Annotated in this window: 52 protein-coding genes and 1 riboswitch (2 of these 53 cut by a window edge); of the genes, 28 read left to right on the top strand and 24 right to left on the bottom strand. The window is 60.6% G+C overall.

The features are described from left to right. The 4 genes from QD336_RS11575 to QD336_RS11560 all read left to right on the top strand — a co-directional run. On the top strand, positions 1-1,131 hold the 3' portion of the coding sequence (locus QD336_RS11575; RefSeq protein WP_499170754.1) for an ABC transporter substrate-binding protein. The gene continues 459 nt to the left of window position 1, outside the view; only the last 1,131 of its 1,590 coding nucleotides appear in the window; its start codon lies beyond the left edge, outside the window; the stop codon is at positions 1,129-1,131. Positions 1,132-1,559: 428 nt separating this feature from the next. Then, complete coding sequence (locus QD336_RS11570) at positions 1,560-1,910, top strand: DUF3088 domain-containing protein (protein ID WP_269343496.1); 351 nt, start codon at positions 1,560-1,562, stop codon at positions 1,908-1,910. 39 nt (positions 1,911-1,949) lie between these two features. Next, the gene (locus tag QD336_RS11565) at positions 1,950-3,545 is read left to right on the top strand and encodes an ABC transporter substrate-binding protein (RefSeq protein ID WP_499170752.1); all 1,596 of its coding nucleotides are present in this window, start codon (positions 1,950-1,952) and stop codon (positions 3,543-3,545) included. A gap of 52 nt (positions 3,546-3,597) precedes the next feature. Then, positions 3,598-4,950, top strand: coding sequence for an LLM class flavin-dependent oxidoreductase (locus QD336_RS11560; RefSeq protein ID WP_499170751.1), 1,353 nt, complete (start codon positions 3,598-3,600; stop codon positions 4,948-4,950). A 16-nt stretch (positions 4,951-4,966) separates the two neighbouring features. Here the strand turns inward: QD336_RS11560 and QD336_RS11555 are convergent, their stop codons facing one another. From QD336_RS11555 to QD336_RS11525, 7 genes are all read right to left on the bottom strand, one after another. Beyond that, a complete protein-coding gene (locus tag QD336_RS11555; RefSeq protein ID WP_499170750.1) occupies positions 4,967-5,938 on the bottom strand; it encodes a LysR substrate-binding domain-containing protein in 972 nt (323 codons plus the stop codon). Positions 5,939-5,975: 37 nt separating this feature from the next. Beyond that, positions 5,976-7,214, bottom strand: a complete 1,239-nt coding sequence (locus QD336_RS11550) for an acyl-CoA dehydrogenase family protein (protein WP_499170749.1) — start codon at positions 7,212-7,214, stop codon at positions 5,976-5,978. Positions 7,215-7,283: 69 nt separating this feature from the next. Next, on the bottom strand, positions 7,284-8,339 hold the full coding sequence (locus tag QD336_RS11545) for an aldo/keto reductase (RefSeq protein ID WP_003524705.1): 1,056 nt from the start codon (positions 8,337-8,339) through the stop codon (positions 7,284-7,286). 18 nt (positions 8,340-8,357) lie between these two features. Then, a complete protein-coding gene (locus tag QD336_RS11540) occupies positions 8,358-9,293 on the bottom strand; it encodes an ABC transporter ATP-binding protein (RefSeq protein ID WP_499170747.1) in 936 nt (311 codons plus the stop codon). Continuing rightward, positions 9,271-10,269 carry an ABC transporter ATP-binding protein gene (locus QD336_RS11535; RefSeq protein WP_499170746.1) on the bottom strand — a complete coding sequence of 333 codons (999 nt, stop codon included), beginning with the start codon at positions 10,267-10,269 and terminating at the stop codon, positions 9,271-9,273. The genes QD336_RS11540 and QD336_RS11535 overlap by 23 nt, the downstream gene beginning before the upstream one ends. Further along, a complete protein-coding gene (locus QD336_RS11530; protein WP_269342690.1) occupies positions 10,266-11,261 on the bottom strand; it encodes an ABC transporter permease in 996 nt (331 codons plus the stop codon). Before QD336_RS11530 ends, QD336_RS11535 begins: the two co-directional genes overlap by 4 nt. Further along, positions 11,258-12,247, bottom strand: coding sequence for an ABC transporter permease (locus QD336_RS11525; RefSeq protein ID WP_499170745.1), 990 nt, complete (start codon positions 12,245-12,247; stop codon positions 11,258-11,260). The genes QD336_RS11530 and QD336_RS11525 overlap by 4 nt, the downstream gene beginning before the upstream one ends. A 269-nt stretch (positions 12,248-12,516) precedes the next feature. Between QD336_RS11525 and QD336_RS11520 the strand changes: the two genes are divergently transcribed. The 3 genes from QD336_RS11520 to QD336_RS11510 all read left to right on the top strand — a co-directional run bounded on the left by QD336_RS11520 (position 12,517) and on the right by QD336_RS11510 (position 16,400). Beyond that, entirely contained in the window at positions 12,517-14,124 is a 1,608-nt protein-coding gene (locus QD336_RS11520) for an ABC transporter substrate-binding protein (RefSeq protein WP_499170744.1), read from the top strand. A gap of 69 nt (positions 14,125-14,193) precedes the next feature. Continuing rightward, positions 14,194-15,225 carry an ABC transporter substrate-binding protein gene (locus tag QD336_RS11515; protein WP_499170743.1) on the top strand — a complete coding sequence of 344 codons (1,032 nt, stop codon included), beginning with the start codon at positions 14,194-14,196 and terminating at the stop codon, positions 15,223-15,225. Beyond that, the gene (locus QD336_RS11510; RefSeq protein WP_269342695.1) at positions 15,222-16,400 is read left to right on the top strand and encodes an acyl-CoA dehydrogenase family protein; all 1,179 of its coding nucleotides are present in this window, start codon (positions 15,222-15,224) and stop codon (positions 16,398-16,400) included. Before QD336_RS11515 ends, QD336_RS11510 begins: the two co-directional genes overlap by 4 nt. Before the next feature lie 57 nt (positions 16,401-16,457). On the opposite strand, the gene QD336_RS11505 is transcribed toward QD336_RS11510, so the two are convergent. Next, on the bottom strand, positions 16,458-17,528 hold the full coding sequence (locus tag QD336_RS11505; protein WP_269342696.1) for an LLM class flavin-dependent oxidoreductase: 1,071 nt from the start codon (positions 17,526-17,528) through the stop codon (positions 16,458-16,460). Positions 17,529-17,914: 386 nt separating this feature from the next. Between QD336_RS11505 and QD336_RS11500 the strand changes: the two genes are divergently transcribed. The 4 genes from QD336_RS11500 (at position 17,915) to QD336_RS11485 (ending at position 20,731) form a co-directional block, all read left to right on the top strand. Then, positions 17,915-18,532 (top strand): alpha/beta hydrolase, encoded by a 618-nt coding sequence (locus tag QD336_RS11500; RefSeq protein ID WP_269342698.1) that lies wholly within the window; start codon positions 17,915-17,917, stop codon positions 18,530-18,532. Positions 18,533-18,673: 141 nt separating this feature from the next. After that, entirely contained in the window at positions 18,674-18,871 is a 198-nt protein-coding gene (locus QD336_RS11495; RefSeq protein ID WP_269342700.1) for a hypothetical protein, read from the top strand. 318 nt (positions 18,872-19,189) lie between these two features. Then, the gene (locus QD336_RS11490; RefSeq protein WP_499170742.1) at positions 19,190-19,735 is read left to right on the top strand and encodes a flavin reductase family protein; all 546 of its coding nucleotides are present in this window, start codon (positions 19,190-19,192) and stop codon (positions 19,733-19,735) included. A gap of 51 nt (positions 19,736-19,786) precedes the next feature. Then, the gene (locus QD336_RS11485; protein WP_269342704.1) at positions 19,787-20,731 is read left to right on the top strand and encodes an acyl-CoA dehydrogenase family protein; all 945 of its coding nucleotides are present in this window, start codon (positions 19,787-19,789) and stop codon (positions 20,729-20,731) included. Positions 20,732-20,768: 37 nt separating this feature from the next. Here the strand turns inward: QD336_RS11485 and QD336_RS11480 are convergent, their stop codons facing one another. Beyond that, complete coding sequence (locus tag QD336_RS11480) at positions 20,769-21,218, bottom strand: RrF2 family transcriptional regulator (protein ID WP_269342705.1); 450 nt, start codon at positions 21,216-21,218, stop codon at positions 20,769-20,771. A gap of 306 nt (positions 21,219-21,524) precedes the next feature. Between QD336_RS11480 and QD336_RS11475 the strand changes: the two genes are divergently transcribed. From QD336_RS11475 to QD336_RS11445, 7 genes are all read left to right on the top strand, one after another. Beyond that, positions 21,525-22,526, top strand: coding sequence for an LLM class flavin-dependent oxidoreductase (locus tag QD336_RS11475; RefSeq protein WP_269342707.1), 1,002 nt, complete (start codon positions 21,525-21,527; stop codon positions 22,524-22,526). 23 nt (positions 22,527-22,549) lie between these two features. Beyond that, positions 22,550-23,890, top strand: coding sequence for an LLM class flavin-dependent oxidoreductase (locus QD336_RS11470; RefSeq protein ID WP_269342709.1), 1,341 nt, complete (start codon positions 22,550-22,552; stop codon positions 23,888-23,890). Between the two features lie 83 nt (positions 23,891-23,973). Then, positions 23,974-25,161: a M20 aminoacylase family protein gene (locus tag QD336_RS11465; RefSeq protein WP_499170741.1), complete on the top strand. Its 1,188-nt coding sequence runs from the start codon at positions 23,974-23,976 to the stop codon at positions 25,159-25,161. A 21-nt stretch (positions 25,162-25,182) separates the two neighbouring features. Beyond that, positions 25,183-25,728, top strand: a complete 546-nt coding sequence (locus QD336_RS11460) for a GNAT family N-acetyltransferase (protein WP_499170740.1) — start codon at positions 25,183-25,185, stop codon at positions 25,726-25,728. 13 nt (positions 25,729-25,741) lie between these two features. Continuing rightward, complete coding sequence (locus tag QD336_RS11455; RefSeq protein ID WP_499170739.1) at positions 25,742-27,553, top strand: amino acid ABC transporter permease/ATP-binding protein; 1,812 nt, start codon at positions 25,742-25,744, stop codon at positions 27,551-27,553. Positions 27,554-27,575: 22 nt separating this feature from the next. Beyond that, positions 27,576-28,514 carry an ABC transporter substrate-binding protein gene (locus tag QD336_RS11450; RefSeq protein WP_499170737.1) on the top strand — a complete coding sequence of 313 codons (939 nt, stop codon included), beginning with the start codon at positions 27,576-27,578 and terminating at the stop codon, positions 28,512-28,514. A gap of 125 nt (positions 28,515-28,639) precedes the next feature. Further along, positions 28,640-29,575, top strand: a complete 936-nt coding sequence (locus tag QD336_RS11445) for an ABC transporter substrate-binding protein (protein ID WP_499170736.1) — start codon at positions 28,640-28,642, stop codon at positions 29,573-29,575. Between the two features lie 71 nt (positions 29,576-29,646). On the opposite strand, the gene QD336_RS11440 is transcribed toward QD336_RS11445, so the two are convergent. Further along, positions 29,647-30,972 carry an NAD(P)/FAD-dependent oxidoreductase gene (locus tag QD336_RS11440; protein ID WP_499170734.1) on the bottom strand — a complete coding sequence of 442 codons (1,326 nt, stop codon included), beginning with the start codon at positions 30,970-30,972 and terminating at the stop codon, positions 29,647-29,649. Positions 30,973-31,202: 230 nt separating this feature from the next. Between QD336_RS11440 and QD336_RS11435 the strand changes: the two genes are divergently transcribed. Beyond that, the gene (locus tag QD336_RS11435; RefSeq protein ID WP_003506856.1) at positions 31,203-31,679 is read left to right on the top strand and encodes an Lrp/AsnC family transcriptional regulator; all 477 of its coding nucleotides are present in this window, start codon (positions 31,203-31,205) and stop codon (positions 31,677-31,679) included. A gap of 191 nt (positions 31,680-31,870) precedes the next feature. Here QD336_RS11435 and QD336_RS11430 read toward each other — a convergent pair whose 3' ends face one another. From QD336_RS11430 to QD336_RS11400, 7 genes are all read right to left on the bottom strand, one after another. Continuing rightward, positions 31,871-33,526 carry an ABC transporter ATP-binding protein gene (locus QD336_RS11430; protein ID WP_269342718.1) on the bottom strand — a complete coding sequence of 552 codons (1,656 nt, stop codon included), beginning with the start codon at positions 33,524-33,526 and terminating at the stop codon, positions 31,871-31,873. Beyond that, positions 33,523-34,377 (bottom strand): ABC transporter permease, encoded by an 855-nt coding sequence (locus QD336_RS11425; RefSeq protein ID WP_269342720.1) that lies wholly within the window; start codon positions 34,375-34,377, stop codon positions 33,523-33,525. Before QD336_RS11425 ends, QD336_RS11430 begins: the two co-directional genes overlap by 4 nt. Further along, entirely contained in the window at positions 34,377-35,327 is a 951-nt protein-coding gene (locus QD336_RS11420) for an ABC transporter permease (protein WP_499170732.1), read from the bottom strand. The genes QD336_RS11425 and QD336_RS11420 overlap by 1 nt, the downstream gene beginning before the upstream one ends. Positions 35,328-35,419: 92 nt before the next feature. Next, complete coding sequence (locus QD336_RS11415) at positions 35,420-37,030, bottom strand: ABC transporter substrate-binding protein (RefSeq protein ID WP_269342722.1); 1,611 nt, start codon at positions 37,028-37,030, stop codon at positions 35,420-35,422. Positions 37,031-37,123: 93 nt separating this feature from the next. Beyond that, complete coding sequence (locus QD336_RS11410; protein WP_269342724.1) at positions 37,124-37,837, bottom strand: HAD-IA family hydrolase; 714 nt, start codon at positions 37,835-37,837, stop codon at positions 37,124-37,126. A gap of 256 nt (positions 37,838-38,093) precedes the next feature. Continuing rightward, a complete protein-coding gene (locus QD336_RS11405) occupies positions 38,094-39,467 on the bottom strand; it encodes an aspartate aminotransferase family protein (RefSeq protein WP_499170731.1) in 1,374 nt (457 codons plus the stop codon). 14 nt (positions 39,468-39,481) lie between these two features. Then, on the bottom strand, positions 39,482-40,318 hold the full coding sequence (locus tag QD336_RS11400; protein ID WP_499170730.1) for a GNAT family N-acetyltransferase: 837 nt from the start codon (positions 40,316-40,318) through the stop codon (positions 39,482-39,484). Between QD336_RS11400 and QD336_RS11395 the strand changes: the two genes are divergently transcribed. The 3 genes from QD336_RS11395 to QD336_RS11385 are packed head-to-tail and all read left to right on the top strand — an operon-like array spanning position 40,317 to position 42,601. Then, a complete protein-coding gene (locus tag QD336_RS11395; RefSeq protein WP_269342730.1) occupies positions 40,317-40,634 on the top strand; it encodes a hypothetical protein in 318 nt (105 codons plus the stop codon). The genes QD336_RS11400 and QD336_RS11395 overlap by 2 nt on opposite strands. A 7-nt stretch (positions 40,635-40,641) precedes the next feature. Then, positions 40,642-41,310 (top strand): haloacid dehalogenase type II, encoded by a 669-nt coding sequence (locus tag QD336_RS11390; RefSeq protein WP_269342732.1) that lies wholly within the window; start codon positions 40,642-40,644, stop codon positions 41,308-41,310. A 16-nt stretch (positions 41,311-41,326) separates the two neighbouring features. Then, on the top strand, positions 41,327-42,601 hold the full coding sequence (locus QD336_RS11385; protein ID WP_269343498.1) for an NAD(P)/FAD-dependent oxidoreductase: 1,275 nt from the start codon (positions 41,327-41,329) through the stop codon (positions 42,599-42,601). 246 nt (positions 42,602-42,847) lie between these two features. Here QD336_RS11385 and QD336_RS11380 read toward each other — a convergent pair whose 3' ends face one another. The 6 genes from QD336_RS11380 to argE all read right to left on the bottom strand — a co-directional run bounded on the left by QD336_RS11380 (position 42,848) and on the right by argE (position 49,485). After that, positions 42,848-44,305: an NAD-dependent succinate-semialdehyde dehydrogenase gene (locus QD336_RS11380; protein ID WP_499170728.1), complete on the bottom strand. Its 1,458-nt coding sequence runs from the start codon at positions 44,303-44,305 to the stop codon at positions 42,848-42,850. Between the two features lie 15 nt (positions 44,306-44,320). Next, positions 44,321-45,364: a tartrate dehydrogenase gene (locus QD336_RS11375; RefSeq protein WP_499170727.1), complete on the bottom strand. Its 1,044-nt coding sequence runs from the start codon at positions 45,362-45,364 to the stop codon at positions 44,321-44,323. A 13-nt stretch (positions 45,365-45,377) separates the two neighbouring features. Continuing rightward, positions 45,378-46,841, bottom strand: a complete 1,464-nt coding sequence (locus QD336_RS11370) for an aldehyde dehydrogenase family protein (RefSeq protein ID WP_269342738.1) — start codon at positions 46,839-46,841, stop codon at positions 45,378-45,380. Positions 46,842-47,031: 190 nt separating this feature from the next. Further along, positions 47,032-47,388, bottom strand: a complete 357-nt coding sequence (locus QD336_RS11365; RefSeq protein WP_269342740.1) for a cupin domain-containing protein — start codon at positions 47,386-47,388, stop codon at positions 47,032-47,034. 26 nt (positions 47,389-47,414) lie between these two features. After that, a complete protein-coding gene (locus QD336_RS11360; protein ID WP_499170726.1) occupies positions 47,415-48,338 on the bottom strand; it encodes a 2-hydroxyacid dehydrogenase in 924 nt (307 codons plus the stop codon). 22 nt (positions 48,339-48,360) lie between these two features. Then, positions 48,361-49,485 (bottom strand): acetylornithine deacetylase, encoded by a 1,125-nt coding sequence (gene argE / locus QD336_RS11355; protein WP_499170725.1) that lies wholly within the window; start codon positions 49,483-49,485, stop codon positions 48,361-48,363. 201 nt (positions 49,486-49,686) lie between these two features. Between argE and QD336_RS11350 the strand changes: the two genes are divergently transcribed. The 5 genes from QD336_RS11350 to QD336_RS11330 all read left to right on the top strand — a co-directional run bounded on the left by QD336_RS11350 (position 49,687) and on the right by QD336_RS11330 (position 54,337). Continuing rightward, positions 49,687-50,565 (top strand): GNAT family N-acetyltransferase, encoded by an 879-nt coding sequence (locus QD336_RS11350; protein ID WP_499170723.1) that lies wholly within the window; start codon positions 49,687-49,689, stop codon positions 50,563-50,565. A gap of 50 nt (positions 50,566-50,615) precedes the next feature. Next, a riboswitch (cobalamin riboswitch) is annotated at positions 50,616-50,849 on the top strand. Between the two features lie 158 nt (positions 50,850-51,007). Next, a complete protein-coding gene (locus QD336_RS11345) occupies positions 51,008-52,039 on the top strand; it encodes an ABC transporter substrate-binding protein (RefSeq protein ID WP_499170721.1) in 1,032 nt (343 codons plus the stop codon). Further along, entirely contained in the window at positions 52,036-53,064 is a 1,029-nt protein-coding gene (locus QD336_RS11340; protein WP_499170719.1) for a FecCD family ABC transporter permease, read from the top strand. The genes QD336_RS11345 and QD336_RS11340 overlap by 4 nt, the downstream gene beginning before the upstream one ends. After that, on the top strand, positions 53,061-53,861 hold the full coding sequence (locus QD336_RS11335) for an ABC transporter ATP-binding protein (protein ID WP_499170717.1): 801 nt from the start codon (positions 53,061-53,063) through the stop codon (positions 53,859-53,861). The genes QD336_RS11340 and QD336_RS11335 overlap by 4 nt, the downstream gene beginning before the upstream one ends. Further along, the gene (locus QD336_RS11330; protein WP_499170715.1) at positions 53,858-54,337 is read left to right on the top strand and encodes a pseudoazurin; all 480 of its coding nucleotides are present in this window, start codon (positions 53,858-53,860) and stop codon (positions 54,335-54,337) included. Before QD336_RS11335 ends, QD336_RS11330 begins: the two co-directional genes overlap by 4 nt. A 104-nt stretch (positions 54,338-54,441) precedes the next feature. Here QD336_RS11330 and QD336_RS11325 read toward each other — a convergent pair whose 3' ends face one another. Continuing rightward, entirely contained in the window at positions 54,442-55,272 is an 831-nt protein-coding gene (locus QD336_RS11325) for a class I SAM-dependent methyltransferase (RefSeq protein WP_499170713.1), read from the bottom strand. Between the two features lie 113 nt (positions 55,273-55,385). Between QD336_RS11325 and QD336_RS11320 the strand changes: the two genes are divergently transcribed. Then, positions 55,386-56,429, top strand: the 5' portion of a protein-coding gene (locus QD336_RS11320; RefSeq protein ID WP_499170712.1) for an ABC transporter substrate-binding protein. The gene runs 90 nt beyond the window's last position; the window shows 1,044 of its 1,134 coding nt (coding positions 1-1,044); it begins with the start codon at positions 55,386-55,388; its stop codon lies off the right edge, out of view.

Raw genomic sequence — 56,429 nt, 5'->3', positions numbered from 1 at the left:
TCCAAGCCCGCACCCTATCTTCTGCGGGCGCTGACCGGCGGCGAGACGCCGATCCTGCCGGCCCACGCCTATCCTTCGGAGAACTTCAATGAGAGCCCGAACGGCAACGCCCCCATCGGCACCGGCCCCTTCGTCTTCGAGGAATGGAAACGCGGCAGCTATGTGAAGCTGAAGAAGAACCCGAACTACTGGCAGGCCGATCTGCCCTATCTCGACGGTTTCGTGGCGCGCTTCGTTGCGGACGCGGCCTCCACCACCATTTCGGTTGAAACGGGGGAGGCGGATTATACCGCCGATGTCTCCTACAGCGATCTGGAGCGTCTCCGGCAAAATCCGAAGCTCGCGGTGGAGGTCTATACCGACGCCTATCTCAACAATGCCGCGATATTCGAGTTTAATCTGGAGAATCCGATCCTGGCGAAGAAAGAGGTCCGCCACGCGCTGGCCCATGCCATCGACCGGGATTTCATCAACGACGCCATCTTCTTCGGCACGGCCAAACCCGCCGGCTCGAACATTCCGGCGGTCTTCACCGCCTATAATGACGAAAAGTCATTCACCTATCCTTTCGATCTCGCCAAGGCGAACGAACTTCTGGACAAGGCCGGTTACCCGAAAGGCGCCGATGGCACCCGTTTTTCGCTGCGACTGGCCTTTCTGCCATCCGATGTCTTCCGCAAGACCGCTGAATATCTGCGCTCTTCTTTCGGCAAGCTCGGCGTGAAGGTGGATATCGTCGAAGGCGATCTCGCCACCTTCATCAAGCGCGTCTATACGGAGCGTGGTTTTGACCTGACGGTGAACGGCATCAGCCGGCTGTTCGATCCGACGGCAGGCGTACAGCGCCTCTATTGGTCCGACGGTATCAAAAACCCGGCCCCCTATGTCAACGCCGCGCATTACAATAATCCGAAAGTTGACGATCTCTTCCGTGCGGCCGCCGTCGAGGTGGATGAAAAGAAACGGGCAGGGCAGTTCCACGAAATCCAGAAAGTCGTCGGCGATGACCTGCCGAATTTCTCGATCGTCGCTTTGCCGACCGTTATCCTGCGCAACACGAGTTTGAAGTCCCTCGTGACGACTATCGATATTGCCTATGGTGATCTGGCGACGGCGTGGAAAAGCGAGTGAGTATTTGGCAAAGCGGTGCAATCTACGCCCCGTCACCCCGGACTAGATCCGGGGTCCAGTGCGATCAAGTCCTTGATCGCGAGAGACTTTTTTCACGGCGCAGACGCGCCGTGGCTGGATGCCGGCTCAAGGCCGGCATGACGGAGGAGAGCTCCGCCAGAACCAACACAAAACCGGCAATTCTGCCGGTTTTTTTTGTTGAAACGGCCGCCAGCCCGTTTTGCGCCTTCGCGCGCCAAGCTCGTTTTCGGGAAAAACATTGCTCGTGAGACAAGTCGCTCAGAACAGCGGTCCCTGTTGGTTGAATTCTGAAAAATTCAGTTTCATCAATAATTTAACGCAAAGCATTTCTTCGCTTCAAAGCAAGAATTGCTTTCTGGACCCACGCTTTGGCCGCCTGCACTGTGAGCTGGAAATCTCACCTGCAAATGATGGATGCCATGGCCAAGGATACGCTTTTTTTGATCGCCCCCGGTTTTGAGGACCCCAAGCACCCCGGTGTCCGGTTCGTCTGCCCGCATTGTAACCAGATCGAAGGCCTGCTCGCCGCCTTTCCGGATCTTGCCGCCGGTATTGATGTTCACCGTGTCAGTTTTCAGCGCCCGCGTGAGGCGGTCATTGCCGCCGTGGGGGAGGAAAACCAGTCGCTGCCGCTCTTCATCTTTGCCAGCGATGCGCCAGCCGATGCGGCAACCCAAGGCGACACCCACTTCATTCAGGACACCCAACGCATTTTGCAAATCCTCGCCGAGCGCCACGGGTTCCCGCAGCTGCATTGAGCTGCCGTACCCGCACATCGGATTTTTTCGGAGACAGACATGACCCTTTCCAGACGCCAGTTTCATAAAATTGCCCTAGCCGCCGGCGCTTTCGTAGCGCTCCCCGGAGGTTCTTTTGCCGCTGCCGAAGAACCCGTCTCGGGCGGCACGCTCAAGATCGTTTATTTCCCCGAACCGACGCAGCTCGTGGCCATCAACACCAGTGCTGGTGGCCCGCAGTTCATCGGTTCGAAGATTTACGATGGGCTTTTGACCTATGATTACGAGCTTTCACCCAAGCCGAGCCTTGCGAAAGAATGGAGCGTTTCGGCCGACGGGCTGGAATATGTCTTCCATCTGCAGCCGAATGCGAAATTCCATGACGGCAAACCGGTGACGTCGGCGGATGTGGAGTTTTCGATCCTGCGGCTGAAAGAGGCCCATCCGCGCGGCCGGGCGACGTTCGCGAATGTCGAGAGTGTCGATACCTCCGATCCGCTGGTCGCGAAGGTGAAGCTCTCCAAGCCGGCGCCGGGCCTTATCACCGCGCTGGCCTCCTCGGAATCGCCTGTTGTGCCGAAGCACATCTTCGAGACCTTCAAGCCGACCGATAATCCCAAGCCTGCCCAGATCATCGGCAGCGGCCCCTTCGTGCTGAAGGAATGGGTGCCGGGCAGCCATATCCTGCTGGAAAAAAACGCGGATTACTGGGACGCGCCGCGCCCTTATCTCGACCGCGTCATCATCCGCCTCATCAACGATGCGGGCGCCCGTGCGGCCGCGCTGGAAACCGGCGAAGGCGACATTGGCCCCAACCCGGTCGCTCTTGCCGATCTGGAGCGGCTGAAATCCATCCCCACACTGAAGGTGGATGACCGCATCTATGCTTATGCCGGCCAGCAGAACCAGCTGGTGATCAATCTGGAGAACGAATATCTCAAGGAATTGAAGGTCAGGCAGGCCATCGCCCACGCCATCGATGTTTCGGCGCTTATCGATACCGTGCTTTACGGTTACGCCGTACCATCGCCGACGCCGATCAGTCCCGGTCTTGCGAAGTTCCACAATGCGGATATCGGTTTTGCCAAGTTCGACGTCGCGCAGGCGGAAAAATTGTTGGATGAGGCGGGCTTCCCGCGCAAGGACGGCGGTAAGCGCTTCAAGCTCCGCGTCACCACCAACCCGTTCAATCCGCAGACCTATTCGGATTTCATCGCGCAGGCGCTTTCGAAGATCGGCATCGAGGCGGATATCCAGAAGTTCGATTTCGGCACCTATGTGAAGGTGGTCTATACCGACCGCGCCTGGGACCTTTCGGTGGAATCCCTCTCCAACACCTTCGATCCGACCGCGGGCGTTCAGCGCGTCTACTGGAGCAAGAACTTCAAGATCGGCCTGCCCTTCTCCAATGCCAGCCACTATTCAAATCCGGAGGTCGACCGGCTGCTGGAAGCGGCGGCGGTGGAGCCGGATATCGAAAAACGCGCCGCCTTCTTCAAGGAATTTCAGGCGGTTGTCGCCAAGGATCTTCCCGTCATCAATCTCGTCTCTCCCATCCAGCCGGTCGTCGGCAGCGTGCGCATCAAGGACTATGCGACCGGCGCGGAGGGGCTCAGCGGCAATCTCGCCAAGACCTGGGTGACGAAGGAGGCGTGAGCCTCCTCACCTTCGGTTTCAAGTGCGTCAGAGCGAATAAGAGGTGATTTCCATGAGCAGAAAATCCGAAAAGCTGGTTCTCAATGCGTTCATCTATCCGGGCGGACATCATGAGGCGGCCTGGCGGCATCCGGATTCGGAGCCGCATCGCGTCACCGATATAAAGCTCTATCAGGATATCGCCCGCAAGGCCGAAGCGGCGAAACTGGATGCCATCTTCTTTGCCGATGCGCCGGTGCTGGATGTCAATATCCGCTACGCCGCCCGCCACCGGCTGGAACCAATCACCATGCTGGCCGCTCTTGCCGCCGTCACGGAAAAGATCGGTTTCATCGCCACGGCTTCCACCACCTACTACGAGCCTTATAATCTCGCGCGGCTGTTCGCTTCCGTCGATCACATCAGCGGCGGCCGGGTGGGCTGGAACATCGTAACGACTTCGGTCGATGCGGCGGCCGGCAACTTCAATCTCCAGAAGCATCCGCCGCATGCCGACCGTTACCGTCAGGCCATTGAGTTTGTGGACGTGGTGACCAAGCTCTGGGACAGCTGGGAAGACGATGCCATCGTCGCCGACAAGGAGAGCGGCCTTTTCGCCGAGACCGACCGCATCCATCCCGCCAATCACGACGGTGAATTTTACCGGGTGCGGGGTGCGCTGAACGTGCCGCGTTCACCGCAGGGCCGGCCGGTCTATGTTCAGGCCGGCTCCTCGGAGGAAGGGCGCGGCTTTGCCGCCCAATATGCCGAGGCGATCTTTACCGCGCATCAGACTCTGGAGAGTGCGCGGTCTTTTTATTCTGACATCAAGAGACGTGTTGCGGCTGCAGGGCGCAATCCCGCCCATGTGAAAATCCTGCCGGGCATCAGCCCATTCATCGCTTCCACGGAAGAGGAGGCACGCAGGCTGGAAGCGTCCTTCAACGATCTCATCCAGCCGGCCTTTTCGCTCGGGCAATTGCAGCGCATCACCGGCATCGATCTTTCATCGGCCGATCTAGACCAGCCGCTGCCTCAGGAGGCCGTGGAGGCGACGCGGGCGCAGGCGGATAGCAGCCGTCATCAGCTGGTTCTTGATGTCATCGACCGGGAAAACCCGACCATCCGGCAATTGCTGCACCGGCTTGCCGGCGGGCGTGGCCACAAGGTGATTTCCGGAACGCCGGAACAGGTGGCGGACTGGATCGAGACCTGGTTCCGCGAAGGCGCGGCCGATGGCTTCAACATCATGCCGCCATGGCTGAATGGCGGGTTCGATATCTTCGTGGACGAGGTGGTGCCGATCCTGAAGCGGCGCGGCCTGTTCCGTGAGGATTACGAAGGCGATACGCTGCGTGATCATTATGGCCTGCCACGACCGGACAATATCTACGCGGCCAGAGAGTTGCAAAGGGAACGCGCCTGAGGTGGGACGGGCGTGTTCAGGCGGCGGCTTCAAGGGAGCGCATATCCTCGCGCAACAAAGCGAGTAGAGATGCGACCTCCGGCAGCCGCCGCCTGTCAGGACTGGTCAGCAGGTGGTAACGGCTGGCGGTTGGCTGCGGTGCGCCGAAGGGGGCGATCAGGCGGCCGTTTTTCAGTTCTTCCGAAATCAGCGAATGGCGCGCAAGACCGATGCCGTGGCCGGATGAGATTGCTTCTATCAGCGCCGTCTGCCGTGAAAAACGTGGGCCTGTCGCTGAAAGCCGGAGCGGAATGCGGCAGGCACGCAGCCAGTTTGCCCATTCGAAGGCCGGGTCCAGGCCATTGCCGCGCAACATCGTAAAACCGAGATCCCGCAATTGGGCGGGCTCGCCTGCAAGCGCATGGCGGGCTGCGAATTCCGGAGTGCAGACGGCGCTGACGGTATCGGCGAAAAGCGGCTCGTGAATGAATCCCGGAATTTGCGTGTGGGTTGCAACGATGGCGCAATCGGCATCGAAATGGGTGAGGTCGATGGTTTCGCCCTCAAGGGATTCGATGGAAAGCTCAACGTCTCCGAGGGCCGGAACGATGCTGCCCAGCCGTGGCGCCAGCCAGCGGGCCGCAAAACAGCCCTCGGCCAGTACCTTAAGCTGCGGCCGGGCGTTCGAAACCATCAGATCGGAAAGACTGCCGATCATGGTCTCGAAAGCATCGGCAAGACCGGGATAAAGCGCGCTGCCAGCGTCTGTCAGCAGCAATTCACCGCGCTGGCGGCTGAAGAGCGGCTGGCCGAGATGGGTTTCGAGAATGCGGACCTGCTGGCCGATGGCGGCGGTCGAGACATGTAGTTCCTCCGCCGCCCGCGAAAAGCTGGCATGGCGGGCGGCCACGACAAAGGCGCGCAGGGCCGTCAGCGGCGGCAGCCGGGAAAGTGTGGGCAGGCGAAAAGCCGCCCGGCTCGCGGCGGGAGCGGCAAATTCCGTTCTCATTGCTGTTCCTCCTTTGCCGCCTGCATCTTTCGCACGGTCAGAACACCCGGCCTTCCCTGAGATGCGTCGTGGTGCCATTGAGGTAATAGTCACCGATGACGCGCGCCTTGTGGGCAAGCGGATTGTGATTGTAGACCGTGCGGATATTGCGCCAGTGGCGGTCGAAATTCCGGTCGCTCGATGTCGCCGAGCCGCCGCCGAGTTCGTAAAGATTGGTGGCGACCGTGAGCGAAAGCTGTGAAGCGATGATCTGGGTTCGGGCGGTGGCCAGAGAACCTTCCAGCAGGGCCGCTTCGATCGCCTCTTCATCGCCGGTGGCGAAGGCGGCGGCGGTGCGGTCGAGTGTTCGAGCAGCTTCGCGGATCAGGGTTTTCACCGCGAAGGCGCCGGCGCTGATTTCGCCGAGGATTTTCTGCACGAAGGGGTCCTGATTAGCGGTTTCGGCGCTGCTGTGAAGTGTCGTGCGTGCCTGACGCAGAACATATTCCACGCCGTCATTCAGCGCGCCCTGAACAGCGCCGGCAGCGGACGCGGCGAGATGCAACTGCCGCATCGCAGAACTGTGACGGCCGATCTGGGTACCGAGCTTGCGGGTCGTCAGCTCATGCGGCAGCACCTCGACATTTTCGAGCAGGACACCGCCGCTCGCCGTCATGCGCTGGCCCATGCTGTCCCAGTCGTCGAGAATGGTGATGCCTGCACGATCAAGCGGAATGAGCACGCCGATCGGCTGCTCGTCGTCACCAATGGCGCTGAAGGTGCCGAAATCGGCAAAGGCAGTGCCGGTCGCATACCATTTGCGACCGTTCAGCCGGTAGCGGTCACCATCGGCGCTGAGCCGCGTGGTGATTTCACCGGGGCGCTTGGTGCCCTGTTCGGTGCTGGCGCCCGCAAAGAGCTTGCCGGCGAGAACATGTTCGAGATGCCGCCGGTCCTCCAGCTCGATGGGCGCGAGAGCGAGGTTTTCGGTGAAATTGAAATGGCTGCGAAGCGCGTGCGGAATATTACTGTCGGCTTCGCCGAGGATCATCAGGACCTCGATATAATCGGAAATCGAGCCGCCCGGTCCGCCCTTGGCTTCGGGAACGCGCAACGTGCCGATCTTCGCCTCCTTGATAAGGGCGAAGATGTCGAAGGGCAGTTCCCGCTGGCGCTCGCGGCGGGCGGCATCCTGTGCCGCGATAGCCGCAATGTCCTTTGCCCGGGCCAGGATCTCGTCCCGGCTCGGTACGCCGGAATTGTCGGTGGTGGTTGTCTGCAGTTTCGGATTGGACATTGCGGTTTTCCCGTGAGCGGATGTGATAGCCTGCGGCACGGCGCGCCGCAGGCATGTTCGTCTGGACGATCAGGCGACCGCGCGCGGCTTGAGGGCCGGGCGGTGTGCGGGCTCGAGATTGCGCGGCACGCGGCCCTCGACGGGGTGGCTCGGATCGTTGAAACCGGGTGTAGAGGGGTGACCGGTCGTGACGAGGCTGTCGACCAGCGCTTCATCCTCTGCATCGATCTTCACATCGAGCGCGCGGATATATCCGTCCCAATGCTCTTCGGTGCGCGGGCCAGTGATGGCGGCGGTGACGAACTTGTTGTTCAGCACCCAGGCGAGCGCGAAATCCGCTGCCGAAACGCCCTTCGAAGCGGCATGGGCCGCGACCTTCTGGGCGATCTCAACCGATTCCGGGCGCCATTCCGTTTCCAGAACACGCTTGTCGCCACGACCGACGCGGGTATCGGCGCCCGGCTGTTCGCCCGGCTGATATTTGCCCGTCAGCACGCCGCGTGCGAGCGGCGAATAGGACACGACACCAAGGCCATAATGGTTGGCCGCCGGCAGCTGCTCGGCTTCGGCCGTGCGGTTGACGATGTTGTAAAGCGGCTGGCTGGCAACGGGCCGGTCGATGCCGAGCTGGTCGGCCAGATGCGAAATCTCGGCGATACGCCAGCCACGGAAATTCGACACGCCGAAATAGCGCAGCTTGCCGGCGCGGATGAGATCGGCAATGGCGCGCACCGGTTCTTCCAGCGGCGCATCGAAGACGGCGCGGTGGAAATAGAGGATGTCGATATAGTCAGTGTTGAGGCGGCGCAGCGAATTTTCGACGGTCTCGATCACCCATTTGCGGGAATGGCCGCCAAGGTTCGGCCCCTTGGTATGGGAATTGACGAATTTCGTGGCCAGAACCCAGTGATCGCGGCTGGCCTTGATGCCGCGACCGACGACTTCTTCCGACTTGCCGTCGTGATAGACATCGGCGGTATCGATGAAGTTGATGCCCTGTTCGCGCGCCTTGTCGATGATGCGGAAGGCCACGTCATCCGGTGTCGGGCCTCCGAACATCATCGTGCCGAGGCTCAGCGGTGAAACTTTCAGCGCGCTGCGTCCGAGATAGCGATAGTCGACCATTATGGTTGCTCCTTCAAGTTATTGGGCATGGTGGCAGGCCACGGCGTGGTTTTTGCCAAAAAGGGTGTAATCCGGCGCTTTTTCGCGACAGAGATCGGTGGCGAGCGGGCAGCGTGTGTGAAACCGGCAGCCGGATGGCGGATCGTGCGGGCTCGGCAGATCGCCGGAAATGGGTGCCGCCTGCTTGCGGCGGGCGGGGTCCGGAACGGCGGCGAGAAGCGCACGAGTGTAAGGATGCTTCGGAGAAGCCCAGAGTTCGGATGTCGGTGCGCTTTCCACGATCTTGCCGAGATACATGACCAGTACCCGGTCGGAGAAATAACGCACCACCGACAGATCATGGGAGACGAAGAGATAGGAGAGCGAAAGCCGCTTCTTCATCTCCACCAGAAGATTGAGGATCTGCGCCTGTATCGAAAGATCGAGCGCCGAGACCGGCTCGTCGCAGACCACCAGTTCCGGTTCCAGAACCAGCGCGCGGGCAATGCCGATACGCTGGCGCTGACCGCCGGAAAATTCATGCGGATAACGGTCGAGCGAATCCGCCGGCAGGCCCACCTGCGCGACGATGGCTTCAACAATCTCCCGCTGGCGTGCCCTGTCTCCGATGCCGTGCACCTTCAGTGGCCCGGTAAGGATGGTGCGCACCGTCTGGCGCGGATTGAGCGAGGCGAATGGGTCCTGAAAGATCATCTGGATGCGGCGGCGGATGCCGCGCAGTTCCGATGCCGTCATTGCCGTGACGTCAGCGCCCTTGAAGGTGATCCTGCCGGAAGACGGTTCGACCAGCCGCATCAGCGATTTGCCGAGCGAGGATTTGCCGCAGCCGGATTCGCCCACCAGTGCAACGGTCTCGCCCGCCTCGATATCGAGCGAGACATCATCGACGGCGCGAACCGTGCCGCGTCCGCCCGTATAATGGGTGGAAAGACTATGCACCGACAAGAGCGCCATTGGGTACCTCCTGGGATGTGGGAGCAACGAAGGGGCAGGCGGCATAACGGCCGTCTGAAACCTGCCTTAGCGGCGGTACATATTGCCCGCAGAAGCCACGGGCGCTCGGACAGCGCGGTCGGAAAGCGCAGCCGCGTTCCCCGGTGGCGGAAACGATGGAACCGGGAATTTCAATGAGCGGTCCGTCGCGATAATGCTGGCCATCTTCCGCCCGCGGCGAGGCGGCAAGCAGGCCGCGCGTATAGGGGTGGTAGGGGTTGGAGAAAACCGGTTCCGGCAGCCCTTCCTCCACTTTACGGCCGGCATACATGACCATCACCCGGTCTGCCCATTGTGCCACGATACCGAGATCGTGGGTGATGAGGATGACGGCCATGTTGAGATCGCGGCGCAGATTGTCGAGCAGTTGCAGGATCTGCGCCTGTATCGTGACGTCAAGCGCGGTCGTCGCCTCGTCGGCGATCAGCAGTTTCGGATTGCAGGCGACGCCTATGGCGATCATCACACGCTGGCGCATGCCGCCGGAAAGCTGGTGCGGATAATCATCCACCCGGCGGCCGGCATCGGGAATGTTGACGAGGTCCAGAAGCTCGATGGCGCGTTTGCGGGCCTGATGCCGGTCGATCTTCTCATGGATGCGCAGCACCTCGATGATCTGTTCGCCGACCGTCAGCACGGGGTTGAGCGAGGTCATCGGCTCCTGAAAGATCATGCCGATATCCCGGCCGCGAATGCCGCGCCATTGCCGCTCGGAAAGCGGCAGCAGGTCGCGTCCTTCGAGCAGAACCCGGCCACCGGTCTTGGCGTGGGAGGGCAGGAGGCCGATCAGGCCAAGCGCCGTCAGCGATTTGCCGGAGCCGCTTTCGCCGACGATCGCCAGCATTTCGCCGGGGCTGACATCGAAACTGACGCCTTTGACCGGCTGGGTTGAGCCGAAGCTGACGGAGAGATCATGGACTTCGATCAGTTTGCTCATCGGCGTTCCTCCGAAAAACGGGGGTTGAGCGCATCGTTGAGGCCATCGCTGATGAGGTTCAGCGAAATGACGGTGAAGACGATGGCAAGGCCGGGAAGGGCGGTCAGATACCAGGCCGTGCGGATGACATCACGGCCGGAACCGATCATCGAACCCCAGGAGACACGGTTGGGATCGCCAAGCCCCATGAAAGACAGCGCTGCTTCCATGAGGATCGCGCCCGCCACCATAACCGAGGAGGTGACGATGATCGGCGGTAGCGCATTGGGCAGGATTTCCTGAAAAACGATGCGGGCATGGCCGTAACCCAGGCTGCGGGCGGCGAGCACATAATCCTTTTCGCGGATGGCGCGGAATTCCGCACGGGTAAGACGCGCAACGAGCGGCCAGGTGATGATGCCGATGGCTGACGTGACCGTGGTGACGGATGGCTGGGCGATGGCGACGAGCACCACCAGCAGCACGAAATTCGGCAAGGTTTGGAAGATTTCGATCAGCTTGACGAGGATATCGTCGATGACGCCGCCGAAATAACCGGCGAAGGCCCCGACGGCGATGCCGATCGTCAGGCCGATCAGCGTCGCCACGACACCGACGGTGAGCGATATGCGCGCGCCATGCACGATGCCGGCCAGAACATCCCGGCCCATGGAATCGGTGCCGAGCGGGTAGGCGGCATTCTGGCCGGGCCACAGGAACGGGCGGGCCACCATTTCCAGGGGATCACCCGGATAGATCAACGGGGCGATCAGTGCGGTGACGATGACGGTCGCGAGAAACAGCAACCCGACGATGGCGTTGGGATTGGTGAGGAAGATTTTCAGTTCGCGTCGCAGGCCGCGCCGCGGTACGGAGACGGAACGGGCTGAAAGCGCGTCCGGCGCATGGATATAGGGCCAGGCCTTTTCTTCAGGCTTCTTCGGTTTGGGATTGGTCTCTTCAGCGCCGAGTTCGGCCGTGTCGAGAATTGCTGATGTATGGGAGGAATTCATCGGCTTTCTCCGATGCGGGGGTCAAGCCATGCCTGCAACAGGTCCACGGCCGCATTAACGATGATGACGACGAGGGAAGAGAGAAGCAGTATGCCGAGCAGCACGCTGAAATCCCGTGCCATCACGGCTTCGAAGGCGAGGCGGCCAAGGCCCGGCCAACTGAAGACGGTTTCGACGACGACCGCGCCGCCGAGCAGGCCGCCAATATGCATCCCGGCCATGGTGGTGATGGGGATGAGCGCATTGCGCAGGATGTGGCGCGTGGTGAGCCTGATCGGCGAAACGCCCTTGGCGCGTGCCGTGCGCACATAGTCCTGCGATTTCACCTCCAGCATTGCCGCGCGGGTGAGGCGGGCATAGATGGCCAGAAAATAGAGCGCCAGCGACAGGGCGGGGAGAACGATGTAGCGCGACCTGTCGAGAAAGGCTGAAAAGCCGGTAAGACTGCTGCCGATGGTGCTGTCACCACCGGACGGGAGCCAGCCGAGCTTCACCGAAAAAGTCAGGATCAGCATCAGGCCGATCCAGAAACCCGGCACGGAATAAAAGATCAGCGAGCCGATCGAAATGATCCGGTCCGGCAGCTTGCCGGAAAAAAGCGCCATGATGGAGCCGAGGAACACACCGACGAAGATTGCGATGCCAAGGGCCGCTCCCATCAGGGCAAGCGTGCCCGGCAGTCGCTGGCCGATAAGGTCTGTGACCGGCATGCCGTAGCGCGGTGAAAAGCCGAGGCTGAACTGGGCCAGATTGCTGAGATAATTCATCAGCTGGTGCAGAACCGGCAGATCGAGCCCAAAGCGGGAGCGGATTTCGGCCATGGTCTCGACGGTCGCCGAACCTGCTTCCGCCGCCAGCACGTCGGCCGCGTCGCCGGGCGCCAGCTGCAGCAGGAAGAAGTTCAGGATGACGATACCGAGAACCGTCGGGACGGCCTGAATGGCCACCCGTTTCGCCTGCGATAAAATCCTTTTCGAATTTGACATCGGCTCCAGTCCGCAATCGTGAAAACATAAATCCGCCGGTGAAGGCATGGACATTAGTTGACTAATTTTATGGAATTTGTCAAAGAGTAATAGAATTATTTTCTGAAATTTACCGAATTATGCGCCTTAAAGAAAAGATAATTCCTGATTTTGAGAATGATTGGTGCTTCATCCCAATCTCGCTCTCGTCTGCAGAACAAACTTCTTCCTAAGCGCAGCCATTCAGTTTCGCCGGTTCGTCGCCGGTTCAATCAAGGAGAGGGTATCGCATGACTATTTTCAACCAGACGACGCGGCGCGGATTTCTGCTGGCGTCGGTGGCGCTCGGCGTGGTGTCGTTGCCGGGGCTGAAGCTGCAGGCGGCGGAGCCTGCAAGCGGCGGCACGGCCACCCTGCTCATCTCATCGGAACCGCCGGTGCTGACGACGATCGCACACACGGCCTATAATTCCGTCTATATATCGCCAAAGGTCACCGAAGGTCTGTTGACCTATGATTTTGATCTCAATCCCAAGCCGCTTCTCGCCAAATCATGGGAAGTGAGCACGGATGGCCTGCGTTATACCTTCAAGCTGCGGCCCGGCGTGAAGTGGCATGACGGCAAGCCTTTCACATCCGCCGACGTGGCTTTTTCCATCAACACCATCAAGGAAGTGCATCCGCGCGGTCGCAATACATTCCTGAACCTTACCGCCGTCGAGACGCCGGATGAGCTGACGGCGGTACTGGTTCTTTCCAAGCCCGCGCCATACCTGATCACGGCACTTGCCGCCGCCGAAACGCCCATCGTGCCCAAACATCTCTATGAAGGCACGAAAGTGACCGAAAATCCGGTCAATCTCGCGCCCATCGGCACCGGCCCGTTCAGGTTCAAGGAGTGGGTGCGCGGCAGCCATATCGTTTTTGAGCGCAATGCCGATTATTGGGATGCGCCTCGCCCATATCTCGACAAGCTGATCGTCCGTTTCATTCCGGATGCGTCGGCCCGCGCGATTGCCATTGAAACCGGCGAGATCGATCTCGCGCCGAGCACGCCGGTTGCCTATAGCGATCTCGACCGTCTGAAGCAGCTGCCGAGCCTCGGCTTCGAGACCAACGGCTATCAATATACCAATTCAATCAGCCGCGTGGAGTTCAACCTCGAAAAGGATGTCTTCAAGGATGTGCGCGTCCGGCGTGCCTTCGCGCATGTGATTGACCGCAACGTCATCTTCAACACGGTCAATTTCGGTTATGGCGCGACGATCACCGGTCCGATCAATCCGAAGCTGACGAAATGGTTCGTGGATGATCTGAAGACCTATCCGATCGATCTGAAGGCTGCCGAAGCGCTGCTCGACGAGGCCGGATACAAGCGCGGTGCCGATGGCATCCGTTTCAAGCTCAATCTGGATTACGTGCCGAGCACCGAAGCCTATCCGCGTGGCGCGGATTATATCCGCCAGGCGCTGGCAAAGGTCGGCGTGGATGTGACGGTGCGCACGCAGGATTTCGCCACCTATACCAAACGCATCTACACGGATCGCGATTTCGATTTTGCCTATGAGGGCATGAGCAATCTCTTCGATCCGACTGTCGGCGTGCAGCGGCTTTACTGGTCGAAGAACTTCAAGAAGGGCGTACCTTTCTCCAATGGTGCGGCTTACAGCAATCCGAAGGTGGATGCGCTTCTCGAAGCCGCCGCCATCGAGATCGATCCGGACAAGCGCGTGGCGCAATGGAAGGAAATCCAGCAGATCCTCGTTGAGGACGTGCCGGCCATCGACATCGTCGCGGCACCGGAGATCACCATCTTCAACAAGCGTATCGCCGATCACACCATCGGTGCCGAAGGTGTGGCGGGAAGCCTCGCCTTCGCGCATATCGCCGCGTCCTGATCGCCTCGCCAGACCCGGTTCGCCCTTTGCGGCGGGCCGGCCCCTTTCCCTTTCATCGAGGCCAAAGCCATGAGCACGACACTTTCTGAAATCTGGTACACGCGCTGCCCGGTGCCGACCCCCGTGGGGCTGGCGGCGCAGTTGGGTTATCTCGGCGAGACCTTCGAGGAGGTCGGCATATCGCTGAAATCCATCATCGATTCTCCGGATCGCTCGGTTCGCCTGAGCCATTTCAACCACACGCTGGAATGGTCCTTCCGCCATGGTGGCAATGTGCCGCCCATCCGTGCCCGCTCGGAAGGGCGCAGTACACGTCTTGTCGGTATTACCTGGACGGATGAATTTCAGGCGATCATCACCCTGCCGGAGACCGGTATCCGCTCGCTTGCCGATCTTGTTGGCCGTCGTTTCGGTGTGCCCCGCCGGCCGGAAGGCATCGTCGATTTCATGCGGGCGACGGCGCTGAAGGGCATCGTCTCCGCACTTTCGCTGGAAGGGCTGACGGTTAAGGATGTCGAGTTGACGGATATCGTCATCAAGGATTCGGTGCTGGCCTCGCAGGAGGGGCCGTCCCTTTTCGGCCTGAAGCGCCGGCAATCCTTCGGTGAGGAGATCATCGCGCTGCTGCGGGGCGAGGTCGATGCGATCTTCGTCAAGGGAACGGCGGGTATTGCCGCCGCCAATCTGATCGGTGCGGTGCAGGTGGTGGAATTCGGTTTTCACCCCGATCCGAAAATACGCATCAATTCCGGTTCGCCCCGGGTGCTGACGGTGGACGGACGGCTTGCCGATGAACGTCCCGATCTGGTGGAACGGCTGGTTGGCGCCATTGGCAAAGCCTCGCTCTGGGCGGAGCAGCATCCGGAAGAGACACGTCGTTTCATCGCGCGGGAGGCGGGCGCCACGGAAGAACAGGTTCTGGCCGCCAATGGGCCGGAGGTTCACCGCCACCTTGGCCTCGGCCTTGATGCGGACCTTGTGGCCGCTGTCGGCCATTACAAGGATTTCCTGCATCAATGGGGTTTCCTTGAAAACGACTTCGATCTCGCTGCGTGGATCGACGCCCGTTTCGTGACGGCAAGTGAGAGGGCGGTGGCATGAGTGGTGCTCTGTCTGCCGTTTCGCGCCCGCCGGGACAGCAATCCAGCCCCGTGGCCATCGCAACCGCGCTGGCCGAAGATTTTAGCCAGACGGCGGCCGAACATGACAAAAGCGGCGAATTCGCCGCCGGCAATTTCGAAGCGCTTTTTAGGTCGGGTCTGCTCGGCCTTGTGACGGCCGAGAAAGATGGCGGTTGGGGTGAGGGCATGGAAACGGCGCATGCCGTCATCGCGGCCATTGCCAAGGGCGATCCGTCCACCGCACTCATCCTTGCCATGCATTACAGCGTTCATGCCGCAATTCGGCGCGGCAAATGGCCAGCCGCTCTTTCAGCAAAGGTGCTGGCCGCCAATAACAGGGAGCCGGCGCTTTTGAATAATGCGCAGGCGGAACCGGGTATCGGTTCACCCGCCCATGGCGGCCTGCCAGAAACGACGGCCCGGATCGAGGGCGATGTCTGGGTGGTCAATGGCCGCAAGAGTTTCGTCACCGGCCTGCCGGGGCTGAAATGGGCGATCGTGCTTGCCGTGACGACAGAAGAAACGCCACGCCTCATCCAGCTTCTGGTGCCGCTCGACGCGCCGGGCATCGGCCAGGAAAAGGCATGGGAGGCGACCGGCATGTACGCTACCGCGAGCCATGATCTTATCCTGGAGGAGGTGAGGGTACCGCTTGCCGACATCGTTGCCGAACAGCCGGCGGATGAGCCGCTGCGGCGTGATGAGGCCGATGGTTATAATTTCTTCGTGCTGCTGGCATCCGTTTATCACGGTGTGGCACTTTCGGCGCGGGATGATCTGCTGCGTCATCTGAATGGCCATGTTCCGGCAAGCCTCGGTGCGCCGCTCTCCTCCATTCCGCGTATCCAGGAGGGTCTCGGCCAGATCGAGGTGCTGTTGGCTGCAAACCGTCGTCTGCTTCTTTCCGTCGCCCGGGATATCGATGCGGGAGAGAGGGTGGGCACGGATGCGCTGGCCGTTCGCCATGTGGTGATCGACAATGCCGTGGCCGTGACCGATCTCGCGCTGGAACTCGGTGGCAATCGCGGTCTGCGGCGGGATTACAATCTCGAACGCCATCACCGTGATGCCATTACGGCAAGGGCGCATGCGCCGCAAAGCCACATGATCCGCACGATTCTCGGCCGCCAAAGCATCAAGGCGGCAGGCGGCTGATCGGTTAAAACGCCGGGCGGCCTTGTCTCGGCAAGAGCGCCCGGCATAGTCTCCTCATCAATCCCGCAGCAGCGGCAGCAGCCTGTCGCCCTGCCGCTCAATCTCCTTCAGATAGGGCGTGTCGGAAAGCACGAAATGGGTGATGCCAAGCGCGCGGTATTTGCGAAGCGACGCGGCGACATCCTCCGCCGAACCCACCAGCCATGTCGTTGCGGCACCGCCGCCGCCGAATTTGCCGGGCGCCGTGTAAAGGTTGTCGTCCAGCACATCGCTCTGGTGGTGCAAATCCAGCAGTCGCCGCTGGCCGACCGCCACGCCTTGCAGATGGTCGTTCCAGCGCACGCCGTTATTTGCAGCCATTTCGGCGACCTTCGCTTCGGCGTCGCGCCACGCCTCGGCCGTCGTCTCACGCACCAGCGTGGTAATCCGCAGGCCGAATTGCAGCGGCGGCAGGTCGCGGCCAAGCGTTTTGCTGAAATGCCTGAGCCTTTCTATCCTTTCGCGCACGCCAGCGAGCGGCTCTCCCCAGAACAATTGCACATCGGCCTCGGTTGCGGCGACCTGTTCGGCCGCTTCGGAGGCGCCGCCGAAATAAAGCCTGGGATGCGGCCGGTCGGCGCGTGCGTCGATACGAGGCAGGACGGTGGAATTTTTCACCCGGAAATGCTCGCCGTCAAAGGTGACATTTTCCTCCGTCCAGAGCCGGCGCACCAGCCGCATGAACTCTTTGGTGCGGGCATAACGCTGCGCCTGGTCACCTTCCTCGTCGCCATAGGCTGCAAGTTCGTCCCTGCCGGAGACAACATTGATCCTTACCCGCCCACCGGAAAGCTGATCGAGCGTGGCGGCGGCCGAGGCGAGGTTGGCCGGTTTCCAGTAACCGGGGCGGATGGCAATCAGCGGCTCGAATGTGGTGGTACGCGCCGCAAGGGCGGCCGCCACCGTAAAGGTGTCGGGCCGGCCCCAGCCGGTACCGATCAGCGCGCCCTTCCAGCCATGATTTTCCAGCGCCCTGGCGTGGCTGGTCAATGTATCGAGGCTGTTATGGTCGTCGCTGACGGCATCGCCGCGATGGCCGGCTTTGACGTCATTGGGAATATACCAGAGAAATTCACTCGTGCTGCTCACATCATCCGCCTGAATTGTCGGTTTGTCGCGCGGAGGAGGGGGCCGCCGTCGCAACGTCCGGTTTGGGAGGCGAAAACCTCCGATGGCAGGAGAATGGCAAAGCTGCGTCGTCGCGGCCAAGCAGCGGCGTTTCTTTTGGCGTACGACGGCGGAAAAGCTTTGCTCAGACACGGCCTATATTGCACATATTTTCCATGTAAAAAATTGAGATAAAAGATTCCGTTTTTGGGACGATGCAAAAGCCTATGAGAACCCATTTTCTACGCTTCCAGCATTAGGTGGGTTGATTTTTCCGAAGGCTAGCAAAGGTGAGCAAGGCAATAGTCGACGGGAATCGCGTAATTCACCATTCTTGGTACACACCGCCCGCAAACTACGGAGTAGGCATGTGTACCACCTTGATTGTTCCCGGTCTGAACGGTTCGGATGAGGGGCATTGGCAGCGGCACTGGTTGCTGGATGATCCTCAGGCTCAGCTGGTCGATCAGGACAATTGGCAATGCCCGGTTCTCGAAGACTGGGTTGACCGTCTTGAGGTAGCGTTGGCCGCGGAGGAAAGCGCCTATATCGTTGCCCACAGCCTCGGTTGTCTGCTCGTGGCGAATATGGCGTCACGACCTTCGGCTGCCAAAATCAAGGGCGCGCTTCTGGTTGCCCCCGCCCATCTTGATCGCGTGGAGGCGATGCATCCCTGTATCGTCCGGTTCGGCGCGTTTCCGCAGCAACCGCTAGCATTTCCCAGTCTCGTCGTGGGCAGCATGAACGATCCCTATATGAACCCTGAAGAGCTGGCCCACACCGCCGCCAACTGGGGAAGCGACCTCGTCAATCTCGGCTCCGTCGGGCACATCAACATTGCCGCGGGCTTTGGCAGGTGGCCCGGCGGCTATGCGCTTTTCGACCGTCTGAAAGCGACGGCTGAAAAGACCACGACCGGATCGAGAGTGCACGGATTGTCCGCGATACATGGTGCGCATCTTCAGGGTGACGCTGGCGCGCTCTGAAACGGAATTTTTCCTGCCGCCGCATCCTTGGTCCACCTTTGCCCACGATGCATCAATTATAGAATAGTAATTTTATGGAAAATATTGACGATTTTTGTCGATCGCCGGAGGATAAGGGAGAGTTGAGCAAAGGAGGCGCACATGCCGCAGGGACTTCATGCGTTTACTTTCGATCTGTTCGGTTTGACCAGGCGTCAGCCCCGTGAAGAAGAACAGCTTCATCTTTATCCGCTGGATCATTCCGCGCGGATCAGGCCGGAGAAAAGCGATCTCGAGCTTGAACGCGAAGAGATTTGCGAAATGAACTTTGCGATGTTCGGCCTCTATCCGGTCTTCTGATGCCGGGTGGCAGGGGATTTCCGTTTCCCTGCGCCCAAGGCCGATAGGTGGAGATAAACACTCCTTGCCGCAGGGAAATTGGAACGAAATTTCTTAAATATGCGGTGGAATTGGTTAGGCTTTCATCGTCGGCATTCCGGTCAGTCGCACCTTCGGCCTGCGGCGTGGATGAGAACCAGGCCGGGTTCCAAAAGCAAGGTACAGGGCAATAAAACATTATTTCTATAGACTATCAGCATTATGAAAAACGATGCCTGTTTCACACCCCGCCGCCGCTGCTAGCTATTGAACAATTCAGCCGTTTTCAGGAGTGACCCGATGACATTGCAATATGCGGCCAAGGATCAACAATTCATCAATCTGCGCGATCCGGTTTCCGGCAAGGCGGCGGATGCCGACAGCCTGAAAGCGGCGCTCAGGACGCTGGGCGGCGGTGTCAGCGTAATCACGGCGGGCGAGGGGGACAAGCGCACCGGCGCGACGGTAACCTCGGCCACCGCCCTTTCAGTCGATCCGCCACGAATTCTGGTGGCGCTCAACCGTTCCTCGTCCACATGGCCGGTGGTGCAGCGTTTCGGTCATCTCGCCGTCAATATCATCGGCGCGAACCATCAGTTCGTTGCCAACCAGTTTGCCGGTATCGGTGGTCTGAAAGGCCCGGACAGGTATCGTGGAGCGGAATGGACGCGGCTGTCTAGCGGTGCGCCTATTCTTGAAGACGCCGTGGCGGCGATCGATTGCACTATCGAAGAGGCGATCGAGCGGCATAGCCATGTCATCGTCATCGGCAAGGTGGAGGCGATCCGTATCGGCTCCGGCCATTCGCTGCTCTATCAAAACGGTCGTTATCATTCGCTGGACTGAGCGTCGGTCGTTCCGGCGCTTTCACTTTGTCATTCTTTGAGGGAGTTGAGCATGGGATCCGTCACGCCTCTCGGCGAAAGACTTCGTTTCGTTCCTCCACGCCTCGGCGCGGATGTCGATGTATTGGCCGTTGCCCGGACGATCGCCGAAAAATGCGCCGTTGAAAGTGTCGGGCAAATCCATGCGCGCATTGCCCGCTCCGGTCTTCTCGCTCTCTCGGTTCCAACGGAACTGGGTGGGGCGGATATCACCAATGATGTTCTCTCACAGGCGCTTTCGATCATTTCCGCAGCCGATGCCGGGGCGGCAAATGATCTCGTCGAACATTTCACCGCGCTTGAATTCATCCGGAATGCGGGCAGCGAGGACCAGCGCAGGAGCCTTTTTGCCCGTCTCGATCTTGGCGAGACCTTCGCGCTGGCATCGCCCGGCGCGGGTCCGGACCATGCGGTTCTGGTGACGGATGACGACTACGCCCTGCGGCTCCCCGATGACGTAGCACGATCGGTCAGGGCCGATGCGGACTGGATCGTCGTGCCGGCCGTCAACACTGCGGGGCAACCCTTGCTTATCGTGCTGCGCAATCGCCCGAATACCTCATGGGAGGGCCTGTTGCGTGCCGATCAGGTGGTGTTCCTTGCCCAGGGCGCCGGAAATCTGGCTGCTTCCGTCTCCACCCTGTTGAAAGCTGCTGTGGCCCTTGGGCAGAAGCAGCGGGAGCTTTCAGCGCTTCTGATCGACAGGCTCGCCGATGAAGGCGCGACGCGGCCCGTCATAGGAGAAATATTCCTCACCATTGAACTGCTGAAGGCGCAAATCTCCAGCCTTGCGACCAATATCGATGCGGCGCAGGTGGGGTCGGAAAACGTCACCTTCCGTTCGGTTCGCAACAATGCCATCACGCTTGAAATCCTGATGGCGCGCCTTGGTCTCATCGAAGGCGTCAGCGAATCCGGGTTGATCGCATCATTGGGCGACGATCTGCGCCGGCAGTAAGCTTTGCGCCGCCCGGTAACATGGGCGGTGCGAAATCCTATTCGCCGGCCGGAATGAAGCGGGCGTCCTGCCCGCCCTTGGCCACGAATTGCGCGAGTGTCATATTGTCCAGAATGGTCGCGATGGCGTCGCGCACGTCGGTCATCGAAACCCTGACCTGACAGTTTTCTGGATCCTCGCAATCGTCGCAGGCTTCAAAAGCCGTGCGGCTTGCGCAGCGAATGGGGGCCAGAGGCCCATCGAGCGTGCGGATGACCTGTCCGATCATGATCTCGGACGGCATTTTCGAAAGCGAATAACCGCCATTCGGCCCCTTCTTGGAGCGCAATATGCCGCTGTTGCGCAGCTCCAGAAGGATAGTATCCAGGAATTTTTTCGGAATATTGTTGCGCTTGGCAATCTCCGTCACAAAGGCGGTCTCTCCCTGGGGCAGCTGCGCCAGATCGACAAGAGCCTTCAATCCGTATTTGCCTTTTTTGGTCAACATCGCCTGATCCGAAAAAAAGAGTCGGCAGGTTTACACTGCCGGATGATGGTGTTTTCAACTTACTAAGTAGTTTTTACCGAATTCCAACGCAAGCCCGTTTCGTGCCGGTTGCGCGCCGAGAACGGTTTCGATCCGGTTATTTCCGGCTTGTATGTCCCCATTGTGGATTGCTTTGCCCGCCACACCCTCTGAAAGCGGGAGGGAAAACAATATTTTCTCTCATCGCCTCGCAACGTGGAACGAACGTTCTTTATTAGAATATAAAATCAGTAGACAAAGTATGCATTAAAGACACGCGAGGTGACGATGTATACGCTCAGTTTGCTGGATAAGAGCCCGGTTCCGGCGGGCGAGGATGCGGCGAGCGCATTCCGCGACACGATCAATCTTGCCAGGCGCGCCGAAGAACTGGGTTACCACCGCTTCTGGGTGGCTGAACATCACAATTCGCCGGAGCTTGCCAGTTCCGCGCCAGAGGCGCTGGTGGCATGGATTCTGGCGAAGACCTCCCGTATCCGTGTCGGCTCGGGTGGTGTCATGCTGCAGCATTATAGCCCATACAAGGTTGCCGAGGTTTTTAACGTCCTTGCCTCGCTGGCACCCGGCCGGGTCGATCTTGGTATCGGCAAGACGCCGGGTGGGTTGCCGCTGGCAACTTCGGCCTTGCAGCAGGCCTATGATCCCGCCCGCAAGCCGGATTTCGAAACGGCCTTCGGTGAGCTCACGACATTCCTCGCCGGCGCCGCGCCGCAGGGCCATGCCCAGCCCGGCTTGCAGGCAACGCCCGCGCCGCCGGTTGCGGCGGAGAGATTTCTGCTCGGTGCGAGCCCGCAAAGCGCAAGGCTTGCGGCTTCGAGAGGGTGGAATTTCGTTTTTGCCGGCCACCTTAATGGTGACCCGGAGGTTCTTCGCCTCAGCCTGTCGGCTTTTCGCGAAGAAAGTGGCGGAAACGCCCCGATCCTCGCTTTGTCCGCCTTCGCAGCCAGCGATCCGGATCACGCGGCAAGAGAGGTCGAGGGCCAGCGCATCTACCGGGTATTTCTGAGCGATGGCAGGGCCTTCAATCTCGGTCGCCGGGAGCAGGCGGAAGAATTCGCCCGCCAGTCCGGCGACAGCGATTATCGCATCGAGGAGCGCAAGCCCAATGTCCTGCATGGCGGGCCGGAGGATATTCACCGGGCGCTGCGCGCGCTTTCGGAAGAACATGGCATTGAGGAATTCATCATCGAACCGCCGCATGTCGGCGCCGATCAGCGGCTTGCCTCTATCGAACTCTTGGCCACGCATCGCCTGTCCCGGGCGGCGTGATTTTGTCCTCAGGAGAAAATGACATGACGAGAAAGAAAATCCGTTTCGGAATCATGCTTCAGGGCCCTGGTGGGCACATGAACGCCTGGCGGCACCCCAAGAGCCCGGTGGATGCCAGCGTCAATTTCGACTTCTTCAAGAAGACCGCGCTGAAGGCCGAAGCGGCCGGCATCGCCTTCGCTTTCGTGGCGGACGGGCTCTATATCAACGACAAATCCATTCCGCATTTCCTCAACCGCTTCGAGCCGCTGACCATCCTCTCCGCGCTCGCTGCCGTCACCTCGAAGATCGGCCTCGCGGGTACAGTTTCCACTTCCTATAGCGATCCCTTCACGATTGCCCGCCAGTTCGCCTCGCTCGACCTTCTGAGCGGCGGCCGGGCCGGATGGAATGCGGTGACGACGCCGCTTGAAGGCACGGCGAAAAACTACAGCCGCAACCACCCCGAACATGCGCTGCGTTACGAAATCGCCGACGAATATCTCGAAGTCATCAAGGGGCTGTGGGATAGCTGGGACGACGACGCCTTCGTGCGCAACCGCGAGACGGGGCAATTTTTCGACCGCGCCAAACTCCACACGCTCGGCCACAAGGGCCGTTTCTTCCAGGTGGAAGGCCCGCTCAACATCCAGCGTTCGCAGCAGGGGCAGCCGGTGGTGTTCCAGGCCGGTTCCTCCGATGCCGGCATCGGCCTTGCGGGCAAACATGCGGATGCCGTCTTCACCAATTCCGCCTCGCTGGAGGAAAATCAGACCTTCCTGAAGCGGGTGAAGCAGAGCGCCGTCGCGCAGGGCAGATCCGCGAGTGACGTGAAGATTTTCCCCGGCATTGGCCCGATTGTCGGCGAAACGCAGGAGGAGGCGGAGGCGAAATACGACGTCATCCGCAACCTCATTACCATCGAGGATGCGCTCGCCTATCTCGGCCGCTTCTTCGATCATCACGATTTCAGCGTCTATCCGCTGGATGAGCCGTTCCCCGAGCTCGGCGAGATCGGCAAGAACAGTTTCCGCTCGACGACAGACCGCATCAAGCGGCGGGCGAAGGAAAAGAACCAGACGCTCAGGGAAGCGGCACTGGAGGCCGCAACGCCGCGCGAAGGTTTCATCGGTACGCCGGACAAGGTGGCGGACGAAATCATCCGCTGGGTGGAACATGATGCGGCTGATGGCTTCATTCTCGGTTTCCCGGTCATTGCCGAAGGGCTGGATGATTTCATCCGCCTCGTCATCCCGGTGCTGCAACGGCGCGGTTATTTCGATCCGCATCTGGAAGGCGCGACGCTGCGCGATCATCTTGGCCTGCCTTTCAAGGAAAGTGTCTATTCCGGCGGCGAATCCAGCGCGGACAAAGCCATCGCATAAGGTCGTGGCCGGGCGGCGGTGATCGCGGCCCGGCGCAGATTTCAAGACGCGGCGCGAAAAGGCGCTGCGCAGGAGACAGAACCATGAATATCCGCATTGACGGCGCGCGTCCGCAGGACGACGCCGAACGGGGAATCCTTGCCTTCATCGAGGAAAGCATCGCGATCCGGCACGATCTTCACCGGCATCCGGAGCTTTCACTCAAGGAGACGCGCACGGCGGCGCTCATCGCCCGTTATCTCCTGTCTTTTGGATATGAGGTGACGGAGGGGGTCGGCGGCCATGGCGTTGTCGCCACGCTGAAACGTGGCCATGGTGAAAAACGTCTCGGTATCCGCGCCGATATCGACGCGCTGCCGATCCATGAAGAGACCGGCCTTGCCTATGCCAGCGAAACACCGGGCGTGATGCATGCCTGCGGTCACGATGGCCACACGGTGATCCTGCTCGCTGCCGCCCGTTATCTTGCCGAAACTTCGAATTTTTCCGGCACGCTGACGCTGATCTTCCAGCCCGCCGAGGAAATCGGTGCCGGTGCGAGGGCGATGATAAAGGACCGGCTGTTCGAGCGCTTTCCCGTCGACGCCGTCTTCGGCCTGCACAATTGGCCGGGTGTCGAAACCGGCCAGTTCGGCTTTGTCGAAGGCCCGGCCATGGCATCGGTCGACAAGGCGCAGGTGCGGATCGTCGGCAAGGGCGGCCACGGCGCCGCACCACATGAGACGGTCGATCCGGTTCTCGCCTCGGCGAGCTTCGTTACCGCGCTTCAAAGCATCGTCTCGCGCAATGTCGATCCGCGTGAGATGGCGGTGCTGACGGTCGGTTCCATCCATGGGGGAACCGCCTCCAACGTCATTCCCGAAAGCGTGGAGCTGCAAATTACCGCGCGTGCCTTTTCACCTGCCGTGCGCGACAGGCTGGAGGAGCGGCTTCCGGCCCTTGCCAGAGCACAGGCGGAAAGTTTTGGTGCAACGGCGGATGTCTCCTATTCGCGTGGTTTCCCGCCGGTCATCAATCACGCCCAGCAAACGGCTTTCGCCCGCGATGTCGCCAGACGGCATTTTCCTGCTGCACAGATCGCCGAAGCCTTTCAGCCTCGGACGGCGAGCGAGGATTTTGCCTTCATGCTGCAGGAGCGGCCCGGTTCCTATCTCTTTGTCGGCAATGGCGAAAGCGCGCCGCTGCACAGCCCCCACTATGATTTCAACGACGCGATCATCGCACCGGCAGCACGCTTCTGGGTGCGCCTGGCCGAAGCCTACCTCTCCTGACGCAAAATTGAGGACAAGGACATGAGCGACAGTTTTCTCTACACATCGGTCACGGATCCGCTCGCAACCCCGCTTCTGGACGAGTTGCTGTTTGAATATGACAGCCGTTACGGCACCTTTTTCAACGCGGAAGGGGCGCGAGCCGAGCTGAACAAATATCCGCCGGAGGCCTTCAGTCCGCCTTCGGGCAATTTCCTGCTGCTCCTGCGGGACGGCAAGCCGATCGCCGGCGGTGCCTTCATGCGCTACGACGATGAGACCGCCGAGTTCAAGCGGGTCTGGACCCATTCCGCTCATCGCCGGCAGGGGCTTGCAAAACGCGTGCTGCGCGAACTGGAAGAGCAGGCGGTCCGGCAGGGTTATGCCCGCGTCTATCTGACCACGGGTTTCCGCCAGCCGGAGGCGGTCGGTCTTTATCTCACCAATGGTTACCGCGCGCTCTTCGATACGGCGGCCGACCCCGAGACGATCAAGTCTCTGCCCTTCGAAAAATGGCTTTCCGATACGGTTCTGGACGGATCGTCGATACCGGCTGCCCGGTCACAATCTTCCCCGGCCCACCCCTGAAAGGCCCGTTCCAATGACAATAGCCTCTGATTTTCCGCATGTTGCATTGAACGAACCGAAGGCCGCTCCGGTTGAGAGCGGGCTGGCCAAAGGCGGTTATTCCCATTTCCGCATCGTCCCGGCCCGGTATCCGCTGCGGACGGTGGGCACGGTTTTCTCCGTTCTCGTCATCGCCGCCGTCCTTCATTCGGTTTTCGGCAATCCGCGCTGGGGCTGGGACGTGTTTGCCGAATGGTTCTTCGCCGAACCCGTGCTGGTCGGCCTTGGCCGGACGCTGCTGCTCACCGCGCTCGGCGCCCTTTTCGGTTTCGTGCTGGGAACGCTGCTTGCGCTTGCCCGCGTTTCCCACTCGCCATTGCTGGTTGCCGTCTCCTGGACCTATATCTGGATTTTCCGGTCTATCCCGCTGATCGTGCTTCTGCTGATCCTCAACAATCTCGGTTATCTCTATGAGACCGTAACGATCGGCGTGCCCTATACCGGCATCAATTTCTTCAGCTGGAATACCACTCAGCTGATGACGCCCTTTGCGGCTGCCGTTCTGGGGCTGACGCTCAATCAGGCCGCCTTTGCATCCGAGATCGTGCGTGGTGGTATTCTCTCGGTCGACCAGGGCCAGCTTGAGGCGGCTGCCGCACTCGGCCTGCCACGCCGGCGACAAGCTTCCCGCATTGTTCTGCCGCAGGCGATGCGCTCCATCCTGCCGACCGCCTTCAACGATATCATCGGCCTCGCCAAGGGCACGTCGCAGGTCTATATCCTCGCGCTGCCGGAACTGTTCTACACGATCCAGATCATCTATCGCCGCAATCTGGAAGTGATCCCGCTCCTGATGGTCGCGACCGTCTGGTACCTGGTGATCCTGACCGCGCTTTCCATCGTCCAGCATCATATCGAACGACATTTCTCGCGTGGTGCGCTGCGCAATCCGCCACCCTTGCTGTTTGTCACGATCTTCCGCACCTTCCTGCCGCGCAAATCCGCGCCTGAGGCGGTGGAAACGGTCGCGGCCAAGCCCGAGCGTACGACACCGGCCCGTGCCGCGAGCTTCCAGCTCGGTAATCGTGGCGGTTCGGTCAATATCCACGGGGTTTCGAAATCCTTTGGGTCGCTGAAGGTGCTTGACGATATCAGCCTTTCCATTCCGGCAGGCAGCGTCACCACCATTCTCGGCCAGTCCGGCTCCGGCAAGTCGACATTACTGCGCTCCATCAACCATCTGGAACGCGTGGATGATGGTTTCATCGCCATTGATGGCGAGTTGGTCGGTTATCGCCAGAAGGGCGACACACTCTACGAATTGAAGGAGCGCGAAATCCTCAAGCGCCGCGCCGAAGTTGGCATGGTGTTCCAGAGCTTCAATCTCTTCCCGCATCTGACCGCACTTGAAAACGTCATCGAAGCGCCGGTCGCGGTTCGCGGCATCTCGAAAGAACAGGCCGAGGCCGAGGCGCGTGATCTTCTGGCCCGTGTTGGCCTTGCCGACAAGGCCGGGGCCTATCCCCGCCAGCTTTCCGGTGGGCAGCAGCAGCGCGTGGCGATTGCCCGGGCCTTGGCGCTCCGGCCGAAGGTGCTGCTCTTCGACGAACCGACATCGGCGCTCGACCCTGAGCTGGTCAACGAGGTGCTGGACGTCATCAAGGAACTGTCCCGCTCCGGCGTCACCCTCATCATCGTCACCCATGAAATCGGTTTTGCCCGCGAAGTCTCCGACAGCGTCGTCTTCATGGAACAGGGGCGCATCCTCGAAACGGGCACGCCGGAAAAACTGTTCAACAGCCCGGATCATCCCCGCACCGCCGAATTCCTCGCAAAAGTCCTCTAATCAAAAACAAGGAAACACTCACATGGCATTTTCATCGAAATTATTATCCCTGCTCGCGGCTGGTCTTTTCACCGCCACCGCCTCCCTTGCCCCGGCCGCGCATGCGCAGGAGGTGGACCTGTCGCCGGAGCAGAAGGGCCGGGTTCGCGCCGAAAAGGTGGAAGAGGCGATCAAGCTTCTGCCTGCAGGCCATAAATTCATCGCCAATGGAAAGCTGACGGTTGCGACCGTGCCGTTCCGCCTGCCGCTGGTGGATTATGCGAGCGATACCAAAACACCGATCGGCGTTGAGCCGGATATTGCCCAGCTGGTCGCCGACAGCCTTGGGCTGGAGCTGCAGCTGGTTCCGATCGCCTGGGCGGACTGGCCGCTTGGTCTCTCTTCCGGCAAATATGATGCCGTTACCTCCAACATCACCGTGACGGAAGAGCGCAAGCAGAAGTTCGATTTTTCCAGCTATCGCAACGACCTGCTCGGTTTCTACGTGGGTAATAACAGCAAGGTCACCTCAATCGGTAAGCCCGAGGATGTCGCCGGGCTGAAGGTCATCGTCGGCGCCGCCACCAATCAGGAGCAGATCCTCTTGAAATGGATCAAGGAGAACAAGGCGAAGGGATTGGCCGATACCGATGTGCAATATTACGACGATCAGGCCGTGCTTGATGTCGCCCTGCAATCCGGCCGCGCGGACGCCTATCTCGGCCCCAACGCCACTTCGGCCTTCCAGGCGGCAAGCCAGAAGAAGACCAGGCTTGTCGGCACCTTCTCGGGCGGCTGGCCGGAAGCGGCGGAAATCGCCGTTGCCTCGAAAAAAGACGCCGGCATTGCCCAAGCCATCACGGCGGCACTGAACGCCCAGATCAAGAACGGCAATTACGGCAAGGTTCTCGCCCGCTGGAACCTCGGCTCGGAAGCAATCACGGAATCCCGCACCAACCCGCCCGGCCTGCCGAAGAGCTGAGCGCGAAGCCCAAAGGCTGAACTGCCAAATGCTGAGTTGAAGGTGGGACATCACTCAGCCGGTAGCGCGGGCATCCTCCCGCCCGCGCTACCCTCTGTCCCGCAATCCTAATCGGGAAGCACACAATGACCTTTATCTCTCGTTTCGCCACGGTCACGCTCGGCGCTTTTCTTTCGGTTGCCGGTTTCGGCTCGGCTTCCGCCAGTGATGTCTTCGATCTCTCGCCGGATCAGCCCGGCCGCATCAGGGTTGAAAAGGACCCCGGCGCGATTGCCGCCGTGCCTAAGGATTTCAAATCCGTCACGCCGGGCAAATTCACCGTCGCGGTTTCCCCGGGAGGGCCACCACTGGCCACTTATGCAACAGACGCCAAGACGGTGGTGGGTGCCGATCCTGAATATGCGCTTGCGGTAGCAGACAGCCTTGGCCTTGAGCTCGAGCTGGTGGCGGTTGCCTGGGCGGACTGGCCGCTTGGCCTTGCTTCGGGAAAATACGATGCCGTCATCTCCAATGTCGGCGTGACCGAGCAGCGCAAGGAGAAGTTCGATTTCTCCACCTATCGCCAGGGCCTGCACGGCTTTTTCGTCAAGTCAGACAGCGGCATCACCGCCATCAAGGAGCCGAAGGACGCCGCAGGTCTGAGGATCATCGTCGGCGCCGGCACCAATCAGGAGCGTATCCTGTTGAAATGGAGCGACGAGAATGTCGCCGCCGGATTGAAGCCGATCGAGCTGCAATATTACGACGACGAGGCCACCCGGCTTGTGGCGCTTTCGGCAGGACGGGCGGATGTCATCGTCCAGCCGCATGCGCAGCTGGTTTTCATCGCCGCGCGTGACAAGACCATCAAGCGTGTGGGAACCCTCTCCGCCGGCTGGCCGGAGCGTTCCGATGTCGCCATCACCACGCGCAAGGGGTCGGGCCTCGCCGATGCGCTGACGCTTGCGACCAATGATCTGATCAAGAGCGGCGCCTACGCGAAAATTCTGGATCGCTGGCAGCTTTCGGAAGAGGCCCTGCCGGAATCACGCACCAACCCGCCCGGCCTGCCGAAAAGCTGATTGCCCGAATAAATGCGGTGGACGGCAATATCCGCGGGTTCCGGCCTGCGGATATTGTTTCATCAGTACCTTCAGAAATCTGCGACTTTGCCCCAGGCCGAGCCCTGGAAACGGCTGGGATGATAGGGAGCAGGGTCGACGATCGGGTTTGAGCCCGTCACGATATCGGCGATCAGATGGCCGGCACCGGGCCCGATGCCGAAACCATGGCCGCTGAAACCGGCGGCGAGGATGAAGCCCGGCAATTCACTGGTTTCGCCGATGGCAGGCACCCCATCCGGCGTGCTGTCGATGAAACCGGCCCAGGTGGCGGCAACCCGCGTCTTGTTCAGCGCCGGCAGAAGTTCCAGCGCCCTTTTGTGGGTTTCCTGGATGGCAGCGGCATTGGGTTTCGGATCGAGAATGCGCACCCGCTCCATCGGCGTCGGCGCATCGAGCCGCCAGCGCTTAAGTGTTTCATGGCCGCCGCGAATGCCCTCTAACCCGCCCGGCCGCAGGCTGCGCCAGCGCTTCAGGAACATCGGAACAAATTCGCGGGCGAAGCGCATCTGCTGCGCTGTCGGATCAATGCGCCCCAGCCCGCTGATGGCAAGCGTGTAGCCGCCATTGTGCCGCTTCGTTACCGAAACGGCGGCGGTGTGCAGCGCATCCGGCAGGCCTTCCGCACCCGGCGTGACGGCCAGAATGGAAGAGCGAACGGAAGCCTGCGGAAAACGAATGCCGAGTTGGCGGCAGAAGGAGGAGGCCCAGGCCCCACCGGACATGATGGCGGTTTTGGTGCGGATGGTGCCTTTTTCGGTGACGACGGCGCTGACGCGACCGCCCTCCGTTTCCAGTCCCCGTGCGGCGCAGTTCTGATGCACGGTGCCGCCCAGTTTAATGATGGCGCGCGCAACGGCGGGTGCCGCCATGGAAGGATCTGCCGTGCCGTCGGTGGGCGAAAAGACGCCGCCCTTCCAGCGTTTTCCGGTGGCACGGCCGCGTTCGCTGGCCTCGTTGGCGCTCAGCATATGGGTCGTCACGCCGGCCGTGATGGCAAAATCGCGCCAGCGCGCCCAGCCTGCAAGTTCCGCCTCGTTGTCGCTCAGGTAAAACAGCCCGCAGCGGCGAAAACCGGTGTCTTCGCCGCTCTCAGCGGCAAATTGTTCCCAGAGTGCCAGGCTCTGGGTCGAAATCGGCAATTCGCGGGCATCGCGGTTCTGCTGGCGGCACCAGCCCCAATTGCGGCTGGATTGCTCTGCCCCGATCAGGCCTTTTTCGACCAGCGCCACTTTCAGGCCGCGCCGGGCGAGGTAATAGGCCGCGAAAACACCGACAATGCCGCCGCCGATAATGACGGCGTCCGCGGATTTCGGCAGTTCCGGCGATGTCGTGATCTGTTGCAGCGGGGCGGGCATGGTCGGACTCCTTATATTCGTCCTAATTTACCTCAGCCGGCGTGTAAACGCTGCCAGACTGGGCCTCTTGCCGGAATCTCCTGCTGTTCGGCGATGCTTCTGCAACTCTTTATGCTGCATCAAAAAAATATCCCCACGTCGACAGGGTCCGCCCATGTGATAAGATTTCCGTCAACGCGCCAGAATTTTATGCTGCGCTTTACAAAAACAAAAAAGGGGTTCCACACATGATGAAACTTGACCGGATCGACATCAAGATCCTGTACGAACTGCAGAAAAACGGTCGTATCACCAATGTCGAACTGGCGGAGCTCGTCAACCTGTCGCCCAGCCCCTGTCTGATGCGGGTGAAGAAGCTGCAGGCCGAAGGTTATATCGAAGGTTATTCGGCGCAGATCAACATCAACAAGCTCGGCCAGACGCTGACGGTCTTCACGGAGATCACGCTCAAGAATCACCGCCAGATTGATTTCGCCCGTTTCCTTGGCGTTGTCGAAAAGATCGACCAGGTGGTGGAATGCCACCTCGTTTCCGGCGGTTATGATTATCTGCTGAAATTCGTCACCTCAGGCATCGTCGAATATCAGTCGATCATGGAGCGGCTGACGGATATGGATGTCGGCATCGACAAATATTTCAGCTTCGTGGTGCTGAAATCGCCGATCATCAAATCGCATATGCCGCTGACCAGCCTGTTTCCGCTTTGAGGCGGAGGAGGGGCCTCGGCCGTCCGCAGAACCGATGGGTTTGGCAAGGTTGTTGCATCCCCACTCCGTCACCCCGGACCTGATCCGGGGTCCAGCGCGATCAAGTCTTTGATCGAAAAATCGTCTTTCCACGGCACAGACGCGCCGTGGCTGGATGCCGGCTCAAGGCCGGCATGACGAAGGAGAGTTTCTCACCGCTTAGAAAACGCCCGCACCAGCTCTGCATCCTGCTGAAGATTGTCGAGCCATGTCGGGTCGAGTTTCGGCACCGAGGAGAAGAGCAGTTTCGAATAGGGATGGGTGGGCGATTTGATCGCTTCCGTTTCCAGATGCTCCACCTTCTGCCCACCATACATCACAACGATTTCGTCGCAGATGGTCTCCACCACCGAAAGATCGTGGCTGATGAAGATATAGGACAAGCCAAGCTCACGCTGGAGTTCTCCCAGAAGATCGATGATCGCGGCCGCGACCACGGTATCGAGGGCCGAGGTGATTTCATCGCAGATGATGAGCGACGGTTCGGCCGCGAGCGCCCGGGCGAAATTGACGCGCTGTTTCTGGCCGCCCGAAAGGCCGGAGGGGTGGCGATGGCGCACCGAGCGCGGCAGCTTCACCATATCGAGAAGCTGGTCGATCCGTGCGTCGCGGGCCTTGCCCTTCATGCCATGATAAAAGGTCAGCGGCCGGCCGAGAATATCCTCGATGGGTTTTGACGGGTTGAGTGCCGTATCCGCATATTGGAAAACGATCTGCATGCGGCGCAGCTGGTCGCTGGTCCGGCGCCGGGCATCGGCATCCAGTTGCTTGCCTTCGAAGACGACATGGCCGCTTGCCGCCGGCAGGATACCGGCAATCGCGCGCGCCAGCGTCGATTTCCCGCAGCCGGATTCGCCAATAATGCCGAGATTGCGGCCGGGGTAGACCGACAGGCTGACGGTATCCACCGCGCGCACCAGCGGCATCCGGTCCTCGCCTTTGGTTCCATAACCGGCGATGAGCTTGTCGATGTTCAGCAGCGGTGTGGCCTGCTCCTGTTTAGCCGGGGCGATGACGCGCGCCTTATCGTGAAAGGCTGTCAGCAGTTCCTTTGTATAAGGATGCTGCGCATTTTCGAGAATATCCTTTGTGGTGCCGGTTTCCTGCACCTCGCCGCCTTTCAGCACGACGATCCGGTCGGCGATCTGGGCGACGACGGCGAGGTCGTGCGATACGTAGACGCCGCCGATGCCGCCCTTGCGCATGGCCGATTTGAAGGCGCGCAGAACCTCGATCTGGGTCGTCACATCAAGGGCGGTGGTCGGTTCGTCGAAGATTACCAGCTTCGGATCGCCAATCAGCGCCATGGCGGCGGAAAGGCGCTGCAACTGGCCGCCGGAGACCTGGTGCGGGTAACGCTCGCCGATGGTCTCCGGGTTTGGCAGTGACAGGGCCTTGAAAAGTTCCACCGCCCGGGCGCGCGCTTCCTGCGGCGGCATCAAATGGTGGATGCGTGTGACTTCGATGACCTGATCGATGATCTTCTGCGCCGGGTTGAAGGCGGCGGCGGCACTTTGCGGCACATAGGTCACTTTCGTGCCGCGCACCCTGGCACGCTCGGCTTCCGAAAGCTGCACCATGTCGCGGCCCGCGACTTTTACGCTGCCGCCGGAAATGCGGCAGCCAGGCCGGGCATAACCCATCAGCGTCAGCGCGATGGTGGTCTTGCCGGAGCCGCTTTCGCCGATCAGCGCGACGATTTCGCCATCGGCGATGTCGATGTCGACGCCCTTGATGATATCGATGCGGCGGCCGGAATCGGTGGTCGCTTCGACCTTCAGTCCGCGAATTTCAACGAGATTGCTCATGCTTCGCTCCTGTCGCGGATTTTCTGCGGCAGATTGTCGATCAGCAGGTTGACGCTGATCGTCAGGCTGGCAATGGCCAGCGACGGGAAGATAACGGCCGGTGCCGCAAACGGCAGGCCGCCGATATTTTCACGCACCAGCGCACCCCAGTCCGCATTTGGCGGCTGCAGGCCGAGGCCGAGGAAGGAGAGGCCCGACAAAAGCAGCACGATGAAAACGAAACGCACGCCAAGATCGGCAAGCACCGGACGGATGATGTTCGGCAGGATTTCCGAGCCGATGAGGTAGAGCAGGCTTTCGCCGCGCACACGGGCGACGGTGACGAAATCCATGGTGTTGACATTCACCGCCAGCGCCCGGGCGAAACGATAGGCACCCGGCGTATAGATGACCGAAAGCGTGATGATCAGCACCGGAATGGACGAACCGACGGCGGCGACGACCACGAGGCCGAACAGCTTGCTTGGAATGGAATTCACCGCATCCAGAAACCGGCTGAGGGCGGCATCGAACCAGCCGCCGATGACGGCCGCGCACATGCCGAGCACAACGCCGGACACACAGGCGATGGTGACGGCCGCCAGCGAAATGCCGACCGTGAAGCGTGCCCCCATCAAGATGCGGGAGAAGACGTCACGGCCGAGATAATCGGAACCAAGCCAGAGATCGGAGGTCATCGGCCCGAAATAATCGAAATCGACGATTTCACCCACCGGATGCGGAATGAGATAGGGCGCGAAAATCGCAACCATCGCCCAGAGAAAAATGACGAGAAAGCCGAAAACGCCGACTGCGTTGATCTTGTAACCCAAACGCGAAGTTCCCTGATATGTCTTGATATGATCGGTCATCAGCGCAGCCTCGGATTGGACATGATGGCGATGATATCCGCTGTGGTGATGAGGAGGAGATAACCGACGCAGAAGATCATCGCGCAGGTCTGGATCAGCGGCAGGTCGCGGGTCGCGACGCCATCGACCATCAGCTTGGCGATACCGGGATAATTGAAGATCGTCTCGACGATGATGACGCCGCCGACAAGGTAAGAAAGCGACAGTGCCACCGCATTGACGATGGGGCCGAGCGCATTGGGCAGCGCATGGCGCAGCACGATGCGCATGCGCGGCGCGCCCTTCAAGAGCGCCATTTCCACATAGGGCGTATCGAGCGTTTCGATCACGGCGGCGCGGCTCATGCGGATCATCTGCGCCGAGACGACGAAGGTGAGTGTGATGACCGGCATGGCGTAGACGCGGAGCACATCGAAGACCGAGTGAATCTCGCTGACCAGCGACAGCGCCGGCAGCCATTTCAGGTAAACGGCGAAAAGCAGGACAGCGAGTGTGGCGATCATGAATTCCGGCACCGAGATGACGCCGATGGTCAGGATGGTGACGGCCCGGTCATACAACGTTCCGCGCAGCATGGCGGAACTGATGCCGAGTGTGAGTGCCAGCGGCACGGCAATGATGGTGGTGATGCCGGCCAGTTTCATGGAGTTGACGAAACGCGGACCGATAAGATCGGCAATCGCCATGTTGTTGGCATAGGAGGTGCCGAGCTCGCCGTGCAGCAGGCCGAAGAGCCAGCGCACGAAGCGCAGAAGGGCGGGGTCATCCAGATGCATGGCGGTGCGCAGGCCGGCCACGGCCTCCGGTGTCGCCGCCTGGCCGAGAAGGATCGTCGCCGTGTCGCCCGGCAGCAGGCTGGTGGCGGAAAAGACGATGAACGACACGATCAGCAGCGTCGTCAGCATGACGACCAGCCGCCTGACGATAAGGGACAATATACGGCTGTTCATTCACATGCTCCTGCGATCTGCCTGATGGTGGAGACTTCCCGCATGCTGCGGAAAGTTGCCGGGCGTTGTTTCACGCCCGGCTCCATGGTTTATCAGGCTTCGAGCCAGACGTATTCCGCAAAGGCGTAACCCATCATGCCGCCGAGCGGATTGGCCTCCAGGCCCTTCAGCTTGGAGCTGATCGCGTCCACATTGGTAAGGTAGGCAGGGATGATGGTGCCGGCTTCGTCGGCGATCATCGTCTGCATTTCGAAATAGATCTGCTTGCGCTTTTCGAGATCGAGCAAACCACGCGCTTCAAGCATCAGCTTGTCGAATTTCGGCGACTTGTACTGGCTTTCATTCCACGGCGCATCGGATGCGTAAAGCAGCGAGAACAGGATATCCGGCGTCGGGCGCGGGTTGATGTTGCCGAAATGGATCGGCGCCTTCAGCCAGTAATTGCTCCAGTAACCATCGGCGGGAACACGCTGTACGTCCAGCTTCATGCCGATTTCCGCAGCCGAGGCCTGGATGATCATCGCCATGTCGATGGCCGAATTCGCCGCATCCGAAGTGATGACCGGAATGGACTGGCCGATGACGCCAGCCTTTTCGAAGTGGAACTTCGCCTTGTCGGGATCGAAGGCTTTCGGCTTGAGGTCGGGATTGTGATAGGGGCTCATCGGCGGGATCGGCTGGTCGTTGCCCACTTCGCCGAGACCACGAAGGGCCGCCTTGACGATCTGCTCGCGATTGACGATCGACTTCATGCCGGCAATGAAATCGGCCTTGTTGCCGGGCGCCTGGTCGAGACGCATGTTGAGATTGGTGTAGTTGCCAGAGGTTCCCTTCGACAGGGTCACACCTTCCTGCTTGTCGAGCAGGCGAAGCGCGCGCGGGTTGATGGCGGCTGCGAGCTGGATATCACCGGAAAGAAGGGCGTTGACGCGGGCATTGTCGTCCGAGATCGCGAAGAACTCGAAGCTGTCGACATGCGGTCCGCCGGATTTCCAGTAATTGGTGTTCTTCGACATGATCGAGCGCACGCCCGGTTCGAATTTTTCGAGCTTGAAGGCGCCGGTGCCGTTGCCCTTGGAAAAATCGGTCGTGCCGTCGGCGACGATCATGAAATGGTGCATGGCAAGGATCGTCGGCAGGTCGGCATTGGCGCTGGCCAGCGTGATCTCGACCGTGCTCTTGTCGACTGCCTTGAAGCCGGTCATCTGCGCGGCGATCTTGGCGACCTTGGAGCCGACGGCGGGATCGAGATGGCGCTTCAGCGAATAGACCACGTCATCGGCCGTCAATGCCTTGCCATCATGGAAGGTGACGCCGGAACGCAGCTTGACCGTCCAGGTCTTGGCGTCCTTGGAATCGATGGATTCGGCAAGTTCCATCTGCGGCGTGCCGGAAGCATCGAGGAAGCTCAGCCGGTTAAAAAGCGCGCAGCAACGGACATAATCCGTCGAAAGCGAGGCTTTTGCCGGGTCGAGCGTATCGGCGGTGGAGGAGGACCAGCCGGCCGCCTTCAGCGTGCCGCCCGATACCGGTGTTGCGGCCACGGCCTTTGAGGCGCGGCCGAGAATGGCCGAGCCGGCGGAAAGGGCAACGCCGCCCGCCAGCATCATGTGAAGCAGCTCACGCCGCGTCGCACCGCGGCGGATCGCCTGTTCAACGGCGGCATCGTCGGAACGGGTCCAGTTGGTAATTCTGTCACTCATGGTCTTCCCCTTTTGTATGATTTGTTGAAATGCGTCAGCAGAAATGTCCGGCATGCCGCATCCCAGTTCGCGGCAGGCCATGGGCGGAGCGGTTCAGCCGCCCGTTTGCCTCGCGGCCCCGGCAAGGCCGGCCATCGAGGTGAAGTGGTAATCCGGCTCGGTGAAGTTTTCCGGCTCGATCGTGCCGCCATATCCCTTCTGGGCGTGGCGGCGCTCGATCCAGCAATTGGTCATGCCGAGTTTCCGGGAAATGCCGATATCGTGGTACTGGCTTTGCGCGACGTGCAGAATGTCGTCCTTCGATGCGCCCTCGCTTTCCACAAAGGCGAACACCTTTTCGAAGAAGGCCGGGTCCGGTTTTTCCGTGCCGGTGTCATCCGCTGTGAAGGCGGCGTGAAAGGGATTGCCGAGCTCCTTCGAGAAATATTCAAAGGCCCAGCGCTGGGCGTTGGTCATGGCGATGAGGCGGTGCGTCTTTGCAAGCTCGGCCATGGCGGCGCGGCTGTCTTCAAAGCTTTTCCAGCTTTTTGCCGCGTCCCGCAGGCGCTCGCCGAGCGCGCGTTCCGCCGGCAGGCCGAGTTCGGGAGCGATGATCAGGTAAACGCGGACGAGATCGTCCGGAAAAAGGTCTGTCGCATCGGAATAACGGGCTGCGCGATAAAGCGCGAGCGCCTTTTCACCATCGACCTCCACGCCGTGTTCCGTGCCGATCTCGGCAAGCGTCGCTTTCAGACCGCCTTCGAAATCGATGAGTGTTCCCACCACGTCGAAGCTCATATATTTGAAGTCGCTCAGTTTTTTGGGCAATGTCGGTCTCCGCTTCGCCGCTTCGGCCTCTTGGGGAGCCTGCGGCAGATTATTCTGTTCCCGGACGGGATCCTTGCCCCGTTCCCATTTGTGATTACGCCCTTTTTTATGGCGTTTAGTGCCGTTTGCATTGATAGTTTGGCACTTCCAGCACGTTGGATACGCCGAAATGGATCGGCTGTTCGGCAGAATATTGCGAATATGCGGTGCGTTGCGACATTTCGAGAGGGTGCCGCAACGCTGCCCGCTTTTCCTCTCAGGCCATCGCCGCCCGCACTGCGGGGTCTTCAAGCGTCTGATCGAGCGTCTTCAGCGTCCGCTCGACGATGGCATCGATTTCGTTATCGGTGCAGCAGAGCGGCGGCGCGTAGCCGAGGATGCCGTTCGCGAAGGCGCGCACAATGAGGCCGTTTTCCCAGGCGCGGTCGAAAACTTTTCGCGCGGGGGTGGCTGCGGCCGGCAAGGGCGTCTTCTTGTCCTTGTCGGTCACGAGTTCGATGGCGGCCAGCATGCCCCGGCCGCGTACATCGCCCACCAGCGGGTGGCTTCTCAATCCTTCAAGGCCAGCCATCAGCCGTTGACCGGCACGGCGGCCATTTTCCAGTAATCCGCCTTCATAAAGTTTCAGCACTTCGAGACCGACGGCGGCGCTGACGGGGTGGGCGGAATAGGTATATCCGTGCCCAATGGCTGCCTCGCCCGCGAAGTCGGCAATTGTATCATAAACATGGTCTGCCATGAAGACGGCGCCCATTGGCACATAGCCGGAGGTGAGGCCTTTTGCGGCGGTGATGAAGTCGGGCACGATGTCCTCGTCAGCACAGGCAAAGAGCGGTCCCGTGCGGCCGAAACCGGTGATGACTTCATCGGCGACGAACAGAATGCCATAGGAACGGCAGAGCTCGCGCATGGCCTTGATCCAGCCCGGCGGCGGCACCAGGACGCCGCCCGAGCCCTGAATGGGTTCGGCATAAAAGGCGGCGACCCGGTCCGGGCCGATGGCCTCGATCTTGTCCTTCAGAATTTGCAAAGAGGATGCAATGATGGCGGCTGGATCGCTGCCTACCGGATTGCGATAGGCATAATGCGACGGAATTTTGTGCTGCCAGTCATAGGGCACACCGAAACCCGCATGGAATGCGGGCAGGGCGGTGAGGCCCGAGCCGGCGGTGGTGGAGCCGTGATAGCCCTGTTCGATGGAAATGAACTGGTCGCGCTGCGGCTGGCCTTTCGCATGCCAGTAATAACGGATGAACCGGATTGTGCTGTCCACGGCATCGGAACCGCCAAGCGTGAAATAGACGTGGTTGAGATCTCCCGGCGCGCGGTCGGCAAGTTCCGAGGCCAGCCGGATCGCCGGTTCGCTGCCAATGTCGAAATAGGCGGTGGCATAGGGCAATTCACGCATCTGCTTTGCCGCCGCTTCGACGATGCTGTCGTGCCCGTAACCGGCATTGACGCACCAGAGGCCGGCAAAACCGTCGATCAGCTGATGGCCGGTCATGTCGGTGACGGTCGCGCCGCTTGCCGATTTCAGCACCCGCACGCCGAGCTTTTCATGGCCGCGGAAGGAGGAGACGGGGTGCACCAGATGGGCGCGGTCCAGTTCGATCAGTGAATTGCTTAACATGGGTCTCTCCAGATTCAGCCGAGTGCCTGGCTGGTCAATGCGAAGGTTCTGAATTTCTTGTCGGCTGAGATGTCGGCTTTCCGCCGGCGCATGGCGATGCCGCCGCCGACATGGGCAAGGCCGCGTTCGGCCAGCCAGGGGGCAAGGCCAGTATCCACCGTGGTATCGACGCGCAGGAATGCGCCCGCCCGTTCGGACAAGATGAAGGCAATCAAATCTTTTGCGATTTCAACATTTTCCGCCACGACCGGGCCGATGACTTCACCACGTCCGAAGGCGCGCAGGGCGGCAAAACCCTTGATGACGCCCTGTTCCCGCACAAGCGCGAAACGCGCCCGGCTGGCAAGTTCCGCAAAGAGCGCCGCGCGATCCGCGCCGAAAGCCTGCGCATCCAGCGCCGCAAGTCCGGCCGGGTCAACACTATCCACCCAGGCCACGCCGACCGGGCGTTCGGCCGCAGAAGGAATGCCTTGATGCTGGCGCACCTCGCCGCAGGCGGCGAAGCCAAGTTTTTTGTAGAGCGGCAGGCCGTCGGCCGTGGCGACAAGACGGCACTCGCGATTTTCCGCTGCATCCAGCGCCGCCTGCATCAGCTGGCGCCCGAGGCCGCGGCCGCGCATGCTTTCATCCACGATCACCATATTGACGGTGGCGCAGGTCTCGCCGAGCAGCGTCGCCATGGCGGTTCCGACAACACGGCCGTCTTCAAGGGCGACGAAACCTTTGCTTAAGGAGAGGACCAGCGCCCAGTCTTCTTTCCGGTGCGGCCATCCGGCCTGACGGGAAAGTTCAACGGCCGCATCGAGATGCTCCGGTTGAAATGGTTGGATATCGATCAGGCTCGCTTGCATGCCGGAACTCCGTTTGTTCTCACTCTTCATTGATAGACTGATGCCGGAAGAAGATTGTCCCGACAAATGGGAAGGTTCGATATGTTTCGCTGTTGCTTTTATCCACCGCCGCATCTTATGCCGCATCCTGTCCGCGCCAGCCGGTAAACCTGGGGCGGGCGACGGCTTTCGGTTTGCCCCAACGCAACTCTCTGCCAAACTGGCGGCTGCATACGCAACAATCTGCTTCCGCGAATGGCAATTGCGGTGCGCCGACCGGGCAAAGGCTTTCTATGATCAGTTTATTCCGGCACGGCCGATCCCCAAGCAAGGATGACGACGACATGACCATCTTCCGCCCGAAATACATCTCCTTTGATTGCTACGGCACGCTGATCAATTTCCAGATGGCCGAAGCCGCCCGCGATCTCTATGGCGATCGCCTGGACGAAGCGCAGATGCAGCAGTTCATCAAGAATTTCGCGGCTTACCGTCTGGACGAGATCATGGGTGCCTGGAAGCCCTATGCCGAGGTGGTCCATAATTCTCTTTCGCGCAGCTGCAAGCGCAACGGCGTTACCTTCAAGGATGAAGACGCCACTTTCGTTTACGAGCGCGTTCCAACCTGGGGTCCGCATGCCGACGTTCCGGCCGGTCTTGCCAAGGTGGCGAAGGAAATTCCCCTCGTCATCCTGTCCAACGCCATGAATTCGCAGATCATGTCGAATGTCGAGAAACTCGGCGCGCCTTTCCACGCGGTCTACACCGCCGAGCAGGCGCAGGCCTACAAGCCGCGTTTCCAGGCGTTCGAATATATGTTCGACATGCTGGGCTGTGGGCCGGAGGACATGCTGCATGTCTCTTCCTCCTTCCGTTATGACCTGATGTCGGCCCATGATCTCGGCATCAAGAACAAGGTCTGGGTCAATCGCGGCCACGAGCCCGCAAACCCCTATTATGGTTATGTGGAAATTGCCGATATTTCCGGTCTTGCGGGTGTCGTCGGACTGTAAGGAAAGGACCATGACCATGAAGCTCGTCTCCTACTGGCACGACACCGCTCCCCTGTTTTCGGGAGCGGCGGAGGGACCTGTGGAGGGCCACTATGATGTGGCCGTCATCGGCGGCGGTTTCACCGGTCTCGGTGCGGCGCGCCAGCTCGCGAAAGCGGGTGCGCGCGTGGTTGTCCTCGAAGGGCAGCGGGTTGGCTGGGGTGCCTCCGGCCGCAATGGCGGGCACCTCAATAATGGTCTTGCCCACTCCTATCTTTCCGCCAGGGCGGAACTCGGCAAAGAGCGCGCCATCGCCCTTTACAGGGCGCTGGACGATTCGATCGACACGCTGGAGGCGTTGATCGCGGAGGAGGGTATAGACTGCAACTTCCGCCGCTCGGGCAAGCTGAAGCTTGCTTCCAAGCCGCAGCATTTCGAAGGCCTGGCGAAAAATTTCGAAGCGCTTCACGCCGAGGTCGATCCAGATACGGCGCTTTTGTCCGAGGCGGATCTGAAGGCGGAGATCGGCTCGCCCTTTTACGGCGCGATGCTCTCGAAGAAGAGCGCCATGATGCATATGGGCCGTTATGTCGCCGGCCTTGCCGAGGCTGCCAGCCGTCATGGCGCGGTGATTTTCGAAAATGCGGCTGTGACGAAACACACCCAGAACGGCAAACTTCATGAGCTCGAAACCCCGCGCGGCACGGTGACGGCCGACAATGTGCTGGTCGCGACCGGCGCTTATACGCCATCCGGCTTCGGTTATTTCCGCCGGCGTATCATCGCCGTCGGCAGTTTCATCATCGCCACGCGGCCGCTGACGGATGCCGAGATCAAGGCTTCGGTTCCGGGCAACCGCACCTATGTCAACTCCATGAACATAGGCAATTATTTTCGTCTGGCGCCGGATAATCGCTTGATCTTCGGCGGCCGAGCCCGTTTTTCCGCGACCTCGGACCAGCGTTCGGATGCCAAGAGCGGCGCGATCCTGACGGAAAGCCTGCATCGCATCTTTCCTCAGCTTTCGCATGTGCCGATCGATTATTGCTGGGGTGGTCTGGTCGATATGACCAAGGACCGTTATCCGCGTGCCGGTTTTCATGACGGCGTGTGGTATGCCATGGGCTATTCCGGCCATGGCGCGCAGCTTTCCACCCATCTCGGCATGATCATGGCCGACGCCATTCTGGGACGGCCGGACAGGAACCCGCTGAAGGGGCTCGATTGGCCGGCGGTGCCGGGTCATTTCGGCAAGCCCTGGTTCCTGCCGCTGGTGGGTTATTATTATAAGATGCTGGACAAGTTTCAGTAGAAGGCGATGGCCTTCCGTCAGACAAAGCCTCACCCAGATTTGACGTCATCCTCGGGCTTGTCCCGAGGATCCAATCATGTCTCGTAAAATCAAACCGTTGCAGATGCTCGGGACAGGCCCGAGCATGACGAGCGAGGGGAGGTTTTCGGACTTTGCATCAATCGCACTGCGGCCTCAGGGCCGCTTTTTTGTGTAAAAAAGAAGGGCCGCAGAGCGGCCCTTTAGGCGGGGAGGAAGAAGCGGGCGTCAGGCAAGCCCACCGATATGAAACGCCTTGGTCTCCAGATATTCCTCGATACCGACCTGCGCGCCCTCGCGGCCGAGACCGGATTGCTTGACGCCGCCGAAGGGGGCGACTTCGGTGGAGATCAGCCCGGTATTGAGGCCGACCATGCCGAATTCCAGTGCTTCACCCACGCGCCAGGCGCGCTTGAGGCTTTCGGTATAGAAATAGGCTGCAAGGCCGAAGGGCGTGCCATTGGCGATGGCGAGCGCTTCTTCTTCCGTTTCGAAACGGAAGAGCGGCGCGACCGGCCCGAAGGTCTCTTCGCTTGCCAGCTGCATTGCCGTCGTCGCGCCCGTCAGCACCACGGGTGCGGTATATTGCGGGCCTTCCGGCAGATTGCGCGGCCTGGTGATGATGGTTGCGCCCTTGGCAACGGCGTCATCGATATGGGCGCGAATTTTCGCGATGGCCGGTTCGTTGATCATCGGGCCGATGGAGACGCCCGCTTCCGTTCCGGGGCCGACCCGCATGGCGTCGACGCGATCCGCCAGCTTTTTCGCAAAGGCGTCGTAAACGCTCGACTGCACGAGAATACGGTTGGCGCAGACGCAGGTCTGGCCGCCATTGCGGAACTTCGAAACGAGCGCGCCTTCGATGGCGAGATCGAGATCGGCATCATCAAAAACGATGAAGGGCGCATTGCCGCCGAGTTCCAGCGACAGCCGCTTGACGCTATCGGCAGCGCCGCGCATCAGAAGCGAGCCGACGCGGGTGGAGCCGGTGAAGGAAATTTTCCGAACCGTCTCGTTGGCCATGATTTCATTGCCGATATCCGTCGGCATGCCGGTGACGATGTTGATGACACCTGCGGGAATGCCCGCCCGTTCGGCGAGCACACCAAGCGCCAGCGCCGAATAGGGCGTGAATTCCGACGGCTTGATGACGACGGTGCAGCCGGTGGCGAGCGCGGGCGCAACCTTGCGGGTGATCATCGCATTCGGGAAATTCCACGGCGTGATGATGCCGCAGACGCCGACAGGCTCCTTTAGCACCACGATGCGCCGGTCCGGCGTTGGTGAGGGAATGGTGGTGCCGCCGATGCGCCGGGCCTCTTCCGCAAACCATTTGACGAAGGATGCGCCGTAGCGGATTTCGCCCTTGGCTTCGTTAAGCGGCTTGCCCTGTTCGATGGTCAGGATCAGGCCGAGATCGTCGATATTCTCGATCATCAGCGCGAACCATTTTTCAAGCAGCGCGGCACGCTCGGCATGGGTCTTTTTCTTCCATGGCCCGAAGGCGGCGTTGGCGGCCTCGATGGCCGCGCGGGTCTCTGCGCCGCCCATATCCGGCACAGTGCCGATCACCGCCTGCGTCGCCGGATCGGTGACATCCACCACCTTGCCCGATGCTGCCGCTTTCCAAGCGCCGCCGATCAAACCCGTCTGGCGAAAGAGTTCCTTGTCCTTCAAGCCCTGCATCATAATTCTCCGAAATCAGGCGAGTGCCGCAAGAACCGCGGCGGTGATGGTGTCCGTCTTGTCCTTGCCCGGCACCGTGCCGATGCCGCGACCGGTCGCCGTTTCCAGCGCCGTCATGATCTTTGCGGCTGCATCCTTTTCGCCGAGATGCTCGAGCATCATCGCGCCGGACCAGATGGCGGCGATGGGGTTGGCGATGCCGAGATGGGCGATGTCGGGGGCTGAACCATGAACCGGCTCGAACATCGAGGGGGCGGTGCGGTCGGGATTGATATTGGCGGAAGCGGCAAAACCAAGGCCCCCCTGAATGGCGGCGCCGAGATCGGTCAGAATGTCACCGAAGAGGTTGGAAGCGACGACGACATCAAGGCTTTCCGGCGCCATCACCATGCGTGCCGCCATGGCGTCGATGTGATAGCTCGAGACCTCGACGTCAGGATATTCCGCTGCGAGCTTGTGGGTCACCTCGTCCCAGAACACCATCGAATATTTCTGGGCATTGGACTTGGTGATGGAGGCGAGCTTGCCGCGACGCTTCTGCGCCTGTTCGAAGCCGAAACGCAAAATCCGTTCCACGCCCTTGCGGGTGAAGATCGAGGTTTCGACGGCCACCTCGTCCTCCGTGCCTTGATGCACGCGGCCGCCGGCGCCGGAATATTCGCCTTCCGTGTTTTCGCGAATGCACAGAATGTCGAAGCCATCGGCCTTCAAGGGGCCTTGCACGCCGGGCAGCAGCCGGTGCGGGCGGATATTGGCATATTGCACGAAAGCCTTGCGGATCGGCAGCAGCAGGCCATGCAGCGACACAGAGTCAGGCACTTCCGCCGGCCAGCCGACGGCGCCGAGCAGAATGGCGTCGAAGCCGCGCAGCGTTTCGATGCCGTCCTTCGGCATCATCGCTCCGGTTTCCTTGTAGAAGGCGCAGGACCAGAGGAATTCCGTTCCTTCAAGCGCAAAACCGGAGGTTTTGGCGACGGCGTTGAGAACCTGCCACGCGGCGTCCGTCACGCTTTGGCCGATGCCGTCCCCGGGAATGAGTGCGATGCGATGCGTTTTCAAGAGAATTCCCCTGTTACAGTCCGATGAGGACGCTTTTGCTCTTGCGGTTGGCGAGATAGGCCTCCCGACCAAGATCCTTGCCGATGCCGGAACGCTTGTAACCGCCGGTCGGCAGGATGTGATCGCGCGAACGCCCGTAACGATTAACCCAGATCGTTCCCGCCTGGATCGCGCGCGACAGGCGCAGGACGCGCGAGACGTCGCGGCTGAAAAGGCCCGCCGCCAGACCGTAGGTCGGATGATCGGAAAGCGCCAGAGCCTCTTCTTCCGTGCGGAACGTCTGCAGCGTCAGCACCGGTCCGAAGATTTCCTCGGTAACGGCGGGCGAGGTCTGGTCGACATTGGCGATCAGCGTCGGCTGGTAAAAATAGCCGGGACCATCCATGATTGCGCCGCCCGTCAGGCATTCACCGCCATGGGCGACGGCTGCCTGCACGATGCCGTCGATACGCTGGCGCTGAACTTCGGAGATGATCGGCGAATATTGGGTGGCCTCGTCCCAGGTCGGACCGGGCTTTACCGCCTTCATGCGGGCGATGATCGCAGCGGAAAGGGCGTCGGCCGCACTTTCCTCAACGATGATGCGCGAGCCGGCGACGCAGGCCTGTCCCGCATTGGAGAGAATATTGCCGGCGATCGCGGCGGCTGCCTTTTCGATATCGGCATCGGCAAACACCAGCTGCGGGCTTTTGCCACCCAGTTCCAGCGTCATGGGCTTGATGCCGGTGCGGGCGACATTCGCCATGATGGCGGCTCCGGCTGCTGTCGAGCCGGTGAAGCTGACCTTGGAAATCTCGGGATGGCCGGTGATGGCGTTGCCCGTCACTGGCCCGTCGCCCAGCACGATGTTGATGAGGCCGGCGGGCAGGCCGGCCTTGATGGCCAGTTCAGCCATGAAAATGCTGGAGAAAGGCGTCATTTCCGATGGTTTGAGCACCACGGCATTGCCGGCCGCGAGCGCCGGGCCGAGTTTCCAGCCGGCCATTGAGACGGGGAAATTCCACGGCGTAATCGCGCCGACCACGCCATAGGGCTCTGTCATGATCATGCCGAGGCTCGCATCGTCAGTCGGCACGAGATCGCCGCCTTCCTTGTCGGCGAATTCGGCGAAGAAGCGGATCTGTTCGGCGGTCACGGCGATGTCGCCGGCGATCAGCTGGCCCACCGGCCGCGTGGAGGACAGGGCCTCGATTTTCGCCAGCGTCTCAGCCTCTTGTTCAATCAGGTCGGCCCAGCGCTGCAGGACCTTCGTGCGTTCACGCGGACGCACACCACCCCAGTTGCTGCTTTTCAGCGCGGCCTTGGCGGTCTGGACCGCTTCATCGACCAGTGCGGCATCCGCCCTGGGGCAACCGGCATATTCGATGCCGTCCGACGGGCGGTGCATGTCGATACCATTTTGAGCCGGGATCAACCGGCCGCCGATGAAATGGCCGATCGGCAAAGACAGGCTGTCTGGATCGAAGCTGAGCGTCATGGGAAATCCCCTGTGGATATGCCTTAAGGCTAATCCCGGATGGCAAGCAGCATCGACCGACTGCGGCGGGGGCGGTGAACGAAAATCCTGTTTTGCCGCCGGCGGACAGCGCAATCTTCGGTGCGTGTGTCCGCCGGCATTTTTCCGGCACGAACCTTCACGGGTGATGCCGAAAATGCAGGATTTCAGTTCATCCGTTCACGGTGACGTAGATCTTGCGCACGGTCTCGATGGTCTTCCAAACACCAACGAAACCCGGCTTCATGACGAAGCTGTCACCCGCCGTGTAACGCAGCGGTGCGCCGCCTTCCGGCGTGATTTCGATGACGCCTTCGAGAATATGGCAGAATTCGAAGGTCTCGCCCTTGATCGAGCGGCTTTCGCCGGGGGTCGCTTCCCAGATGCCGGTGTGAACGGTGCCGTTGCGGGCTTCGTCCAGCGCCCAGGTCTTGAAGGCCGGGTCGCCGGAGATGAGGCGCTCGGGCAGGGCCTTGGAGGCCTTCGGTTCGAAGGCGGGATTGGTATCGATGGTCTTGAGAAGCGGCATGGGTGTCCTTTCCTGGAACGGGTGGGTTAATATCCGCGGTTGCGATCGACGAGGCCGAGCGGCTCGAGACCGGACTGGTATCGTTTGATGTTCTCGACAACGGTGCGCGCTGCCGAATGCGGCTGGGTGACGCTGGCGATATGCGGCGTCAGGAGAATTTTCGGATGTGTCCAGAAACGATGGTCTTCCGGCAGCGGTTCGGGCTCGGTAACGTCGATCACCGCGCCGGAAAGCCTGCCGCGATCCAGCACATCGATGAGGGCATCGTGATCGAGTTGCCGACCGCGACCGGCATGGACCAGCCCCGCGCCCTCGGGAAGCATTGCGAGACGCTCGCCATTCAAAAGACCCGTGGTCTCCTCCGTCAGCGGCAGCAGGCAGACGAGAATGTCGCTCGTCGCGAGGATCGTCGCCAATCCGGCTTCGCCATGATGGCAGGTCACGCCGTCGATCTCGCGCGGTGAGCGGCTCCAGCCGGACAGCGGAAAACCGAAGGGTTTCAGCCGTTCCAGCGCCGCAACGCCCAGCATGCCGAGGCCGAGAACGCCCACCCGGCATTCTTCCGCCTGACGCTGCGGCAGGGCCTTCCACAGGCCTTCACGCTGCTGGCCGAGATAGGCGGGCAAATTGCGGTGAAGCGCCAGCACGCCGAGGCTGACATATTCCTGCATCATGCGGATGATGCCCTCATCCACCATGCGCACGACCTTCACATGGGAGGGTATTGCGTCGATATGAAACTGGTCGACACCGGCGCCGATCGAGAACAGGATTTCGAGATTGCGATAGCGGCCTATATCCTCGGGCACCGTCCAGCTGATGAGGTATCGAACCGCATCCAGATCGACGCTTGCGGCATCCATCGAAAAGGGCAGTTCCGGCAGGTCGCGGGCCAGAGCCTGCCGGAAAATTTCGCCGCGCCTGGCGTCGGAATTGAAGAAAAACGTCATCTGAAATCCATGTTCCGAAGGTTCAAACCGTGCAGCGGTTTGCCAGTGCTTCCAGCATTGACTGGCAGGCCGCCAGCTCACCGGCGGTGACATATTCATCCGGCTTGTGGGCGCGGCCGATATCACCCGGACCGCAGATGATGGCGTCGATGCCCGCCGCCTGGAAAAGCCCGGCCTCCGTACCGTAACTGACGGCGGGAATGCAGGGTGCGCCGGTCAATTCTTCCAGAAGCTTTACGAGCGGCGCATCGGCGGCGAGGGACAATGCCGGATAGTCGCTCATCGGCGCCCATTCGATATCGATGCCCTTGGCGGCAAGCGCCTGCACGCCATCGCGCACCGGCTGAAGCAGTGCGATCGGCGACACACCGGCAATCGCGCGGGCTTCCAGTTCGATGGCGCAATGATCGGGGATGATGTTGAGCGCCTGTCCGCCCCTCACCGTGCCGATCTGCAGGGAAGAGTAGGGAGGCTCGAAAGTCGTTTCGAAGGGGCCATGTGTCAGTGCCTGCGCTGTTGCGACCGCCTTTGCCATGATGTCAGCCATCAGATGAATGGCGTTGACGCCCTGATCGGGTCGCGACGAATGGCCGGAGCGGCCGCGAATGGTGATGCGCGCGGCGGCCTTGCCCTTGTGGGCGCGCACGGCGCGCAGATTGCTCGGTTCGCCGATGATCGCGCCCGCCGGTTTTGCGCATAGTTCCGGCAATCGGGCGATCATGTGCGGCGCGCCGCGGCAACCCGCCTCCTCGTCATAGGAAAAGGCGATATGCACGGGTCGCTTCAGTGCCAGGCGCGAAAATGTCGGTGCTGCGGCGAGAACAGTGGCGAGAAAACCCTTCATGTCGGTGGTTCCGCGTCCGTAAACACGCTCGCCTTCGGCTCTCAGCGTGAAGGGATCGGAGGACCATTCCGGCTCACCAGCAGGCACCACATCCATATGGCCGGAGAGGATGTATCCGGCGACATCCGTCGGGCCGAAGCTCGCGAAGAGATTGGCGCGGTCGCCTTCAGGGCCGGCAAGCAGCGATACTTTCGCGCCGTGATTTTCAAGATAGTCGGCGATCCATCCGGCGATATCGCCATTGGCGGTTCCGACGACCGATGGGAAGCCGACAAGACGCTCCAGAATTTCGATTGCGTTCATGGCTGCCCCCGTCGTTTCAACGTCGAAAGCTTAAAGTGGTGAGCGGCGTTTATCTGCTGAAATGCGGGTGATTTCGGTAGATTGTTGTGTCCTTCCAGTGCTTTCGGAAAATTCCTGCTGGCAAGCCTGGTTATCTTCGGATGTCGTGGCTGGGCTGCCGGGATCAAGGTTCCGCGCCGGAGGAAATGAGAGCCGTTTGCTATGGAGCTGCTCAAAGTCGATAGTTTCGAGTTGCGAACCGTGGATATCGCCGATGTAGAGGCCGATCATCTGCACGCGCTTTCCATGGCGGTGGGGTGGCGATATCACGCGAACGAATGGTGTTTTCTGCGGCAGTGCGGCGTCGGCCTCGCCGCGCTCGATGAGATCGATCGCGTCGTCGCAACCGCGATGCTGTTTCCCTATGATGAGGGTTTCGCGACACTCGGCATGGTCATCGTTTCCCCGCGCCTGCAAGGACAGGGCGTGGCGCCATGGCTGGTGCGGCGGCTTGTGACGAAATTCCCCGCCGTATCGCTCCGGCTCAATGCCACGGACGAGTCGAGGCGGTTATTTGCCGGGCTGGGTTTCACCGGAGAAACGGAAAAAGTGCATCTGTTTCGGGGAAAGGCGCAATGCCCGGCGGAGATGTCGCCCATTGGCAGAAAACAGAAAATTGAGCCGCTATCCGAAGAACACCTTGCCGATGTGGCTGACCTGGACCGGGTGGCTTTCGGCGTTTTGCGCAGCAGTGTCCTGTCGCGCCTTCTCATGGAAAAGACGGGTTATGGCCTGTTTGAGGCTGGCCGGCTTGTCGCCTTTGCGCTGCGCCGGGCGGCGGGGCGAGGCCACATCATCGGTCCGGTCGTTGCCGTGGAGGAAATGGATGCGATTGCGCTCGTCAGGCGGCATTTTGTCGATCTGGAAGAACAGCTTGTCCGTCTCGATGCCGTGCGCGACAGCGGTTCCTTCGCTGATTTTCTCGCGCAATCCGGCTTGGTGGCGATCGAAACGCTGACGACCATGACGAAAGACGAACCGCAGCCCATGGGCTCCGGCACGGCGAGAATTTTTGCGCTGGCCGGTCCTTCCCTGTTCTGACTTTGTGCTGAGCTGCGACACGATCGCAATTGACGCCCCGCCTCTTGCCCCTTATGTGAGAAAGCGACGGTTCCTGCAGCCGAAAGGCGAAGGGATTAATAGGGAACATGGTGCGGGCGATTTTTTCGTTCAATGCCGTGGCTGCCCCCGCAACTGTAAGCGGATTGTCGTTCATCCCCGTGACGCTTGAAGGCGTCATGCCACTGTATTCTCCGGAATACGGGAAGGCAGGTGAGTGACGCAAATCCGTGAGCCAGGAGACCTGCCGTCAAAATATAAACCATCGTTACGGGCGGGGAAGCCCGGAAGAGGAGATTGTAATGTTATTTCATAACATTTCGTTTGCGTCCTATTACCGTTCTCCGTACAAGACGTCCCGCTGTTGCTGCGCGTTCTGACGCCTGCTGCTCTGGAATAAGTTTTACTTTCGACTGGAGAACACATGTTTCATTCTAGACGCCTGCCGGTCCATGCCGGCTTTCTGGCCGCCGTGCTTTCGGCTTTGCCTGTTGTCAGCGCCAATGCTGCCGAAACCACCTATCCCCTGACGATCAACAGCTGCGGCCAGGAGATCACCTTCAAGCAGGCTCCCGCCCGCACCGTATCCGTCGGCCAGAGCACGACCGAGGTTCTTTACCTGCTCGGTGTTGCTGACAAGGTAGTGGGCACGGCATTGTGGATCGGCCCGGTTCTGAAGGGTTATGAGGAGGCCAATGCCAAGGTCGAACGGCTGGCCGATAATGATCCGAGCTTCGAGGCGGTTGTCGGCAAGAAGCCGGACCTCGTCACGACGCAGTTCCAGTGGCAGATCGGCCCGGAAGGTGTTGTCGGTACGCCGGCGCAATTCGCCGAACTCGGCATTCCCGTCTATACCTCGCCTGCCGATTGCGTCGGCAAGGACAATTCCGGCGGTGGTGATGGCGTGCGCAACACGGGCTTCACCATGGAGCTGATCTATCAGGAAATCCGCGACCTTGCCAAAATCTTCAACGTGCAGGATCGCGGAGAAGACGTCGTTGCCGACCTGAAAAAGCGCGAGGAAGCCGCCCGCGCCAAGATCGCCTCCGCGAATGGCAAGCTTTCCGCCGTCTTCTGGTTCTCCAGCGCCGAACTGGATATCGACCCCTATGTCGCCGGCCGCAACGGCGCTCCCGGTTACATCATGTCCGCGCTCGGCCTGAAGAATATCATCGAAAGCGATGAGGAATGGCCGACCGTTGGCTGGGAAACCATCGCCAAGGCCAATCCGACCGTGATCGTGGCCGGCAAGATGGACCGCCGCCGCTTCCCGGCCGACGATATTGCCGTCAAGCGCAAGTTCCTGGAAACCGATCCCGTGGCCAGCATCATGCCCGCCGTCAAGGAAAGCCATGTGTTCGACATGGATGCGCAGGCGATGAACCCGACCATTCGCACTATCGAAGGTATCGAAACGCTGGCCGAGGCTATTTCGGCCGCTGGCCTCGCCAAGTGAACCGTTTCTCTACCCATCTTGGCAGGGCGGGGCTGGCATTTGCCGCGCTTGCCCTGCTGCTTGTCGCGCTGATGGCCGGAGCGGCCATCGGCGAGACTGCCATTCCTTTCGATGTCGTGGCGAAAACCATCGCCAACCGCGTCTTCCACGCGGGTTATCCGCTTGAACCGCTGGATGAGGGCATCGTCTGGAGTTACCGCCTCAGCCGCGCCGTTGTTGCCGCCTGTTGCGGGGCGTCGCTGGCGCTTGCCGGGGCGGTGTTGCAATCGCTTTTGCGCAACCCGCTTGCCGATCCCTATATTCTCGGCATCTCTGCCGGGGCCTCCACCGGTGCCGTCGCCGTGGCGCTTCTGGGTTTCGGCGCGGGGTTTTTGACGATGCCGGCCGGCGCGCTCATCGGCGCTTTTGTGGCTTTTTCGCTGGTCAGCCTTCTGGCCGTGCGGGCGGGGCATGGCAATAGCGCCATCATTCTGGCTGGGGTTGCCGGTTCGCAGCTGTTCAACGCCATGACCTCCTTCATCGTTACCAAATCCGCCAATGCTGAACAGGCGCGCGGCATCATGTTCTGGCTGCTCGGCAATCTTTCCGGCGTGCGCTGGCCGGATGTCTGGCTGGCCTTGCCGGTCAGCCTTGCGGGCCTTGCGGTTTGTCTCTGGTATGCCCGGGCGCTGGATGCCTTCGCCTTCGGCGGTCAGGCGGCAGCCTCGCTCGGCATTCCGGTGCGCTGGGTCTATGCGGTGCTGATCTCCGTTTCCGCAATCATGACGGCCGCGATGGTGTCGCTGGTCGGTTCCATCGGTTTTGTCGGGCTCGTCATTCCGCATGCCGCGCGCATCTTCGTTGGTGTCCGTCATGGCATATTGCTGCCGGTGACGGCGCTGACAGGTGCAGTTTTCATGATTATCGCCGATGTTCTCTCGCGCATCGTCATTCCGGGCCAGGTGCTGCCGATCGGCGTCATCACCGCGCTGGTCGGCGCGCCCGCCTTCGCCTTCATCCTGGGGCAGAAAAGGGGGCGGTCATGAAATTATCCGCCCACGGCCTGCATTTCCATGCCGGCAATATCGATATCGTCCGCGGCGTTTCGCTCGATGTCGGTTCCGGGGAGTTTCTCGGCATCATCGGCCCGAACGGTTCCGGCAAGAGCACGCTTCTGTCCATGCTGGCCGGCATCCGCAAACCGCGCCGGGGACACGTTACGCTTGGCGAGGAGCCGCTTGGCTCATTAGGACGGCGCGAACTCGCGCGCCGGCTGGCCTTCGTGGAGCAGCAGGCCGAAACCACCGAGCGCATCACCGCGCGGCAGGCGGTGGAACTTGGGCGCACGCCCTATCTCGGCCCGCTTTCCGCATGGTCGCAGAATGACAGCGCCATCGTTGATGCAGCACTTGCCAATGTGGATATGGCCGACAAGGCGGAACGCAGCTGGCACCACCTTTCCGGTGGCGAACGGCAGCGCCTGCATATTGCCCGAGCCCTGGCGCAGGAGCCGCATATCCTGCTGCTGGACGAACCGACCAATCACCTCGACATCGGCCACCAGATCGGCTTGCTCGACCTGGTGCGCCGGCAGGGGCTGACGGTCGTGGCGGCGCTGCATGATCTCAATCATGCCGCCATGTTCTGCGACCGCGTCGCCATCATGCATCGGGGTGAGATGATCGCGGTCGGGCCACCGCGGGAGGTCCTGACGGCCGCAACGATCGCGGACGTCTTCGGGGTGAAATGTGCGGTCACCATGGATGAGGGCGGTTTTTCCCATATTCGTTTTCTGCCGGCCCATGGGCGGGCTGATCCAGCAAGGAAAGTACTGGCACGATGATGACATTCACGACGCTCGTAGACGCCGCTGTAAAGGCCAGAGGGTTTTGCGCCGCTGCCGCAATTGCCGTGGTGGCCACAGGGTTTCCCCTTCATGCTTCGGCCGAGACCTTCGAGGTGAAGATGCTGAACCGGGGTGAAAAAGGCCCGATGGTATTCGAGCCAGATTTCCTGGAAATCGCCCCCGGCGACCGCGTGCGCTTCGTTCCCACCCACAAGAGCCATAATGCCGCGACCATTGACGGCATGGTTCCCGAAGGTGTCGAAGGGTTCAAAAGCCGGATCAATGACGAGTTCGAGACCGGGTTCGAAAAGCCCGGCTTTTACGGCATCAAATGCTCTCCGCATTACGGCATGGGCATGGTCATGCTGATCAAGGTGGGCGAGGCGACCCTGCCGCAGAGCTACAAGGAAATCGACGTGCCAGGTCGTGCCAAGACCCGGCTTGATGATCTTTTCGAGCAGGCGGGAAAATGAGGTCGCGCCGAGCTCTTATCCGTCAGCCGGACTAGATCCGGCATCCAGTCACGGCGCGTCTGCGCCGTGAAGAGACAAGGACTTGATCGTGCTGGACCCCGGATCTAGTCCGGGGTGACGGAGTTGTCGCCGGGCTTCACCGCGCAGACCGCGTAACGGTGCTGCAGACCGCGCAGGATGCCCTTCAGCAGGCTGAAATTTTTCGCCTGGGCGCGGTGAATGGCCTGAAGCTCCTGATCGATCGAGACAGGCTCGAAACCGGCCGCACGCAACATCGTCGCGACATCGCCGGCCCTCGCACCCTTCGAAAAATAGACTCGAGAGAGAATGCTGTTGAAGGTGTTTTCCGGGTCCGCCGGCTTGTGCGGCTGGTCCGGTTTGACGAGGCCGATGTTCTCCAGGCCGGCGGCCAGTTTCTTCACCAGTCTTTCGCGCCAGCCGGTATTCACAAAATCGCCGTCGACGATCAGCAGTTGCCCGCCGGGTTTCAGAACACGGAACCATTCGGCAAAGCTTGCCTGCGGGTCCACCAGCGTCCAGACCAGATGGCGGGTGATGATGACGTCGGCGCTTTCGTCCGGCTCCATCGTATTTTCGGCATCACCGACAAAAAAGCGGATGTTGCGCCCACGGCTTTTCGCCTTCTCTCGGGCAAGCCCCAGCATCGTCTCGGACCAGTCCATGCCCGTGACCTGAAAGCCGAGATCGTCCATCAGGTGCGAGATGACGCCGGTGCCGCTGGCGAGGTCGAGCGCCTTGCGGCCCTCGCCGCGGCCCAGATGTTTCAGGATAAGCGCGTGCCAGGCCGCGCGCTCGTCCTCGGAGAAAATTTCATGCCCGGGTGAAAGGTCGAAAGTCGCGGCGCGGCCGGACCAATAGGCCTTTATTTCGTCTCTCAGGCTGTCGTTTTTGCCATATTGGATAGTGTCGATCATCGGTCTTCAGCTCATGTACCGGTCAGTTAAGAATGGCTCTAAAACATAAATGTTGACTAGTACAGTCAGAAAATAATACAGCCGCGCCAGTCAACACTGGAGAGCAATATCCGATGCGCATCTCAGCCAAATCCGCGGCACTTGCCCTTGGCCTTCTCGTATCCGCCGCATGGCCGGCATTGGCCGAAAAGGTCACCGTCAAGGATGTGACCGGCCGCGATGTCGAAGTCAATGTGCCGGTTTCGCATGTGATCCTCGGCGAAGGCCGGCAGATCTATTTCCTGGCGGCGCTCGACAAGGAAAACCCTTTCCAGCACGTTGTTGGCTGGCGCGATGACCTGGCGAAAGCCGACCCGGAAACCTATGCGGCCTATCTCGCCAAATATCCCGAGATCGCCAAGCTGCCGACCTTCGGCGGCATGAAGGACGGCACCTTCGACATCGAGCAGGCGGTTGCACTGAAGCCCGATGTGATCCTGATGAACATCGACGCCAAGACGGCGACCGAAGAAGCGGGCTATATCGAAAAGCTCGCCAAGGTCGGCATTCCGCTCGTTTACGTCGACTTCCGCGAAAAGCCGATGGAAAATACCGAGCCGAGCATGCGCGTCATGGGCAAGCTGACGGGCAAGGAAAAGATCGCCGAGGACTTCATCAAGTTCCGCGCCGACTCCATCGCCAAGGTCACCGATACGCTTGAAAAGGCCAATCCGAAGAAGCCTGTCGTGTTCATGGAACGTGCCGGCGGTTACTCCGATGATTGCTGCATGTCCTTCGGTGACGAGAATTTCGGCAAGATGGTCGAGCTCGCCGGTGGCATCAACATGGCCAAGGGCATCATTCCCGGCACCTTCGGCACCGTCAACCCGGAACAGATCATCGCTTCCAACCCGGAACAGATCATCATCACCGGCGGTAACTGGAACGGTTATGTTCCCGGCGGCAACTGGGTTGGCGTTGGTTATGGCGCAGATCTGAAGGAAGCCCATCGCAAGCTGGAGAACCTCACCAAGCGCCCGGCTTTCACCGGCGTGCAGGCGGTCAAGGACGGCAATGTCCACGCCATCTGGCACCAGTTCTACAACAACCCCTATCAGTTCGTGGCCATTCAGGAAATCGCCAAGTGGCTGCATCCGGACCTCTTCAAGGACCTCGAT

Source organism: Rhizobium sp. BR 250 (assembly GCF_047445855.1).
GTDB lineage: Bacteria > Pseudomonadota > Alphaproteobacteria > Rhizobiales > Rhizobiaceae > Agrobacterium > Agrobacterium tumefaciens_I.
Note: the sequence above shows the minus strand (reverse complement) of the source record. Positions and strands in the feature narration are given on the sequence as shown.

What these genes read in the sequence shown, in the direction of transcription:
- QD336_RS11530 (WP_269342690.1), bottom strand. Translation starts at nt 11,261, where the DNA reads ATGAATTCCTCCCATACATCAGCAATTCTCGACACGGCCGAACTCGGC.
- QD336_RS11535 (WP_499170746.1), bottom strand. Translation starts at nt 10,269, where the DNA reads ATGAGCAAACTGATCGAAGTCCATGATCTCTCCGTCAGCTTCGGCTCA.
- QD336_RS11415 (WP_269342722.1), bottom strand. Translation starts at nt 37,030, where the DNA reads ATGAGTGACAGAATTACCAACTGGACCCGTTCCGACGATGCCGCCGTT.
- QD336_RS11390 (WP_269342732.1), top strand. Translation starts at nt 40,642, where the DNA reads ATGACCATCTTCCGCCCGAAATACATCTCCTTTGATTGCTACGGCACG.
- QD336_RS11365 (WP_269342740.1), bottom strand. Translation starts at nt 47,388, where the DNA reads ATGCCGCTTCTCAAGACCATCGATACCAATCCCGCCTTCGAACCGAAG.
- QD336_RS11350 (WP_499170723.1), top strand. Translation starts at nt 49,687, where the DNA reads ATGGAGCTGCTCAAAGTCGATAGTTTCGAGTTGCGAACCGTGGATATC.
- QD336_RS11520 (WP_499170744.1), top strand. Translation starts at nt 12,517, where the DNA reads ATGACTATTTTCAACCAGACGACGCGGCGCGGATTTCTGCTGGCGTCG.
- QD336_RS11405 (WP_499170731.1), bottom strand. Translation starts at nt 39,467, where the DNA reads ATGTTAAGCAATTCACTGATCGAACTGGACCGCGCCCATCTGGTGCAC.
- QD336_RS11425 (WP_269342720.1), bottom strand. Translation starts at nt 34,377, where the DNA reads ATGACCGATCATATCAAGACATATCAGGGAACTTCGCGTTTGGGTTAC.
- QD336_RS11515 (WP_499170743.1), top strand. Translation starts at nt 14,194, where the DNA reads ATGAGCACGACACTTTCTGAAATCTGGTACACGCGCTGCCCGGTGCCG.
- QD336_RS11370 (WP_269342738.1), bottom strand. Translation starts at nt 46,841, where the DNA reads ATGACGCTCAGCTTCGATCCAGACAGCCTGTCTTTGCCGATCGGCCAT.
- QD336_RS11570 (WP_269343496.1), top strand. Translation starts at nt 1,560, where the DNA reads ATGATGGATGCCATGGCCAAGGATACGCTTTTTTTGATCGCCCCCGGT.
- QD336_RS11475 (WP_269342707.1), top strand. Translation starts at nt 21,525, where the DNA reads ATGTATACGCTCAGTTTGCTGGATAAGAGCCCGGTTCCGGCGGGCGAG.
- QD336_RS11435 (WP_003506856.1), top strand. Translation starts at nt 31,203, where the DNA reads ATGAAACTTGACCGGATCGACATCAAGATCCTGTACGAACTGCAGAAA.
- QD336_RS11510 (WP_269342695.1), top strand. Translation starts at nt 15,222, where the DNA reads ATGAGTGGTGCTCTGTCTGCCGTTTCGCGCCCGCCGGGACAGCAATCC.
- QD336_RS11565 (WP_499170752.1), top strand. Translation starts at nt 1,950, where the DNA reads ATGACCCTTTCCAGACGCCAGTTTCATAAAATTGCCCTAGCCGCCGGC.
- QD336_RS11325 (WP_499170713.1), bottom strand. Translation starts at nt 55,272, where the DNA reads ATGATCGACACTATCCAATATGGCAAAAACGACAGCCTGAGAGACGAA.
- QD336_RS11455 (WP_499170739.1), top strand. Translation starts at nt 25,742, where the DNA reads ATGACAATAGCCTCTGATTTTCCGCATGTTGCATTGAACGAACCGAAG.
- QD336_RS11420 (WP_499170732.1), bottom strand. Translation starts at nt 35,327, where the DNA reads ATGAACAGCCGTATATTGTCCCTTATCGTCAGGCGGCTGGTCGTCATG.
- QD336_RS11345 (WP_499170721.1), top strand. Translation starts at nt 51,008, where the DNA reads ATGTTTCATTCTAGACGCCTGCCGGTCCATGCCGGCTTTCTGGCCGCC.
- QD336_RS11385 (WP_269343498.1), top strand. Translation starts at nt 41,327, where the DNA reads ATGAAGCTCGTCTCCTACTGGCACGACACCGCTCCCCTGTTTTCGGGA.
- argE (WP_499170725.1), bottom strand. Translation starts at nt 49,485, where the DNA reads ATGAACGCAATCGAAATTCTGGAGCGTCTTGTCGGCTTCCCATCGGTC.
- QD336_RS11335 (WP_499170717.1), top strand. Translation starts at nt 53,061, where the DNA reads ATGAAATTATCCGCCCACGGCCTGCATTTCCATGCCGGCAATATCGAT.
- QD336_RS11525 (WP_499170745.1), bottom strand. Translation starts at nt 12,247, where the DNA reads ATGTCAAATTCGAAAAGGATTTTATCGCAGGCGAAACGGGTGGCCATT.
- QD336_RS11545 (WP_003524705.1), bottom strand. Translation starts at nt 8,339, where the DNA reads ATGGTCGACTATCGCTATCTCGGACGCAGCGCGCTGAAAGTTTCACCG.
- QD336_RS11560 (WP_499170751.1), top strand. Translation starts at nt 3,598, where the DNA reads ATGAGCAGAAAATCCGAAAAGCTGGTTCTCAATGCGTTCATCTATCCG.
- QD336_RS11360 (WP_499170726.1), bottom strand. Translation starts at nt 48,338, where the DNA reads ATGACGTTTTTCTTCAATTCCGACGCCAGGCGCGGCGAAATTTTCCGG.
- QD336_RS11445 (WP_499170736.1), top strand. Translation starts at nt 28,640, where the DNA reads ATGACCTTTATCTCTCGTTTCGCCACGGTCACGCTCGGCGCTTTTCTT.
- QD336_RS11400 (WP_499170730.1), bottom strand. Translation starts at nt 40,318, where the DNA reads ATGCAAGCGAGCCTGATCGATATCCAACCATTTCAACCGGAGCATCTC.
- QD336_RS11490 (WP_499170742.1), top strand. Translation starts at nt 19,190, where the DNA reads ATGACATTGCAATATGCGGCCAAGGATCAACAATTCATCAATCTGCGC.
- QD336_RS11555 (WP_499170750.1), bottom strand. Translation starts at nt 5,938, where the DNA reads ATGAGAACGGAATTTGCCGCTCCCGCCGCGAGCCGGGCGGCTTTTCGC.
- QD336_RS11395 (WP_269342730.1), top strand. Translation starts at nt 40,317, where the DNA reads ATGCCGGAACTCCGTTTGTTCTCACTCTTCATTGATAGACTGATGCCG.
- QD336_RS11480 (WP_269342705.1), bottom strand. Translation starts at nt 21,218, where the DNA reads ATGTTGACCAAAAAAGGCAAATACGGATTGAAGGCTCTTGTCGATCTG.
- QD336_RS11460 (WP_499170740.1), top strand. Translation starts at nt 25,183, where the DNA reads ATGAGCGACAGTTTTCTCTACACATCGGTCACGGATCCGCTCGCAACC.
- QD336_RS11450 (WP_499170737.1), top strand. Translation starts at nt 27,576, where the DNA reads ATGGCATTTTCATCGAAATTATTATCCCTGCTCGCGGCTGGTCTTTTC.
- QD336_RS11550 (WP_499170749.1), bottom strand. Translation starts at nt 7,214, where the DNA reads ATGTCCAATCCGAAACTGCAGACAACCACCACCGACAATTCCGGCGTA.
- QD336_RS11500 (WP_269342698.1), top strand. Translation starts at nt 17,915, where the DNA reads ATGTGTACCACCTTGATTGTTCCCGGTCTGAACGGTTCGGATGAGGGG.
- QD336_RS11440 (WP_499170734.1), bottom strand. Translation starts at nt 30,972, where the DNA reads ATGCCCGCCCCGCTGCAACAGATCACGACATCGCCGGAACTGCCGAAA.
- QD336_RS11540 (WP_499170747.1), bottom strand. Translation starts at nt 9,293, where the DNA reads ATGGCGCTCTTGTCGGTGCATAGTCTTTCCACCCATTATACGGGCGGA.
- QD336_RS11485 (WP_269342704.1), top strand. Translation starts at nt 19,787, where the DNA reads ATGGGATCCGTCACGCCTCTCGGCGAAAGACTTCGTTTCGTTCCTCCA.
- QD336_RS11470 (WP_269342709.1), top strand. Translation starts at nt 22,550, where the DNA reads ATGACGAGAAAGAAAATCCGTTTCGGAATCATGCTTCAGGGCCCTGGT.
- QD336_RS11495 (WP_269342700.1), top strand. Translation starts at nt 18,674, where the DNA reads ATGCCGCAGGGACTTCATGCGTTTACTTTCGATCTGTTCGGTTTGACC.
- QD336_RS11430 (WP_269342718.1), bottom strand. Translation starts at nt 33,526, where the DNA reads ATGAGCAATCTCGTTGAAATTCGCGGACTGAAGGTCGAAGCGACCACC.
- QD336_RS11330 (WP_499170715.1), top strand. Translation starts at nt 53,858, where the DNA reads ATGATGACATTCACGACGCTCGTAGACGCCGCTGTAAAGGCCAGAGGG.
- QD336_RS11380 (WP_499170728.1), bottom strand. Translation starts at nt 44,305, where the DNA reads ATGCAGGGCTTGAAGGACAAGGAACTCTTTCGCCAGACGGGTTTGATC.
- QD336_RS11465 (WP_499170741.1), top strand. Translation starts at nt 23,974, where the DNA reads ATGAATATCCGCATTGACGGCGCGCGTCCGCAGGACGACGCCGAACGG.